The 56,764-nt window shown below is 61.2% G+C and carries 53 protein-coding genes and 1 pseudogene (1 of these 54 running past the window's edge); 44 read left to right on the top strand and 10 right to left on the bottom strand.

Features of this window, described 5'->3' with window-relative positions; genetic code table 11:
* The first annotated feature begins 148 nt into the window (after positions 1-148).
* From C5748_RS19710 to C5748_RS28295, 4 genes are all read left to right on the top strand, one after another.
* Positions 149-490 carry a hypothetical protein gene (locus tag C5748_RS19710; RefSeq protein WP_105743642.1) on the top strand — a complete coding sequence of 114 codons (342 nt, stop codon included), beginning with the start codon at positions 149-151 and terminating at the stop codon, positions 488-490.
* 103 nt (positions 491-593) lie between these two features.
* Entirely contained in the window at positions 594-1,160 is a 567-nt protein-coding gene (locus tag C5748_RS19705; RefSeq protein ID WP_245581874.1) for a hemagglutinin repeat-containing protein, read from the top strand.
* 56 nt (positions 1,161-1,216) lie between these two features.
* Positions 1,217-1,603, top strand: coding sequence for a DDE-type integrase/transposase/recombinase (locus C5748_RS28975; protein WP_105743640.1), 387 nt, complete (start codon positions 1,217-1,219; stop codon positions 1,601-1,603).
* The gene (locus tag C5748_RS28295; RefSeq protein WP_158259901.1) at positions 1,600-1,824 is read left to right on the top strand and encodes an integrase core domain-containing protein; all 225 of its coding nucleotides are present in this window, start codon (positions 1,600-1,602) and stop codon (positions 1,822-1,824) included. Before C5748_RS28975 ends, C5748_RS28295 begins: the two co-directional genes overlap by 4 nt.
* Before the next feature lie 393 nt (positions 1,825-2,217).
* Here the strand turns inward: C5748_RS28295 and C5748_RS19690 are convergent.
* Positions 2,218-2,586 (bottom strand): annotated as a pseudogene (locus C5748_RS19690) (GTP-binding protein); the annotation flags it as partial.
* 224 nt (positions 2,587-2,810) lie between these two features.
* On the opposite strand from C5748_RS19690, the gene C5748_RS19685 reads away from it, so the two are divergent.
* From C5748_RS19685 to C5748_RS19660, 6 genes are all read left to right on the top strand, one after another.
* Entirely contained in the window at positions 2,811-4,766 is a 1,956-nt protein-coding gene (locus tag C5748_RS19685) for a TonB-dependent receptor domain-containing protein (protein ID WP_105743638.1), read from the top strand.
* Between the two features lie 2 nt (positions 4,767-4,768).
* Positions 4,769-8,659, top strand: coding sequence for a cobaltochelatase subunit CobN (gene cobN, locus C5748_RS19680; RefSeq protein WP_105743637.1), 3,891 nt, complete (start codon positions 4,769-4,771; stop codon positions 8,657-8,659).
* A 24-nt stretch (positions 8,660-8,683) separates the two neighbouring features.
* Positions 8,684-9,148, top strand: a complete 465-nt coding sequence (locus tag C5748_RS19675; protein ID WP_105743636.1) for a MotA/TolQ/ExbB proton channel family protein — start codon at positions 8,684-8,686, stop codon at positions 9,146-9,148.
* Positions 9,148-9,480: a DUF2149 domain-containing protein gene (locus C5748_RS19670; RefSeq protein ID WP_105743635.1), complete on the top strand. Its 333-nt coding sequence runs from the start codon at positions 9,148-9,150 to the stop codon at positions 9,478-9,480. The genes C5748_RS19675 and C5748_RS19670 overlap by 1 nt, the downstream gene beginning before the upstream one ends.
* A gap of 258 nt (positions 9,481-9,738) precedes the next feature.
* The gene (locus tag C5748_RS19665; RefSeq protein ID WP_245581873.1) at positions 9,739-10,152 is read left to right on the top strand and encodes a DUF2946 family protein; all 414 of its coding nucleotides are present in this window, start codon (positions 9,739-9,741) and stop codon (positions 10,150-10,152) included.
* Between the two features lie 67 nt (positions 10,153-10,219).
* Positions 10,220-11,590, top strand: coding sequence for a PepSY-associated TM helix domain-containing protein (locus tag C5748_RS19660; protein WP_105743634.1), 1,371 nt, complete (start codon positions 10,220-10,222; stop codon positions 11,588-11,590).
* On the opposite strand, the gene C5748_RS27980 is transcribed toward C5748_RS19660, so the two are convergent.
* The gene (locus tag C5748_RS27980) at positions 11,557-11,877 is read right to left on the bottom strand and encodes a type 1 glutamine amidotransferase family protein (protein WP_146119570.1); all 321 of its coding nucleotides are present in this window, start codon (positions 11,875-11,877) and stop codon (positions 11,557-11,559) included. The two genes, C5748_RS19660 and C5748_RS27980, sit on opposite strands and share 34 nt — an antisense overlap.
* Positions 11,878-11,937: 60 nt before the next feature.
* On the bottom strand, positions 11,938-12,657 hold the full coding sequence (locus tag C5748_RS19655) for a cyclic nucleotide-binding domain-containing protein (protein WP_105743633.1): 720 nt from the start codon (positions 12,655-12,657) through the stop codon (positions 11,938-11,940).
* Positions 12,658-12,901: 244 nt separating this feature from the next.
* On the opposite strand from C5748_RS19655, the gene C5748_RS19650 reads away from it, so the two are divergent.
* Genes C5748_RS19650 through mog form a run of 9 tightly spaced genes read left to right on the top strand, consistent with a single transcriptional unit; the run spans position 12,902 to position 24,672 of the window.
* Positions 12,902-15,652 carry a nitrate/nitrite transporter gene (locus tag C5748_RS19650; RefSeq protein WP_105743632.1) on the top strand — a complete coding sequence of 917 codons (2,751 nt, stop codon included), beginning with the start codon at positions 12,902-12,904 and terminating at the stop codon, positions 15,650-15,652.
* A 15-nt stretch (positions 15,653-15,667) separates the two neighbouring features.
* Positions 15,668-19,411, top strand: coding sequence for a nitrate reductase subunit alpha (locus C5748_RS19645; protein ID WP_105743631.1), 3,744 nt, complete (start codon positions 15,668-15,670; stop codon positions 19,409-19,411).
* Positions 19,408-20,934, top strand: a complete 1,527-nt coding sequence (gene narH / locus C5748_RS19640) for a nitrate reductase subunit beta (RefSeq protein ID WP_105743630.1) — start codon at positions 19,408-19,410, stop codon at positions 20,932-20,934. Before C5748_RS19645 ends, narH begins: the two co-directional genes overlap by 4 nt.
* Positions 20,931-21,644 (top strand): nitrate reductase molybdenum cofactor assembly chaperone, encoded by a 714-nt coding sequence (gene narJ, locus C5748_RS19635; protein ID WP_245581872.1) that lies wholly within the window; start codon positions 20,931-20,933, stop codon positions 21,642-21,644. The genes narH and narJ overlap by 4 nt, the downstream gene beginning before the upstream one ends.
* Before the next feature lie 12 nt (positions 21,645-21,656).
* A complete protein-coding gene (narI, locus tag C5748_RS19630; protein WP_105743628.1) occupies positions 21,657-22,388 on the top strand; it encodes a respiratory nitrate reductase subunit gamma in 732 nt (243 codons plus the stop codon).
* A gap of 5 nt (positions 22,389-22,393) precedes the next feature.
* Positions 22,394-23,284: a peptidylprolyl isomerase gene (locus C5748_RS19625; RefSeq protein WP_105743627.1), complete on the top strand. Its 891-nt coding sequence runs from the start codon at positions 22,394-22,396 to the stop codon at positions 23,282-23,284.
* Complete coding sequence (locus C5748_RS19620; RefSeq protein ID WP_105743626.1) at positions 23,284-23,568, top strand: hypothetical protein; 285 nt, start codon at positions 23,284-23,286, stop codon at positions 23,566-23,568. Before C5748_RS19625 ends, C5748_RS19620 begins: the two co-directional genes overlap by 1 nt.
* A 40-nt stretch (positions 23,569-23,608) precedes the next feature.
* Positions 23,609-24,133, top strand: coding sequence for a DUF2478 domain-containing protein (locus C5748_RS19615; RefSeq protein ID WP_158259900.1), 525 nt, complete (start codon positions 23,609-23,611; stop codon positions 24,131-24,133).
* Positions 24,134-24,150: 17 nt separating this feature from the next.
* Positions 24,151-24,672, top strand: coding sequence for a molybdopterin adenylyltransferase (mog, locus tag C5748_RS19610; protein WP_105743656.1), 522 nt, complete (start codon positions 24,151-24,153; stop codon positions 24,670-24,672).
* Between the two features lie 15 nt (positions 24,673-24,687).
* On the opposite strand, the gene hemN is transcribed toward mog, so the two are convergent.
* Complete coding sequence (gene hemN / locus C5748_RS19605; protein ID WP_105743624.1) at positions 24,688-26,037, bottom strand: oxygen-independent coproporphyrinogen III oxidase; 1,350 nt, start codon at positions 26,035-26,037, stop codon at positions 24,688-24,690.
* Between the two features lie 178 nt (positions 26,038-26,215).
* Here hemN and ccoN point away from each other — a divergent pair, with 178 nt between their 5' ends.
* The 9 genes from ccoN (at position 26,216) to C5748_RS19560 (ending at position 34,799) form a co-directional block, all read left to right on the top strand.
* Positions 26,216-27,826 carry a cytochrome-c oxidase, cbb3-type subunit I gene (ccoN, locus tag C5748_RS19600; RefSeq protein WP_105743655.1) on the top strand — a complete coding sequence of 537 codons (1,611 nt, stop codon included), beginning with the start codon at positions 26,216-26,218 and terminating at the stop codon, positions 27,824-27,826.
* Between the two features lie 12 nt (positions 27,827-27,838).
* The gene (gene ccoO / locus C5748_RS19595; RefSeq protein WP_105743623.1) at positions 27,839-28,570 is read left to right on the top strand and encodes a cytochrome-c oxidase, cbb3-type subunit II; all 732 of its coding nucleotides are present in this window, start codon (positions 27,839-27,841) and stop codon (positions 28,568-28,570) included.
* Positions 28,571-28,578: 8 nt separating this feature from the next.
* Complete coding sequence (locus tag C5748_RS19590; protein ID WP_105743622.1) at positions 28,579-28,728, top strand: cbb3-type cytochrome oxidase subunit 3; 150 nt, start codon at positions 28,579-28,581, stop codon at positions 28,726-28,728.
* A 1-nt stretch (position 28,729) separates the two neighbouring features.
* Positions 28,730-29,605 (top strand): cytochrome-c oxidase, cbb3-type subunit III, encoded by an 876-nt coding sequence (ccoP, locus tag C5748_RS19585; protein ID WP_105743621.1) that lies wholly within the window; start codon positions 28,730-28,732, stop codon positions 29,603-29,605.
* Positions 29,606-29,821: 216 nt separating this feature from the next.
* A complete protein-coding gene (gene ccoG, locus C5748_RS19580) occupies positions 29,822-31,381 on the top strand; it encodes a cytochrome c oxidase accessory protein CcoG (RefSeq protein WP_105743620.1) in 1,560 nt (519 codons plus the stop codon).
* Positions 31,378-31,863, top strand: coding sequence for a FixH family protein (locus C5748_RS19575; protein ID WP_105743619.1), 486 nt, complete (start codon positions 31,378-31,380; stop codon positions 31,861-31,863). The genes ccoG and C5748_RS19575 overlap by 4 nt, the downstream gene beginning before the upstream one ends.
* Entirely contained in the window at positions 31,860-34,112 is a 2,253-nt protein-coding gene (locus C5748_RS19570; protein WP_105743618.1) for a cation-translocating P-type ATPase, read from the top strand. The genes C5748_RS19575 and C5748_RS19570 overlap by 4 nt, the downstream gene beginning before the upstream one ends.
* Positions 34,109-34,294, top strand: coding sequence for a cbb3-type cytochrome oxidase assembly protein CcoS (ccoS, locus tag C5748_RS19565; protein WP_105743617.1), 186 nt, complete (start codon positions 34,109-34,111; stop codon positions 34,292-34,294). Before C5748_RS19570 ends, ccoS begins: the two co-directional genes overlap by 4 nt.
* Positions 34,287-34,799 carry a hemerythrin domain-containing protein gene (locus tag C5748_RS19560; RefSeq protein ID WP_158259899.1) on the top strand — a complete coding sequence of 171 codons (513 nt, stop codon included), beginning with the start codon at positions 34,287-34,289 and terminating at the stop codon, positions 34,797-34,799. Before ccoS ends, C5748_RS19560 begins: the two co-directional genes overlap by 8 nt.
* Here the strand turns inward: C5748_RS19560 and C5748_RS19555 are convergent.
* Positions 34,780-35,508 carry a Crp/Fnr family transcriptional regulator gene (locus tag C5748_RS19555; protein ID WP_199194847.1) on the bottom strand — a complete coding sequence of 243 codons (729 nt, stop codon included), beginning with the start codon at positions 35,506-35,508 and terminating at the stop codon, positions 34,780-34,782. The genes C5748_RS19560 and C5748_RS19555 overlap by 20 nt on opposite strands.
* A gap of 89 nt (positions 35,509-35,597) precedes the next feature.
* Between C5748_RS19555 and C5748_RS28620 the strand changes: the two genes are divergently transcribed.
* Together C5748_RS28620 and C5748_RS19545 are read left to right on the top strand one after the other, a co-directional pair.
* Complete coding sequence (locus tag C5748_RS28620; protein WP_199194846.1) at positions 35,598-35,849, top strand: hypothetical protein; 252 nt, start codon at positions 35,598-35,600, stop codon at positions 35,847-35,849.
* Positions 35,831-37,024: an NnrS family protein gene (locus tag C5748_RS19545; protein ID WP_105743614.1), complete on the top strand. Its 1,194-nt coding sequence runs from the start codon at positions 35,831-35,833 to the stop codon at positions 37,022-37,024. The genes C5748_RS28620 and C5748_RS19545 overlap by 19 nt, the downstream gene beginning before the upstream one ends.
* A gap of 7 nt (positions 37,025-37,031) precedes the next feature.
* Here the strand turns inward: C5748_RS19545 and C5748_RS19540 are convergent, their stop codons facing one another.
* Positions 37,032-37,742: a Crp/Fnr family transcriptional regulator gene (locus tag C5748_RS19540; protein ID WP_105743613.1), complete on the bottom strand. Its 711-nt coding sequence runs from the start codon at positions 37,740-37,742 to the stop codon at positions 37,032-37,034.
* Between the two features lie 138 nt (positions 37,743-37,880).
* Between C5748_RS19540 and C5748_RS19535 the strand changes: the two genes are divergently transcribed.
* A complete protein-coding gene (locus C5748_RS19535) occupies positions 37,881-38,324 on the top strand; it encodes a pseudoazurin (RefSeq protein WP_105743612.1) in 444 nt (147 codons plus the stop codon).
* A 40-nt stretch (positions 38,325-38,364) separates the two neighbouring features.
* Here the strand turns inward: C5748_RS19535 and C5748_RS19530 are convergent, their stop codons facing one another.
* A complete protein-coding gene (locus tag C5748_RS19530) occupies positions 38,365-38,940 on the bottom strand; it encodes a UbiX family flavin prenyltransferase (protein WP_105743611.1) in 576 nt (191 codons plus the stop codon).
* Positions 38,937-40,451, bottom strand: a complete 1,515-nt coding sequence (locus C5748_RS19525; protein ID WP_105743610.1) for a UbiD family decarboxylase — start codon at positions 40,449-40,451, stop codon at positions 38,937-38,939. Before C5748_RS19525 ends, C5748_RS19530 begins: the two co-directional genes overlap by 4 nt.
* Before the next feature lie 83 nt (positions 40,452-40,534).
* Here C5748_RS19525 and ubiT point away from each other — a divergent pair, with 83 nt between their 5' ends.
* From ubiT to ubiV, 3 genes are read left to right on the top strand one after another with little or no spacing between them, the layout of a single operon-like run.
* Positions 40,535-41,083 carry a ubiquinone anaerobic biosynthesis accessory factor UbiT gene (gene ubiT / locus C5748_RS19520; RefSeq protein WP_199194845.1) on the top strand — a complete coding sequence of 183 codons (549 nt, stop codon included), beginning with the start codon at positions 40,535-40,537 and terminating at the stop codon, positions 41,081-41,083.
* Positions 41,084-41,085: 2 nt separating this feature from the next.
* Positions 41,086-42,081 (top strand): ubiquinone anaerobic biosynthesis protein UbiU, encoded by a 996-nt coding sequence (gene ubiU, locus C5748_RS19515; RefSeq protein ID WP_105743609.1) that lies wholly within the window; start codon positions 41,086-41,088, stop codon positions 42,079-42,081.
* 11 nt (positions 42,082-42,092) lie between these two features.
* Positions 42,093-43,004, top strand: a complete 912-nt coding sequence (ubiV, locus tag C5748_RS19510; RefSeq protein WP_105743608.1) for a ubiquinone anaerobic biosynthesis protein UbiV — start codon at positions 42,093-42,095, stop codon at positions 43,002-43,004.
* A gap of 112 nt (positions 43,005-43,116) precedes the next feature.
* Here ubiV and C5748_RS19505 read toward each other — a convergent pair whose 3' ends face one another.
* Positions 43,117-43,872, bottom strand: coding sequence for a FadR/GntR family transcriptional regulator (locus C5748_RS19505; protein WP_105743607.1), 756 nt, complete (start codon positions 43,870-43,872; stop codon positions 43,117-43,119).
* 477 nt (positions 43,873-44,349) lie between these two features.
* Here C5748_RS19505 and C5748_RS19500 point away from each other — a divergent pair, with 477 nt between their 5' ends.
* The 9 genes from C5748_RS19500 (at position 44,350) to kdgD (ending at position 54,020) form a co-directional block, all read left to right on the top strand.
* Complete coding sequence (locus C5748_RS19500; protein ID WP_105743606.1) at positions 44,350-44,823, top strand: RidA family protein; 474 nt, start codon at positions 44,350-44,352, stop codon at positions 44,821-44,823.
* Positions 44,824-44,840: 17 nt separating this feature from the next.
* Positions 44,841-45,596, top strand: coding sequence for an amino acid ABC transporter ATP-binding protein (locus tag C5748_RS19495; protein ID WP_199194844.1), 756 nt, complete (start codon positions 44,841-44,843; stop codon positions 45,594-45,596).
* A gap of 13 nt (positions 45,597-45,609) precedes the next feature.
* On the top strand, positions 45,610-46,278 hold the full coding sequence (locus C5748_RS19490; RefSeq protein WP_105743605.1) for an amino acid ABC transporter permease: 669 nt from the start codon (positions 45,610-45,612) through the stop codon (positions 46,276-46,278).
* A 9-nt stretch (positions 46,279-46,287) separates the two neighbouring features.
* Positions 46,288-46,938 (top strand): amino acid ABC transporter permease, encoded by a 651-nt coding sequence (locus tag C5748_RS19485; RefSeq protein ID WP_105743604.1) that lies wholly within the window; start codon positions 46,288-46,290, stop codon positions 46,936-46,938.
* Positions 46,939-46,974: 36 nt separating this feature from the next.
* Positions 46,975-47,820: a transporter substrate-binding domain-containing protein gene (locus C5748_RS19480; RefSeq protein WP_105743603.1), complete on the top strand. Its 846-nt coding sequence runs from the start codon at positions 46,975-46,977 to the stop codon at positions 47,818-47,820.
* A gap of 179 nt (positions 47,821-47,999) precedes the next feature.
* Positions 48,000-50,093 (top strand): hydantoinase/oxoprolinase family protein, encoded by a 2,094-nt coding sequence (locus C5748_RS19475; RefSeq protein ID WP_105743602.1) that lies wholly within the window; start codon positions 48,000-48,002, stop codon positions 50,091-50,093.
* A gap of 14 nt (positions 50,094-50,107) precedes the next feature.
* Positions 50,108-51,745, top strand: coding sequence for a hydantoinase B/oxoprolinase family protein (locus C5748_RS19470; protein ID WP_105743601.1), 1,638 nt, complete (start codon positions 50,108-50,110; stop codon positions 51,743-51,745).
* Between the two features lie 70 nt (positions 51,746-51,815).
* Entirely contained in the window at positions 51,816-53,027 is a 1,212-nt protein-coding gene (locus C5748_RS19465) for a pyridoxal phosphate-dependent aminotransferase (protein WP_105743600.1), read from the top strand.
* A gap of 87 nt (positions 53,028-53,114) precedes the next feature.
* Complete coding sequence (gene kdgD / locus C5748_RS19460) at positions 53,115-54,020, top strand: 5-dehydro-4-deoxyglucarate dehydratase (RefSeq protein WP_105743599.1); 906 nt, start codon at positions 53,115-53,117, stop codon at positions 54,018-54,020.
* A 493-nt stretch (positions 54,021-54,513) separates the two neighbouring features.
* Here kdgD and xseA read toward each other — a convergent pair whose 3' ends face one another.
* Positions 54,514-56,091: an exodeoxyribonuclease VII large subunit gene (gene xseA, locus C5748_RS19455; protein WP_105743598.1), complete on the bottom strand. Its 1,578-nt coding sequence runs from the start codon at positions 56,089-56,091 to the stop codon at positions 54,514-54,516.
* A gap of 151 nt (positions 56,092-56,242) precedes the next feature.
* Here xseA and C5748_RS19450 point away from each other — a divergent pair, with 151 nt between their 5' ends.
* A protein-coding gene (locus C5748_RS19450) for a DMT family transporter (protein WP_245581870.1) crosses the window boundary here: on the top strand, positions 56,243-56,764 show its 5' portion. Its footprint extends 393 nt past the window's final position; the window shows 522 of its 915 coding nt (coding positions 1-522); it begins with the start codon at positions 56,243-56,245; its stop codon lies beyond the right edge, outside the window.

Below are 56,764 nucleotides of genomic sequence, written 5' to 3'. Positions count from 1 at the left end.
CAGCGTCCGGCACTTACGCTGGCGGCAAGGGCACATGGTATGATCTTCCAGATGGAGGGCGTGTGGGCGTCCGAGCATCGGACAATTCTGGGTTGACCTTGGATATTGATATCCCCGGTTATCCCAAAGGCTTTAAGGTGCACCAACAATGACCCAAGAGCCAGTTGACAAGTATTTTGGAACTCCGATGAGTGAGTGGATAGCTCGTGTTCCAAACGAGTTGGAAGTGGATGCTGTCGGTTTATGGCAAATTATTCCGGTGGGCATCGATAGTTTTGGGTTATCTGGGGAGCGTCTAGATGATTTTGCTCGTCGGTGCATTATAGCTCTTCTTCAAAAAGGAGCTGTTCCTGTCAGATTCCCGTCAGGTCTTCCTGCAACGGAATACCAGGGGTCTCATGAAGAGATCGCAAACCAGATCGTCAATGAATGGAAGGCTGGTACGCTTGTGGCCGACCATGATGGGCTATGGTTCGCGCTTGTTCCATGATTCTACGTGTTCGCCTTATCTTGAGCGGCCTTATGGCGCTGCTGGTGACCCTGTTCGTGCTGCTTTTTGCGACGTCGGGCAGCGGTATGGTTTGGGTCGGGTCATGCCGAAAGACATCAATCTGCACAGCGCCCAGGCGACCAGCAGCGCATCGTCATCGAGCAAGGCGGCGGCCGCCGGCATGGGCGACTCGGCCGGGCTGACGCTTGCGGGACCGCAGCTTGGGCTGACCGGCAATGTCCATACCGGGATGGGTAAGTCGAACAGCGAGGGGACCACGCAGGTCAATACGCACGTCATCGGCACCGGCGACATCAAGCTTGAATCGGGCCGCGACACCAACCTCAAGGGTGCCGTCGTTTCCGGCGAGACGGTAACGGCGGATGTTGGCTGCGATTTGAACATTGTCTCGCTTCCCGACACCGGCGAAGCTTCCAGCAAAACCGCCCCGTTCGGCATGAGCTTCGGCGGTGCGCTCGGTGGCGTGCCAGTCATCATTGGGGTTTCGCCAGGCGGCGGCACAGGCTCGGGCGAGACGAACTGGATCCCGGAACAGTCCGGCCTGATCTCGTCGGGCAGGATGGACGTCACCGTTGGCGGCAACACGCATCTCGGCGCCGGCAAGATCGTCTCCGAAAGCGGTGATCTCACACTCGATACCGACGCGTAACGCACGAGCTTCAGCGGCGCGGCCACCTGATAAACCATAAGCGGGTCGCTCGTGTCATGCGGGCCAACGGCCTCGGGATCAAGCCTCGCAAGCGTTATGTGCGCACGACGGACAGCAGCCACGATTCACCGATCTACCCGAACCTCTATCGCAATGTAATCCCGACGCGGCCCGATATGGTCTGGGTGGCTGACTTCACGTATATCCGCATCACCGTCGGCTTCTGCTACCTCGCTGTCATTCTCGACTCCAGCAGTCGCAAGGTTGTGGGCTATGCGCTATCGAGGCGCCTGGATACGCCGCTGGCACTGGCAGCGTGCATTCGGCGCTCAAGAACAGAAAACCTCCACCCGGTTGCATTCACCACACGGACCGCGGATGCCAATACGCAAGTGAGACCTATCGACGGGCGCTCGATGCGGCAGGTCTACAGGGATCTATGAGCGCCGTCGGCAACCCTTATCATAATGCGCAGGCAGAAAGCTTCATGAAGACCCTGAAAGTGGAGGATATCTACATCGCCGGCTACGAGACCTTCGCGGATGTAGCCGAACGCTTGCCTAGGTTCATCGACGAGGTCTACAATACCAAGCGGCTGCACTCGGCCCTTGGCTACAGATCGCCAGCAGAATTTGAAACCCAACTCGCCCAGCAGGCGGCTTAGTTCGAAGCGCCTCGCTGGTCCAGCCCGAGGGGGTCACTCCATAACCAGCTCAATTCTGTGTGGAAACCAACACACCCAGTCATGTGAGAATGCAGATGTCGTTTTCAAGGTAACGGGACGATGGCGCAGGTGGTATCCTGCTTCCAGTTTTCTGTGGAAAACGGAATCGAACCACCGGTATGATTTTGGATTGGGTAATTTTGCGGGTAACGATTGTTTTCCACACTAAAAATTTCTCAATGAAATCAAGCTAGTTGTCTATAGCTTCGATTCCGTCCCTGGCACCATTTTTTAATGAATTCAATTGGTTAGGTGTTGAGCTTGGCTGCGCTCAGGTGGGCGAAATCGCGCCGGGTGTCGGTGTGGCGCGGTGGCCGCTTCTGGACAGCAAATGTCGTCGCGGAAGGAGAAGGTGCTGGCTACCGGTAGCGGCTCGGCGATGCCCGTACCCTCGATCAGCAGATAATCATAGCGACCATCCTCGCTCAGGCGACGCACTTCCTCGAGGAGGTCATCGCGAAGCGTGCAGCAGATGCAACCATTGGTCATCTCCACGAGCTTCTCGTCGGTGCGTGAAAGGTTCGCGCCGCCATCGCGCACGAGGTCAGCGTCGATATTTACCTCGCTCATGTCGTTGACGATGACGGCGACGCGGCGTCCCTCGCGATTGTTGAGGATATGGTTCAGGAGGGTGGTCTTGCCTGCACCCAGGAATCCGGAGAGCACGGTGACGGGAAGACGATATTCGTTTGGCCGCAGCATTTTCTTCTGACTGCATGATGTATGTTATAACATATCATTTATATACCGGCTTTGGCTCTTCCGTGTCAATACTCAGCCTCAGGAGATGTAGCCGGCAGCCGATAACTGCCTGTGAACAACCGAGTGATCCGATCTTGCGGGATGTTATACAGTAACATAAAGAGATGTTATAACATAGCATTTGCCACGGATGTCGCTAATCCGTTGCGCTGGAAGGAGCATTGATGAACAACGACCGCCTATTGCCGGGATATTTCTTTATCCTTGCAGCTACAATCACAGCTTCGACCGGCGCTCTCGCCCAAACCGCTGAAGACGGCACAATATTGCTCGAACCCATCGTCGTGACCGCAACCTCCAGCGAGCGTTTCCTGAAGGATGCCCCGGCAAGCGTCACGGTTGTTACGGGAGAAGAACTACGCGAGCGGCCAGTTCAAGACCTCGCCCAGGCGGTCGAGGGTACGCCCGGGGTCCAACTTACCGGCATCGGCCTCGGCCGCCGGGGCATCTCGATCCGCGGCATGCTGCCGGAGCAGACGCTGGTCCTGGTGGATGGAATGCGCGTCAGCAACTCGGCTTCGGCTGTCGCCCATTCGGATTACGAACTCGGATGGGTGCCGGCGGAGGCGATCGAGCGGATCGAAGTGGTGCGCGGGCCGATGTCCTCGCTCTATGGCTCGGAGGCGCTGGGTGGCGTGGTCAACATCATCACGCGGCAGGCAACCGACAAATGGCGTGGCTCGTTCGGGAGCCTTGGCCAACTCACGGAGCATGGACTTGGCGGCGGCGGCCATAATTTCAGCTTCTATGCCGGCGGCCCCATCATTCCCGGTATTTTGGGCCTCAATATCTGGGGGCAGTACCGGGCGCGTCCGGAGCTGGTCTCGCCGCATGATGAGCGTTTATCATCGCTTGGTGACGAAAAGGCCTTCACCGGCAATGCGACACTGACCTGGACGCCGGACGCGCAGCAGCGCATCGATCTGTCCTATGGCGCGGGGTCCGAGAAGCGTTGGCGGAACACGCAAGGCGCCGGGCGCTTCCCGACCTTCTACCGCTCCGATGATGACATCACCCGCAGGCACGTCTCGCTGTCGCATACGGGCGATTGGGACTGGGGCACGAGCCGGGTCCGCATCTATAGCTCCATGCTGGAGCGTGAGAACGAGCGCAGCGATGGCGCGCCGGTCTCCGGCCCGCAGAAATTCACCGACGCGGCCGGCGATGCGCAAGTCAGCTTCTCACCGCTTGATAATCACAAGGTCACGGTCGGCGGCGAAATCCGCCGGGAGCGGCTCGACGATCCGACCGTCAACGAATCTGGGCGGGCCGAGCAGACGCATTTTGCCACCTTCATCCAGGATGAGATTTCGTTGGGCGACAAATGGGAGCTGGTGCTTGGCAGCCGCTTCGACGACCACGAGGCATTCGGCTGGCATGCCAGCCCGCGGACCTATCTGCTCTATCATCTCAACGACGCGTTGACCTTCAAAGGCGGGGTGGGCGCGGGCTTCAAAGCGCCGACATTGAAGCAACTCTCGCCGGAATATGAGGCTATCGCAGGCGGCGGCCGGTTTACCATTGTCGGCAATCCCGACCTGGAGCCGGAAACGAACCTCTCCTTCGAGGCCGGTTTCGAGTATCAGCAGGGGATCTGGTCGGCCCGCGCCATGGCATTCCAGAACAATGTCGATAATCTCATCCAGGCAGTCTGCGTCATTCGCTGCTCTGGGGCACCCGGCGCGACCTGGTCCTATGAGAATGTCGATGAAGCCCGCATTCGTGGAATCGAGATCGGCGGCGGCGTTGAACTGCCATGGGATATGCGGCTCGACGCCAATTACACCTTGCTCGATCCGATAGACAGGGCGACGGGCGAACGCCTGCCCGACCGCTCCCGGCATGCCGCCAACGCGACGGTGAGCTGGTCGCCGCTGGAAAGCCTGAAAACATCGCTGCGCGTCAACTATATCGGCTCGCAGAAGACGACGACCGCATCGGGAAGCCAGGGTGCCTATACCTTGGTTTCGGTCAATGGCGACTATGCCTTGAATGAGCACGCCAGTCTCCAGTTCGGCATCGAAAACATCGGCGATGTCCGGCTGGCCGACGAGTCCGGCGACTATGCCTTTGCCGACGAGGGCAGGCGCTATTTCCTCGGTCTCAGGGCGAAGTTCTGACCATGCGCATCCTGTGCCTGATCCATGTGATGCTCGTCTTCATTGCGGCGCCTGCCTATGCGCAGGAGGCGACGCTTGCCGCCCGTCCGGTCGTGCGCGTGCTGACCAACAGCTTCGTGCTGCCGGCGAAATTCCATGCGCTTCGGCCAATCGCCGAGGGCGCGGGCGTGACGCTCGACTTCGTCAATGTCGAGACGGCGGCCACATCGCCGGACGAATGGCTGTCCGGCGCGGATCTGATCGTCATCGACGTGCCACGCCCCGGTGATCGTGCGCGTGTCGATGAGGCGCTGGGCAACCGGCTCGCCGCTTCGGGCGTACCCGCGATTACGGTTGGCGGCGGCAAGCCGGAGTGGCAAGGGATTGCACCGCGCGAGGCGTCCATGCTCATCGGCTATTTCGCGGGCGGTGGGGCTGAAAACTTTCGCAATTTCTTTGCCTTCATCCGCACCTGGAAAGAGGGCGGGGATTTGAGCGGCTTTGCTGCGGCGGAAAAGCTTGCCCCTACCGGTTTCTATCACCCGGATGCGCCGCATGTCTTCGATACGCTCGACGCCTATCTCAGCTGGGGAGCCAGCCGCTGGAAGGACACAACGGGCCGGGTTGGATTCGTGATGCACAGCGGCGCGGTGTCCAACATGCAAACGGAACTGGTTGATGCGCTGGTTGGGCGCAGCGAGGCCGCCGGGTTGATGCCGATTGTTTTCTGGGTCGATAGCGCCGACCCACAGGCCCTGACAAAAGTGGCGCGGCCGGCAAAAGCCGATGCGATCGTCAATCTCACCCATATGCAGAACGGTGCGGCGCGTAGCGCCGAGTTCCTCGATCTCGACATCCCCGTCATCCAGACGTTAGGATTTCGCGAAGGTGGGGCGAAGGAGTGGGCCACCGCCGCGTCAGGCATTCCGGCGAGGACGGCTGCCGTTTTTCTCGCCGGACCCGAAAGCTGGGGCATGATCGATCCGATCGTGCTGACGGCGGTCGAGGATGGAGCGGAGGTTGCGTTGCCTGCGCAACTCGATGCGCTGGTTGGCAAGTTGAAGAGCCTTGTCGCCCTGCGCCGCAAGCCGGTTGCGACCAAGCATCTGGCGCTTCTCTTCTGGAATTATCCCGCGGGCGAGAAGAATCTTGCCGCCTCGAATCTTAACGTGCCCGCCAGCATCGAGACCATCACGGCGCGACTATCGCAGGCGGGTTACGATACCGGATCGCTTTCCGAGCAGGACATGATTGCCGCCGGGCAGGCCATGCTGGGCGGTCTCTATCGCACGGTGCCGCTGGAAGACCTGCTGCAACGCGGCCTCGCCATTGCCTTCCCGGTCGAGATATACACGCATTGGCTTCAAACGCTATCGCCGCAAAAGCAGCGCGCCTTTTCCCATTGGGGCGAGCCGGGGAAGCATTGGGCGGTCCGCTCCGTGGATGGCGTGCCAAACTTCATCATCCCCGGCTTCAAGCGCGGCAAGCTCGTCATCATGCCGCAGATGCCTCGGGCTGGAACGGTCGGCGCGCATTATCATGACGTGGCGAGCCCACCCGATCATCTCTACATGGCGGCCTATCTTTATTTGCGCCAGACTTTGGGCGCCGATGCGATCATCCATCTCGGCACGCATGGCACGCAGGAGTGGCTGCCGGGCAAGGACCGGGGGCTCGCAGCCAGCGACGATCCTTTCCTCGCGGTTGGCGATGTGCCGGTCTTTTACCCCTATATTCAGGACAATGTCGGCGAGGCGCTCCAGGCGCGGCGGCGCGGTCGTGCCGCCACGATCAGTCACCAGACCCCGCCCTTCGCGCCCTCCGGGCTCTATGATGAATTGCGCGATATCCACCATTTGATCCATGATTATGTGCAGCTCGATGAGGGCGCTGTGCGCGACAGGACCGCGAGCGAGATTGCCGATGCCGCGATCAAGGCGAACATGCATGCCGATCTCGGTTGGACCGAAGATGCTGCAAAAAAGGATTTCGCTGCCTTCCTGCCCGTGCTGCACGACCATCTTCATGAACTCGCCCGCGCGGCAATGCCGCTGGGGCTGCACACATTCGGCTTGGCCGCCGAGCCGGACCATCAGCTGGCGACTATCATGCAGCAGCTTGGCCAGCCCTTCTATGAAGCTGTCGGGGCAAGCTCCGACGAGCTGTTCGTCGATGACTTCGCGAAGCTGAAGGAAACGGCGCCGTTTGCGACCTTGCAGAAATATCTGCGCGAGGGCGCGGACCGGGCTTCGCTGGGTGAGCCGTTGAAAAAGCTTCTCGCGCAAGCTGACGCATTGGAAGCTAATCTCGCCGCACCGGGCGAGATGGAAGCGCTGCTGGCGGGGCTGGAAGGACGCTTCATTGCGCCGGGCGCGGGCGGCGACCCCATCCGCAATCCCGATGTGAAAAGTGGCCGCAATCTCTATGCCTTCGAGCCTGACAGGATTCCGACGAAAGCGGCTTATGAAGCCGGCGGAGAGGCCTTTGATCAACTCGTTGAAACTTTCCGCAGGGAACATGCCGGGACGGGACCGACGAAGCTTGCTTTTAGCCTGTGGTCGTCGGAAGCCGTGCGCCATCTCGGCGTCACCGAGGCGCAGGTGCTCCATGCGCTGGGTCTGAGGCCCGTGTGGGACGAAGGCGGCCGGGTGAGGGCACTTGAAATTATTCCGGCAACGGAGCTTGGCCGTCCGCGCATCGATGTTGTCGTGCAGGTGACCAGCGTTTATCGCGATCAGTTCGACGGCTTCATGCGGCTGCTGGCCGGTGCGATCGACCGGATCGCCGCGCTGGACGAGCGGGACAATCCGGTGGCTGCCAACAGCGCGCGTATCGCCGCAGCGCTTGAGGCGAAGGGCGTTCTGCCGCCAGAGGCGCGCGAACAGGCGCTTTTGCGCATCTTCAGCAATGCGCCGGGAAGCTACGGCTCCGGCCTGCCTGATATGGCGCTGCGCTCCACCACATGGGACAAGGATTCGGCCCTTGCCGAGCGCTTTCTTGACGGCACGCGCTTTGCCTATGGGGCCAAGGCCTGGGGTGTGGGATCGAAGACCGCCAATCTCTTTGGCGAGCAGCTGAAGGGCGCGCAGGCGGTCGTCATGTCGCGCTCGTCCAATCTGCACGGCGTGCTTTCCACCGATCATCCCTTCGAGTTCATGGGCGGCCTGTCGCTCGCCATCCGCCACCTCGATGGCAAGGCCCCCTCGCTTTATGTCTCGGATTTGCGCAAGGGAAAGCCTGCGACCGCGACGCTTGCACGCTTCCTCTCGGATGAGTTGCGCGTGCGCTATCTCAACCCGTACTGGATCGAGGGCATGAAGGCGGAGGGCTATGCCGGAACGCTCGCCATGCTCAACGCAGTCAACAATCTGTTCGGCTGGCAGGTCGTCGATCCCTCGACCGTGCGGGCCGACCAGTGGCAGGCGATGTTCGATACCTATGTGGCCGACACGCGCAATCTTGGGCTGAAGGCCTATTTCGAACAGCACAACCCCACCGCCCAGGCCCAACTCATCGAGCGCATGGCTGAAGCGATCCGCAAGGACTATTGGGACGCTTCGCCAACGACCCGGCGGCAATTGGCGGAACGCTGGCAGGAGCTTGCCGCCGATCACGGCGTCGATGTCGGCGAGCCCGCGACCAAGGCGTTTATCGAGCAGATGGCTGCCGGTTTCGGGCTGTCGGTAGCAGCCGTGACTGCGGAGGCACGGAAGCCCAGCCCCGATTCTCCGACTGCGAATGATGCACCTGCCGCGAATGCGTCGCAGCCGGTCGAGGGGCAGGTGCTGGAGAAGGTCGGCCAGGCAAGTGAGCCATCCGACGAATGGCGGCTATGGCTGCCGCTTCTTCTGATGCTCGGCCTGATCGCAATCGGTGCGGGCCGGCAATGGCATGCGAATGCGCGCCGCACATAATCCAATGCAAACAACGGTACTCCCATGAACAGTCTTGAACTCGGCCTATTCGAGGTCTCCCATTTTTTCCTCACCCCCGTCCTTTTCCTGATCGCTGCATCGCTGGCCTATGCGTTCACCGTACTCGGGATGTTCCTCATGGAGGCCTTGCAGCGCTGGCGGGGAAACCACCGTTCCGTGCTGGGAAGCGGGGTGGCGCATAGCGATGATCTGGAACTTGAGGTCATGAAGCGGCTGGAATGGTTGCGCATCGTCTCGCGCACCGCGCCGATGCTGGGGCTTGTCGCCACCATGATCCCGATGGGGCCGGCGCTGCTGGCGCTCGGCAAAGGCGATGCGGCAACTGTCGGGGAGAATCTCGTCGTGGCGTTTTCCGCCGTGATCCTGGCGCTCGTCGCCGCCAGCATCACCTTCTTCATCCTGACGATCCGCCGCCGCTGGCTGCTTGAGGAATTGCGCCGGATGGAACGTGCCGGAGGGCTCGCCTGATGCGCTTCCTCGACCATGACGATGCCGACGACCCGATCCTGTCGGTGGTCAATCTGATCGATGTCTTCCTGGTGGTGATCGGCATCCTGATGATGGTGATCGTCATCAATCCACTCAATCCGTTCTCATCGCAGAAGGTGACAATCGTCGAAAATCCCGGCGAACCGGATATGCGCATCACCATCAAGGATGGCCGCGAGCTTACCCGCTATGAAGCCAAGGGAAAGATGGGCGAAGGGCAGGGGATGCGCGCCGGCATCACCTACCGCCTCGATGACGGCCGCATGATCTATGTGCCCGAGAATGCAGAAAATTCACTCGATCAACCGTAGCGGCGATCCGCATGCATGTTTGCGGCTGGCCATCCGCAGGTTGAATGGCACTGGCGGTTTCCGTGAGCGGATGCACCTCGCTCGCATGGCGGCAAAATCAGCTTTATTCCAGTCTCCAGTCGGTCGGCAGTTTTAGGGACAACAATCTGTGGTGTCACTGCTGAGCCTTGTCAGCGATCATTCCACCTCGAATGCAATATTCCTGTACGAGATCGACGCATCCGCCGCAGTGACTTCGTGCCGCGATTGTGGCATTCGATGTTCATGAAGACGATGCGGCTTGTCTTGAGGGATAGGGTGTCGGCCACCGCGATAGCGGTGCTGATCGCCTATTTTTTTGTGCTGCAAGGCCTCATCGGCGGGATGGCCCAAGGGGCAATGGCAGCGTCTGCCGTCGATCCCCTGCATGTCATCTGCTCCTCCTCGGGAGCCGCAACGATCGATCTTCCGGCTGACCAGCATGACCCCACCAAGACGGTGGTCGATTGCCCCTGCTGTACGCTCTGTAGTCTCGCCTCCATGGCCATGCCCGTCATTCTTGATGGCGCGGGCGCCTTCAATCATGTCGCAGCACGATCCAATACCGTCGTTCCGCGCGCCTCCGAGATTGTCTCCTCCCTGCCGCTGCGGCGACTGATCGCGGAGCCAAGGGCGCCTCCGTCACACTCCTGAGAACGCAGAACAATGGCCGGTATGCGCATCGCGCATCGGTCCTGTTTTCCAGTCAGGAGAAAAACGCATGTCCGATTCCACCATAGGGCGGGAGAGCACCGGCGCAGCCGTGCGATCCGCGTCCGACCTTTATCGCGCCGTCTGGCGCTGGCACTTCTATGCGGGCCTTCTGGTCCTGCCCTTCATGATCACACTCGCAATTACCGGGGCCTTGTATCTTTTCAAGGATGAGATCGACGCCATCGTTCATTCCGACCTCAAGAAGGTGGAGATAAGTGAGAATGTCGCGAAGGCGTCACCTTCGGCGATGATGGCTGCAGCCGTCGCCGCCTATCCCGGCACGGCGATCAAATTCACCGATCCCGCAACGCCTGCTTCATCGGCGGAGATCACCGTCAATACGGAAAATCAGGGAAAGCTTGCCGTCTACGTCAACCCATATACCGGACGCGTGCTGGGTTCGCTTCCCGATCGCGGGACGATCATGTGGACGATCCGCTACCTCCACAGCCTGAAGTATTTCGGATCGTTCGCCCGGGCGCTCATCGAGATTGCCGGGGGCTGGTCGATCCTGCTCGTCGGCACGGGCATCTATCTCTGGTGGCCGCGCAGGCAGACAGGCGGGGTCTTGAGCGTCCGCGCAACCCCGAAGCGCCGGGTCTTCTGGCGCGATACTCATGCCGTGACAGGCATATTCGTCGGCTTCTTCATCGTGTTCCTGGCGATCACCGGCATGCCGTGGTCAGGCGTGTGGGGCGCAAAGGTCAACGAATGGGCGAACGGCAACAATTTCGGCTATCCGGTCGGCGTTCGCGTCGCCGTGCCCATGTCGGACGAACATCTCGATCACGTCGCCAAAACGTCGTGGTCACTCGAACAGGCGCAGATTCCGCAATCATCCGGACATGGTCATGACGCGACGCCAATCGGGCTCGATGCGGCAATCGCAACGTTCGACCGGCTAGGGCTGCATGCCGGGTATGCGGTCAATATTCCGACCACACCGCATGGCGTCTACACCGGATCGGTCTATCCGGACGACCTCTCCCGGCAAAGGGTGGTGCATCTGGACCAGTATTCCGGCCAGCCGCTGATCGACATGCGCTTTGCCGATTACGGCCCGCTGGGCAAATGGCTGGAATGGGGGATCAACGTCCATATGGGGCAGGAGTTCGGACTTGCCAACCAACTCGTGCTGCTTGCGGCCTGCATCGCGATCATCGTACTCGCAGTTTCCGCCGGCGTCATGTGGTGGAAACGGCGTCCCGCAGGATCGCTTGGTGTGCCGCCGATGCCGGCGGACAGGCGCGTGTTCCGTGGGTTGATCGCCATTCTCGTCATCGGAGGAATTGTGTTTCCTCTCGTCGGTCTTTCGCTCGTGATTATGCTGGCATTGGACTGGGCCTATTCCAGACTGTCCCGGTTGCGGACAGCCTGATAAACAAGGAGGTGCTGACGATACAGCAGCGCCTCCCAACAATTAACACTGCATAATCCGGAAATCGGCACTATGCACACGCTCGTGTCGTAATGTGCCTTGGCACCGCGATCGGCGAGGAAGTTCAGAAGCGTATCATCCTGCAGCACCGTCGCGATAACCTTTGGGCCACCAGGCACGAACAGAACGTCGAGTTCCACCCGGAGCGCATCGATGGCGGCAATAGCCGCCGGCAGTTCGTGCGCTAGGTTTAAAACATGCGTTTTCGTTGGGGCGCCAGCCTTCAATGCAATGCCGATGGGCCGACAATACAGCTTGTTCGTCGTGATGAAGGACGGGCACTAGACTTAGTCAATAGCGAGCCAGACTGCATTCTCCGGGTCGTCGATAAGAGGGTTGGGTTTTGCGAAACCGGCGAGAGCTTCGGGTTCGGAGATTTCCACGCGCAATCCGTTCACGGTGACGCCATGCGCTTTCAAGGTCGAGAAAGCGCGGGACAGATTTTCCGGCGTCATCCCGAGACGCGATGCCAGGATGCGTTTTTCCGTGCGGATTTCGACCAGACCGGGATGGCCTTGGTCCTTTTCGGTGCGCAGGAGCCAGTTGGCCAGCCGCTCGGCGCCCGTGCGCAGTTTCTGCCCTTTCAGATCCTTGATCATCCGGCGATAGCCCCTGGCCAGTTCCATGACGATTGCGCGCATGAAGGCAGGGTCTGTCTCCATGGCGAGGCGCACCTTTTCGGCGGGTATCATCAGAATGTTGGACGGCTCCAGTGTCCGGGCAGACTGGAGATAGGCCTTGTCGTTGAGAACGGCGGCAAGGATGAAAACGCCGACCGGCGCAACGATGTCCAGCGTGGTTTCCCGCGTATCCGTTGCGGCGAACATTTCGACAAGTCCGTCCACGATGACATGAAGAAAATCGGCTGGCTCGCTCTCGCGGATAAGCGTGACACCGCGCGGGAAGCGCTGCAGGAAGCTCGTTTCGATCAGCGTATGGAACGTATCGTCATGGATATTCCTGAACAGGTCTAACTGCCGGACCGCAGCCGCATTTTCTGATCGCATCGTGGGGACTCTCTTCCTGCAATTGACGCATTTATAAGGATCAGGCGAATTTTATCAAATGAATAGTATAAATAAGACAATCCTGAAGGTGATATTATAAGATTATTTCGACTGCTCGCTATATCTCTTTGGGTGATTGTCGCTATCGCGGTTCTATTTGACCGAAATCAAAAGTGATGCGGGCCTTCCCGGTTATTCCTGTTTCGAGACTGATGGATCATCTTGTCACGAACGGAATGGGATTATGCCTGCTTTCCAGGAGATCGACAGCACGAAACAACGCGCCGCGCTGACCGCAAGCACGGTTGCCTTCACGATATGCTTTGCGGCATGGACCATCTTTGCCATCATAGGCATACGGATCAGGGACGAACTGGGGCTCACCGAGACACAGTTCGGTCTTCTGGTCGGAACGCCGATCCTGACCGGATCGCTGATCCGCGTGGCGCTTGGCATCTGGGCCGACCTTTATGGCGGACGCCGCGTCTTCGTGGCGACCATGCTCGCCGCCGCGGCATCGACTTTTCTTTTGACCTACGCGCATACCTACCCCCAGATGCTGCTCGCAGCCCTTGGCGTCGGTATCGCGGGCGGCTCGTTTTCGGTAGGCGTTGCTTACGTATCGCGGTGGTATCCACCCGAAAAACAGGGCTTCGCCCTCGGCATCTTCGGCGCGGGCAATGTCGGGTCGGCGGTGACCAAGTTTCTGGCGCCGCTTGTCCTGGTCGCCTGGGGCTGGCAGGCCGTCGCCGAGATCTGGGCAGCGGCGCTCGTTGTCATGGCGGTCATATTCTGGTTCACCACCGACGACGATCCGGTCCATGTCCAGCGCCGCAAGGCGGGAATGCGCCCCAAGGGAGCATGGCTTGAGCTGGAGCCGTTGAAGAATGTCCAGGTCTGGCGCTTCTCCCTCTATTATTTCTTCGTCTTCGGCGCTTTCGTCGCGCTGGCGCTCTGGCTGCCGCAATATCTCATCCATGTCTATGGGCTGGATATCCGCACGGCGGGCATGATCGCTGCATTCTTTTCGGTTCCCGCAAGCCTGTTTCGCGCCTATGGCGGCCATCTGTCGGATGTCTACGGCGCGCGTCGCGTGCTCTACTGGACGTTCTTCGTCTCCGTTGCCGCGACCTTCGTGCTCGCCTATCCGCCTGTCGATTATGTCGTTCGCACCGCGCAGGGGCCTGTCGCCTTTCACATGGAGATGGGACTCGTCGGCTTCACCGTCACGGTCTTCATCCTCGGCTTCTTCATGGCGCTGGGGAAGGCGGCCGTGTTCAAGCATATTCCGGTCTATTATCCGAGCCATGTCGGGTCGGTCGGGGGGCTGGTCGGCATGATCGGCGGCCTCGGCGGCTTCCTCCTGCCGATCCTCTTCGGTGTCCTGCTCGATCTCACCGGCTTGTGGACGAGCTGCTTCATGGTGCTCTTCCTGCTGGTCGCCGGCGCCCTGTTGTGGATGCATGTCGCCGTCCGCCAGATGGAGCGCGGGGCAACGGAAGGCGAACTCCGGCAATTGCCACCGTTCCCCGAAATGCAGGGTATGCCCGAGCCGAAGAAGACCGTCTCCGGCAACCGGACGGTGCTGACCGACTGGCGACCGGAAGACCCATCCTTCTGGGAGGAGAAAGGCCAAAGCATCGCGCGCCGCAATCTGTGGCTCTCCATTCCCGCGCTGCTGCTTTCCTTCGCCATCTGGCAGGTCTGGTCGGTCGTGGTCGCCAAGCTGCCGCTCGTCGGTTTCACTTTCACCACCGATCAGCTCTTCTGGCTCGCCGCGCTTCCGGGCCTCTCGGGCGCCACCTTGCGCATCTTCTATTCGTTCATGGTGCCGATTTTCGGCGGGCGGCTCTGGACGACGCTGACCACCTGGTCGCTGATCATTCCGGCGCTCGGCATCGGCTTTGCCGTGCAGAATCCGGAAACGCCCTATGTGGTGCTGCTTCTGCTGGCGCTGCTGTGTGGCCTGGGTGGCGGCAACTTTGCCTCGTCCATGTCCAACATCTCCTTCTTCTTCCCGAAGGCGGAGAAGGGCAACGCCCTGGCGCTCAATGCCGGGCTCGGCAATCTCGGCGTCAGCGTGGTTCAGTTCGTGGTGCCGCTGGCCATTACCGCCGGGGTCTTCGGCTGGTTCGGCGGCGATCCGGCCATGGTCCGGCAACCGGGCGGCGAGGCGCCGCTGTGGTTGCAGAATGCCGGCTTCGTCTTCGTGCCGTTCATCGCCATCTCGGCCTTCGCTTCATGGTTCGGCATGAACGACATCGCCTCCGCCAAGGCGTCGTTCGCCGAACAGGCCGTCATCTTTCAGCGCCGGCACAACTGGATCATGTGCTGGCTCTACACCGGAACCTTCGGCTCCTTCATCGGCTATTCGGCGGGTTTCCCTCTGCTGGCCAATACGCTTTTCCCTGAGGTGGACGCGTTGCGGTTCGCCTTTGTCGGGCCGCTTGTCGGCGCGCTGTCGCGCTCCGGAACCGGCTGGCTTGCCGACCGCTATGGCGGCGCGCGCGTCACGCTCTGGGCCTTCGTCGTGATGATGGCGGGTGCGGGCAGCGTGCTCTGGTTCATCGCCACGAAGGATCAGCCGGGCGCGTTCTGGGGCTTCTTCCTGTCCTTCCTGGTGCTGTTCTTCGCCACCGGCGTCGGCAACGCCTCCACCTTCCAGATGATCCCCGCGATCATGGGCAAGGAAATGGCAAGGCTGATGCCTGAAGCGGGCGCGGAGGCGCGCCGTGTGCGGGCGGAAAAGGAATCCGCTGCGATCACCGGCTTCACCTCCGCGGTCGCCGCCTTCGGCGCGTTCTTCATCCCCAAGGGCTATGGCACCTCGATTGCGCTTACGGGCGGGCCGGAAGCCGCGCTCTGGGCCTTCATCGCCTTCTATGTCAGCTGCCTCGTCCTCACCTGGGCCGTCTACACCCGCAAGGGTGGCCTGCTCCATGATGCGGAGCGCGGCAAGGGCGGCGTCTCCAGCAAAACGGCTGCGGCCGAATAATACCAGGAGAAACACATGTCTCATTTCCTCGATCGCCTGACGTTCTTTCGCAAGGATGTCGATCAGTTTTCCAACGGACATGGCGTCGTCACCAGCGAGGATCGCTCCTGGGAAGATGGCTACCGCAAGCGCTGGCAGCACGACAAGATCGTCCGCTCCACCCATGGCGTGAACTGCACGGGTTCGTGTTCCTGGAAGATCTACGTCAAGGGCGGCATCGTCACCTGGGAGACGCAGCAGACGGATTATCCGCGCACCAGGCCGGACCTGCCCAACCATGAGCCGCGCGGTTGCGCCCGTGGCGCTTCCTACAGCTGGTATCTCTATTCCGGAGCGCGGGTGAAATATCCGATGATCCGGGGCCGGCTGCTGAAATTGTGGCGTAAGGCGAGGGCGACTATGCCGCCGGTCGCTGCCTGGGCGTCGATTGTCGAGGATGCCGAAAAGCGCAATTCCTATACGTCCATCCGCGGCCATGGCGGCTTCGTGCGCGCCACATGGGATGAGGTGAACGAGATCATCGCCGCCGCCAACGCCTATACGATCAAGGCGCATGGTCCCGATCGCATCATCGGCTTCTCGCCGATCCCGGCCATGTCGATGGTCTCCTATGCCGCCGGCTCACGTTATCTGTCGCTGCTCGGCGGTGTGTGCATGTCCTTCTACGACTGGTATTGCGACCTGCCGCCGGCGAGCCCGCAGACCTGGGGCGAGCAGACGGACGTGCCGGAAAGCGCGGACTGGTACAATGCCGGTTTCATCATCGTCTGGGGGTCGAACGTTCCGCAGACGCGGACGCCGGACGCGCATTTCTATACCGAAGTCCGCTATAAGGGCACCAAGAGCGCCGTGGTCAGCCCGGATTATGCCGAGGCCACCAAGTTCGGCGATATCTGGCTCAACCCGAAGCAGGGAACGGATGCGGCGCTGGCGCTGGCCATGGGCCATGTCATTCTTCGCGAATACCATCTCGACCGCTCGGTGTCCTATTTCGACGATTACACCCGCCGCTATACCGACATGCCGTTTCTGGTGCGCCTTGCCGAAAAGGATGGAAAGCTGGTGCCCGAGCGCATGCTTCGCGCCTCCGAGCTGGAAGGCGCGCTTGGCGAGGCCAACAATCCGGAATGGAAGACGGTCGCCATCGACGAGAACACGGGCGATCTGGTCGCCCCTCTGGGGTCCGTCGGCTATCGCTGGGGCGAGAAGGCGAAGTGGAATCTGGAGGAAAAGGAAGGGCAGGGCCGCGATACCCGCCTCAAGCTCTCGCTTGCGGGCGAGGGCGGGCAAATCAGGCAAGTCGATTTCCCCTATTTCGGCGGGCGCGCAACGCAGGGCTTTGTGGCAACCGGGCACGGCGAAATCCTGACGCGCAACGTGCCCACCCGTACGATCACCGGCGCGGACGGCCAGCCCGTCACGGTGGCCACCGTCTATGATCTGATGATGGCGAACTATGCTCTCGACCGGGGTTTCGGCGGCGGCAATGTTGCCGGCAGCTATGACGAAGACGTGCCTTTCACGCCGGCCTGGGCCGAGCGGATCACCGGGGTCAAGCGGGATGCGATCATCACCGTTGCCCGCGAATTCGCCACCAATGCGGAAAAGACCAATGGCCGTTCGATGGTGATCCTCGGCGCGGGCGTCAACCATTGGTACCATATGGATATGACTTACCGGGGGATCATCAATCTCCTGGTATTCTGCGGCGCCATCGGCCAGTCGGGCGGCGGCTGGTCGCATTATGTCGGGCAGGAAAAGCTCCGTCCGCAGACCGGCTGGACGCCGCTCGCCTTCGGGCTGGACTGGAACCGTCCGCCCCGGCACATGAACTCGACGTCCTTCTTCTACGCCCATACGGACCAATGGCGCTACGAGACGTTGACGGCGGAGGAAATCCTGTCGCCGACAGCGCCGGAAGGCGACTGGAGCAAGAGCTTCATCGATTATAACGTCAAGGCGGAGCGCATGGGCTGGCTGCCCTCCGCGCCCCAACTCAAGCAGAACCCGCTCAAGATCGCCGCGCAGGCAAGGGCGGCGGGACTTGAGCCGAAGGACTATGTCGCCAAGGCGCTGAAATCCGGCGAGCTGGAGCTCTCCTGCCATGATCCCGACGATCCGGCCAACTGGCCGCGCAACATGTTCGTTTGGCGTTCGAACCTGCTCGGCTCCTCGGGAAAAGGGCACGAATATTTTCTCAAGCATCTGCTCGGCACCGAAAACGGCGTGATGGGCAAGGATCTGGGAACCGAGGGGGCGGTGCGCAACAAGGAGGTCGTCTGGCATGAGGAAGCGCCGCGCGGCAAGCTCGACCTGTTGGTGACGCTCGATTTCCGCATGTCGACCACATGCGTTTATTCGGACATCGTCCTGCCGACCGCCACCTGGTACGAAAAAAACGACCTCAACACATCGGACATGCATCCCTTCATCCACCCGCTGTCGGCGGCGGTCGATCCCGCATGGGAATCGCGCTCGGACTGGGAGATATACAAGGGCCTCGCCAAGGTGTTCTCGAAGATCGCGCCGGAGGTTCTGGGCGTCGAGGAGGATACGGTTCTAACGCCGATCCAGCACGATAGCCCGGCGGAAATCGCGCAGGCGTTCGATGTCAAGGATTGGAAGCTCGGCGAAATCGAGCCGATCCCAGGCAGCACGATGCCGTCCGTAACCGTCATTACCCGCGATTATTCCAACATCCATGCCCAGTTCACCGCGCTTGGTCCGCTGATGACCAAACTCGGCAATGGCGGCAAGGGCATAGGCTGGAACACCGGGCACGAAGTCGAAGCGCTCGGGGCGCTCAACGGGGTTCATGCGGAGGGATTGGCCAAGGATCTGCCGAAGATCGAAAGCGATATCGATGCCGCCGAGGTCATCCTGATGCTGGCGCCGGAGACCAATGGCGAAGTCGCCGTCAAGGCATGGGAGGCCTTGTCCGAGTTCACCGGTCGCGAGCACGCGCATCTCGCTCTTCCCAAGGAGGATGAGAAGATCCGCTTCCGCGATATCCAGGCGCAGCCGCGCAAGATCATCTCGTCGCCCACCTGGTCGGGCATCGAGAGCGAGAAGGTCTGCTACAATGCCGGTTATACCAATGTCCACGAACTGATCCCATGGCGCACACTGACCGGTCGCCAGCAACTCTATCAGGATCATTTGTGGATGCGGGCCTTCGGGGAGGGCTTCGTCACCTGGAAGCCGCCTGTCGACCTGAAGACGATCGCCGGTGTCAAGGGTCTGCGTCCGAACGGCAACAAGGAGATCGTCCTCAACTTCCTGACGCCGCATCAGAAATGGGGCATCCATTCCACCTATTCGGACAATCTCCTGATGCTGACGCTCAACCGTGGCGGCCCGGTGGTCTGGATATCCGAGGTGGACGCGAAATCCGCGGGCATCGTCGACAATGACTGGGTGGAGGTGTTTAACACTAACGGCGCGCTGACGGCCCGCGCCGTGGTCTCCCAGCGCATCAAGCAGGGCATGATGCTGATGTATCACGCGCAGGAAAAGATCATCAACACGCCGGGCTCGCAGCTTACGGGCAATCGGGGCGGCATCCATAATTCGGTGACCCGCACCGTTCTGAAACCTACCCATATGATCGGCGGCTATGCCCAGCTGGCCTACGGCTTCAACTATTACGGGACCGTGGGCGCCAACCGCGACGAATTCATCGTCGTGCGCAAGATGTCCCAAGTCGACTGGCTCGAGGAGCCGCTGTCAACCGACGCGCCGAAGGAGGCTGCAGAATGAAGATCCGTGCACAAATCGCGATGGTGCTGAACCTCGACAAATGTATCGGCTGCCATACCTGTTCCGTCACCTGCAAGAACGTCTGGACCAGCCGCGAGGGCGTCGAATATGCCTGGTTCAACAATGTCGAGACCAAGCCGGGCATCGGCTATCCCCGTGAATGGGAAAATCAGGCCAAGTGGAACGGGGGCTGGCGGCGCAAGGCGAATGGGCGCATCGAACCAAAAATGGGCGCGAAATGGCGTGTCCTTGCCAATATCTTCGCCAATCCCGATCTGCCGGAAATCGACGATTATTACGAGCCCTTCACCTTCGATTACGAGCATCTGCACACGGCCAGGGAATCGAAAGCCTTCCCGACGGCGAGGCCACGCTCGGCCATTTCAGGCGAGCGCATGGAAAAGATCGAATGGGGGCCGAACTGGGAGGAAATCCTTGGCGGCGAGTTCGAGAAGCGTTCCAGGGACATAAACTTCGAAAACGTCCAGAAGGAGATCTACGGCCAGTTCGAAAACACCTTCATGATGTATCTGCCGCGGCTGTGCGAGCATTGCCTCAACCCGACCTGCGCGGCGGTCTGCCCGTCGGGCGCCATCTACAAGCGCGAGGAGGACGGCATCGTTCTGATCGATCAGGACAAGTGCCGCGGCTGGCGCATGTGCGTTTCCGGCTGTCCCTACAAGAAAATCTACTACAACTGGTCTTCGGGCAAATCGGAGAAATGCATCTTCTGCTACCCGCGCATCGAGGCCGGCCAGCCAACAGTCTGCTCGGAAACCTGCGTCGGGCGCATCCGCTATCTCGGCGTCCTGCTCTATGACGCCGACCGCATCGAGGCGGCGGCGAGCGCGCCCAATGAAAAGGACTTGTATCAGGCGCAACTCGACCTGTTCCTCGACCCGAAAGACCCGGCGGTGATCGCGCAGGCGCGCGCCGACGGTGTGCCGGAGGCGTGGCTGGAGGCGGCGGTCACGTCGCCGATCTGGAAGATGGCGATGGACTGGAAGGTCGCTTTCCCGCTCCACCCGGAATATCGCACGCTGCCGATGGTCTGGTATGTGCCGCCGCTTTCGCCGATCCAGTCGGCCGCGTCCGCCGACAAGATGGGCCTCGATGGCGACATGCCCGATGTGCGTTCGTTGCGCATTCCGCTGCAATACCTCGCCAATCTGCTGACCGCCGGCAATGAGGAACCGGTGGCGCTGGCGCTGGAGCGCATGCTTGCGATGCGGGCCTACATGCGGGCCAAATCCATCGATGGCCGCATGGACGAGCGCATCGCCGAAAAGGTCGGGCTTACGGGCGCGACCATCGAGGACATGTACCGCATCATGGCGATCGCCAATTACGAGGATCGTTTCGTCATCCCGACGGCGCATCGCGAATGGAGCGAGGATGCCTTCGATCTGCGCAGTTCCTGCGGCTTCTCCTTCGGCAATGGCTGCTCGGGCGGCACCAGCGAGACCAATCTTTTCGGCACGAAGCAGACGAAGAAGGCCTCCAACCCGATGGAGATCGCATGATGGCCCCGGAACAGGGAACGATCATCTTCCGGGCGCTCTCCGCGCTGCTGACCTATCCGTCAGCGGAGCTTTGCGCCGCCGTGCCGGATATCGAGGCCGCGATTACGTCCCAGCGGCATTTGCCGGACACGGTGGTTTCCGAGCTTCAGCCGCTGCTGCGTGAACTGGCAACGCTCGATCTGTTCGAATTGCAGGAACGCTATGTCGAACTCTTCGACAGGACGCGACGGCTTTCGCTGCATCTGTTCGAACATGTGCACGGCGAAAGCCGCGATCGCGGCCAGGCGATGGTCGATCTGGCCAGTCTCTACGAGAAAGGCGGGCTGGAACTGACCGCCAACGAGTTGCCGGACTATCTGCCGCTGTTCCTGGAATATCTGTCGACGCGCCCGCTGGAGGAAGCGCGGGCGCTCCTTTCCGAAACCGCCTCCATACTTGGCGAACTGGAGGCGCGGCTTCGCGCCCGCAATTCGATCTATGCCCCGGTTCTTGCCGCGATCCGCGCCGTCGCCGGAACGTCCCTTCCGCTATCCACCGATGAGGAACGCCCTGCCGGGGCGCCTGACGATCTCGCCGCGCTCGATGCGGAATGGGAAGAGACGGCTGTCACTTTCGGTCCGGATAGCGGCGGCATGGACGGCTGTTCCAGCGACCGGCTCCAGACCCGCCTGCGCGCCGCGCGCCGCGATGCGCGCGCCAATGCTTTGTGAAGGAGGACTATGATGTCCGAAACCATCAATTATATGCTTTTCGGCTGGTATCCCTATCTGTGTCTCACCGTGTTCCTGCTCGGCAGCCTGGTCCGTTTCGACCGCGAGCAATACACATGGAAGACCGGTTCCTCGCAATTGCTCCGCCGCAGCCAGTTGCGCTGGGGATCGAACCTGTTCCATGTCGGCATATTGGTGATCTTCATCGGTCACGCCGCCGGATTGCTCACCCCCATCGCCGTCTTCGATGCTCTTGGCGTCTCGCATGGCTTCAAGCAGGGATTGGCGATCACCGTCGGCGGCATTGCCGGTATCGCCTGCTTCATCGGGATATCGCTTCTGGCGCATCGCCGTTTCTTCGATCCGCGCATCCGCGCCACATCGAGCTTCGGCGATATGGCGATCCTGCTCATCCTGTGGCTGCAGCTGACGCTCGGGCTTTGCACCATCTTCGTCTCGCTCGGCCATATGGACGGCCATGAAATGGTGAAGTTCATGAACTGGGCGCAAGGCATCCTGACGCTGCAGCCCGGCGCCGCCGCCTATGTCCTCGACGTGCATCCCGTCTTCAAGGCGCATCTGCTGCTGGGGATGACGATCTTCCTGCTGTTTCCGTTCACGCGGCTGGTCCATGTCTGGAGTGCTCCGGTCTGGTATCTCGGGCGTCCGGGCTATCAGGTCGTGCGCACCCGTTTCACGCGCGAGCAGCATCCCTCGCATTCCAACAGGCATCCGGCGGAGTAACGGCCATGGTTTCCATCGTCATCGACCGCACAGCGGGGCAGGGCCCGCACGGCAATAATTGCCGCCACGATCATGCCGCCGCGCATGGGCCGGTCGCCGCGCTGCCGGTGAGCGTCAACGGCGTTTCGATCTCCCGCAAGGATATCGCCGTGGAAACGCAGAACTTCACCGCCGACAACCCCGGCGCCGCCTGGCATGCGGCCGCCCGCGCCTTGGTGATCCGCGAACTTCTGGTGCAAGAGGCGGCGCGGCTTGCCATAGCGGCAGAGCCGCAAGCGGATGACGAAGGGCGGATGGAAACGGACGAGGATGCGCTCCTGCGCGCGCTCATCGAACGCGAAATCCGAACCCCGGAAGCGGATGAGGAAACGCTTCGGCGCTTCTATGAAAACAACCGCAAGCGCTTCATCACGCCGCCGCTCTTCGAGGCCGATCATATTCTTGTCGCAGCGCACAGGGAGGATGCACTGGCCTTCGCCGCCGCGCGCGACAAGGCGGCGGCGCTCGCTCTGGTCCTCGCCGCAGAACCGGAACGCTTTGTGCAGCTTGCAAGGGATTGCTCGGATTGTCCTTCGGCCAAGGTCGAGGGCGGTCGAATCCAGTTCGTTCAAGGCGAGACGACGCCGGAATTCGAGGCCGCGCTCGCGACCCTTGCTCCCGGTGAAATATCGCCGCCGGTGGAAGCCCGTTACGGGATTCATCTTGTCCGTCTGGTGCGAAAGGTTGAAGGTTCCGTCCTGCCGTTCGAGGCGGTCAAGGATCGGATCGCCGATTATCTTGAGGAGCATGTGCGCGGTCAGGCGACGGCGCAGTATATTTCCCTGCTGATCGGGCGCGCCGATATCAGCGGCATCGAACTCGAACTCGAAGGCGCGGCGACGCCGCTGGTGCAGTGATGCTGGGCTCTCTCATCGCCTCGCTCGAACAATCGGAGACCGCGACGGCGCTCATCGCCACGCTTGGCGTGGACGGGCTGGCACAGCGCGTCGAGCAGGCCGCCGCTGCCGCAACCATGGAGTCGGCCGATTATCTCTCCATGACGGTCCTGTCATTCATGGAAACCGCATCCGACGAGCATTTCGTCCAACTGGTCGGCATCATGAACCAGGCCGAAGATCCGGGACTCGCCGCCATCCGGGCCATTCTCATGAAGGCCCTGCCAGAGGCGCGGGCGAGGTAAAGGACGGCCCATTTCTGTCTGAAGGATATCGCGTATGCAAATGACCCATCCAGATTTCCCCATTACGGCAATCGTCTATTCCAACGGCTCCGAATTCGAAACCTTCCTGCTGGAAGCCACCGCGACGATGGCCGGCGAGGGCATGCGGCTGGCCGGCCTCGTTCAGCATAGCCGGTCGAAGCCGGGCCGCACGCGGTGCGATATGCATCTGCGGGATCTCTCAACAGGTAAGCTCTACGGAATATCGGAAGACCGTGGGCCTCACGCGAGGGGCTGCGTCCTCGATACCGACCGGCTGCTGCATGCGTGCGCGGCGGCGGAACTGGCACTGTCCAGCCAGACCGATCTGCTCGTCCTGTGCAAGTTCGGGAAAACCGAAGCGGAAGGCGGAGGGTTCAGGTCGTTGATCGTCAAGGCGCTGGAACTTCCGGTTCCGGTTCTGATCGGAGTTCCCATGATCAATCTTGCGCCATTCCGCGCCTTTGCCGACATGCTCGCGCGGGAGATCGCATTGCCGGAACTCATCTGCGACCGGTCAGCCACCCCGGCGAGGGCATTCGCATGAGCGCGGAGGCCGGGCCGATGGTCCATATCGGCATTCTCACAATATCCGACCGCGCCAGTCGCGGCGCCTATGCCGATCTCTCTGGACCGGCAATCCGGCAATGGCTGGAGCGGGCCATCATCTCGCCGTGGACGCCCGTGCCTCGGATCATCCCTGATGGTTTCGAAAGCGTCCGCCGCGCATTGATCGACTTCTGCGATCAGGATCGTGTCGATCTCGTACTGACGACCGGCGGCACCGGACCATCGGCGCGCGATGAGACGCCGGAGGCCATGCATGCGGTGATCGAGAAGGAGTTGCCGGGCTTCGGCGAGGCCATGCGGCGGGCGAGTCTTGAGACGGTGCCCACCGCGATCCTCTCGCGCCAGATGGCCGGCACGCGCGGCAAGACCCTGATCGTCAACCTGCCGGGAAAACCATCGTCCATCGATCTTTGCCTCAATACGGTATTTCCCGCCGTTCCCTATTGCCTGGATCTGATCGGCGCCCGGCGTATCGAGACCGATCCGGTGATCGTAGCGGCCTTTCGGCCAGCCTGACATCGGATGGCGGCTTCAAACCGCTGCGGAATGCCGCGCCGTTCCGCGCGCCAGATAGCGGTCGAATTTTGCGGCTATTGCTCGCGTGAATGGGCGGCCTTCTGGGGTGATGGAAAAGATGCCGGCGTTCCATTCACACAGGCCCGCGCCCTGATCCGCCGCAGTTGTCATCGCGCATGAAATGGCCTCTTCCGCCATCGGCCCGAAATGTTTCCGTAAAACCTCCGCTGAAAACGCGAAATCGCACATCAGCCGCTCGATGATCCAGCGCCGCATCCGGTCGTCGTCGGTGAGTTCGATGCCGCGCACCGTGGCAAGGCCATGAGCGCGGATGAGGCGCATATATTCGCCGGTCGCGGTGCTGTTTTGCAAGTAGCCTTGCGGGAACTGGCTCACGGAGGAGGGGCCGAGGCCGATGAGCGTAGCGCAGCGATCATCGGTATAGCCCTGAAAATTGCGGCGCAGCGTGCCGTTGGCGGCGGCAAGCGCCAGCCCGTCGCCGGGGCGCGCAAAATGGTCGATCCCGATGGGGGCGTAGCCTTGCGCAAGGATATGGTCACGGGCGGTTTGCGATTGCATCAGGCGCGCCGCGCTGCCGGGCAGCGACGCCTCGTCAATCATGGTTTGATGCTTCTTGAACCATGGCACATGGGCGTAGCCGAAGAGGGCGAGCCGGTCCGGATGCATCATGAGCGCCTGCCGGAGTGTGAGGACAAGCGTTTCGGTCGTCTGATATGGCAGGCCGTAAAGCAGGTCGAGATTGACTGAGCGCACGCCGCGTTTGCGCAAGCCCTCCACGACCGCATGGGTGGTCTCGAAACTCTGCTCGCGGTTGATGGCCTCTTGCACGCGAGGATGAAAATCCTGAATGCCGAGGCTGGCGCGGGTCATTCCCATCGCCGCCAACGCATCGAGCCGGGCCTCATCCATATCGTTGGGATCGATTTCCACGCTGATCCGGATATCGTTCGCGAAGGTGAAGGCGCTTCGCAAGGCGCGATCCAGCGCGGCGAGGTCGGCGGGTTTGAGCATCGTCGGCGACCCGCCGCCGAAATGCAGTGCGCCGACATTTGCCCTGTCGCCGACGAGGCGGCCAATGGCCGCGATCTCCTGATGGAGCACGTTGAGATAGGCCTCCACCGGCGCGTAGTGCCGCGTCTGCTTGGTGTGGCAGGCGCAGAACCAGCAGAGCCGGTCGCAAAACGGGATATGGACATAGAGCGAAACCGGCTCGCCGTCGGGCAGATGACCAAGCCATGCCTTCAAGGCGCGGCCCCCGAGCCCTGCATGGAAGTGCGGCGCGGTCGGGTAGCTCGTATAGCGGGGGGCGGTATCGTTAGGCCGAAACGCCGGATGTGCTGACATCGCGCGAAATCTCCGTTTGTGCCGGATAAATAGCGGCTGCGGCGGCCCTTGCCTTGATCTCCATCAAGGAGAAGAGCGCTTGATCTGAATCAAGGGCGAGACCCCGAAAATGCGTAGAAACGACCCTATGGGCTTGCCTCGCGCAAGCTGGCGTTTGATTTCGCGCAGGGGAATTTCGATGAGACATGGATGGGCGATCATAGGCTCGGGGCTGATGGCGTTTCTTGCGCTTGTCGGCGCCGGATTGGCGAAGGACGCGGCTTTCGCAAACCATATGTGGGTGCTGGTCGCAGTAATGATGGGAACGACCATCGTGCTGCTCCGCAGGGTGGATTTCGGCCCGGCTCCTGTCATCGATACATCGGGCTACATGGATGGCCCCATCCGTTACGGGACGATTGCCACGATGGGATGGGGCGTTGTCGGCCTGCTGGTCGGCGTTGTCGTCGCTCTGCAACTCGCCTATCCCGATCTCAACATCGAGCCATGGTTCAATTTCGGGCGTATGCGACCGCTGCATACGTCGGCGGTGATCTTCGCCTTCGGCGGCAATGCGCTGATCGCCACCTCCTTCTATGTCGTCCAGCGCACCAGCCGGGCCCGGCTTTTCGGCGGTGATCTCGCCTGGTTCGTCTTCTGGGGATACCAGCTTTTCATCGTCATGGCCGCGACCGGCTATCTGCTCGGCTCGAACCAGGCGCGCGAATATGCGGAGCCGGAATGGTATGTCGATATCTGGCTGACAATCGTCTGGGTGGCCTATCTCGTCGTCTTCCTCGGCACGATCATCCGCCGCAAGGAGCCGCATATCTATGTGGCCAACTGGTTCTACCTGTCCTTCATCGTGACGATTGCCATGCTGCACATCGTCAACAATCTCGCCATTCCGGTGTCGTTTACCGGATCGAAGAGCTATTCGGCCTTTTCCGGGGTTCAGGATGCGCTGACGCAATGGTGGTACGGGCATAATGCGGTGGGCTTCTTCCTGACGGCGGGCTTTCTGGGCATGATGTATTATTTCATCCCCAAGCAGGCGAACCGCCCGGTCTATTCCTATCGCCTGTCGATCATCCATTTCTGGGCGCTGATCTTCCTCTATATCTGGGCCGGCCCGCATCATCTGCACTACACGGCGCTGCCGGACTGGGCGCAGACGCTCGGCATGGTCTTCTCCATCATGCTGTGGATGCCCTCATGGGGCGGCATGATCAACGGGCTGATGACGCTGTCGGGCGCCTGGGACAAGATCCGCACCGATCCGATCATCCGTATGATGGTGATGGCCGTCGCCTTCTACGGCATGGCGACCTTCGAAGGCCCGATGATGTCGATCAAGGCGGTCAATTCGCTCAGCCATTATACCGACTGGACCATCGGTCATGTGCATTCCGGCGCGCTTGGCTGGAACGGCCTCATCACGTTTGGCGCGCTCTACTTCATGGTGCCGAAACTGTGGAACCGCGAGCGGCTCTATTCGGTGCGCATGGTCAACTGGCACCTCTGGCTGGCGACGCTGGGGATCGTGGTCTACGCGGCGGTCATGTGGGTTTCAGGCATCCAGCAGGGGCTGATGTGGCGCGAATATGACGAGCAGGGCTTCCTGATCTACTCCTTCGTCGAGTCGGTGGCCGCCATGCATCCCTACTATATGCTGCGCGCGCTCGGAGGCGGTCTCTATCTCGCCGGCGCCATCCTCATGGCCTTCAATCTCACCATGACCATTCTTGGCCGCCAGCGCGAGGAAGCGCCCATCGGCGGGCGTGCGCCCGCCCTGCAGCCGGCTGAATAAGGGAACCTCATCATGGCACTTCTGGACAAACACGCCATTCTGGAACGCAACGCCACGCTGCTTCTCATCGGTTCGTTTCTGGTGGTCACCATCGGCGGCATCATCGAGATCGCACCGCTGTTCTATCTGGAAAACACCATCGAGAAGGTGGAGGGGATGCGGCCTTACTCACCGCTCGAACTGGCCGGGCGCAACATCTATATCCGCGAGGGCTGCTATGTCTGCCACAGCCAGATGATCCGTCCCTTCCGCGACGAGGTCGAGCGCTATGGGCATTACAGCCTCGCCGCCGAGTCCATGTACGATCATCCGTTCCAGTGGGGCTCCAAGCGCACCGGGCCGGACCTTGCCCGCGTCGGCGACCGCTATTCGAACGAGTGGCATGTGCAGCACCTGATCGAGCCGCGTTCCGTCGTGCCGGAATCGATCATGCCGAGCTACGCCTTCCTGAAGGACAATCCGCTGGAGGTGAAGGGGTTCGCCACGCATCTCAAAGCCAATGTGGCGGTCGGCGTGCCTTACACCACCGGGATGATCGAGAACACGGAAGCCGACATGCGGGCGCAGGCGGACCCGAATGCCGACACATCCGGCATAGAGGGCCGCTATCCCAAGGCGCGTGTCGGCGATTTCGACGGCAATCCGCAGGCGCTCACCGAGATGGATGCGCTGGTCGCCTATCTCCAGATGCTGGGCACGCTGGTGGATATGAAGACCTATGACGAAACCGCAGGCGACAGGTAGGAAAACCCATGGATTATCACAGTTTGCGCGCCTTCGCCGATAGCTGGGCCCTTCTCGTCATGGCGCTTTTCTTCATCGGCGTGGTCGCCTTCGCCTTTCGGCCCAACAGCAGGGCACATGCCGACGAGGCCGCCCGTATCCCCCTCAAGGAGGATTGAGATGAGCGAAAAACATGTGGACGAGGTATCCGGCGTATCGACGACCGGCCATGAATGGGACGGTATTCGGGAACTGGACAATCCGATGCCGCGCTGGTGGCTTTGGTCCTTCTACGCCACGATCGTATGGGCGGCGGGCTATACGATCGCCTATCCCGCCTGGCCGTTGATCTCGGATGCGACGCGCGGCGTTCTCGGCTATTCCAGCCGCGCCGACGTTCGCGGCGAGATGGCGGCGGCGGAAGCGCAGAAGGCGGGTTATATGGCCGATATCGCTTCCAGCACCGTTCCTGAGATCCTGGCCAACGACGCGTTGCGGCAGGTGGCGATTGCCGGTGGAGCCGCCGCCTTCAAGGTCAATTGCGTGCAATGTCACGGATCGGGCGCCGCCGGTTCCGCGGGATATCCGAACCTCAACGATGACGACTGGCTCTGGGGCGGCTCGCCAGAGGCCATCCAGCAGACGATAACGCACGGCATCCGCTTTGCCGGCGACGATGACACGCGCCAGTCGATGATGCCCGCCTTTGCCGATATTCTCGATGCCGGACAGATCGCTGCCGTCGCGTCCTTCGTCGCCAGCCTGTCCGGCACGCCGTCGAAACCGGCGCTGGTCGAGGAGGGAAGGGCGGTTTTCGCCGATAATTGCGCCGTCTGTCACGGCGCTGATGCGAAGGGAAACGTCGAGCTTGGCGCTCCTAATCTGACCGACGCTCTCTGGCTGATGGGCGGCACGGAGGCGGAAATCGCCCGGCAGGTCCAGTCTCCCAGACATGGCATCATGCCCGCATGGGGGGCGCGCCTCGGGGAAACAACGGTGAAGGAACTGACTGTCTTCGTCCATTCGCTGGGCGGCGGCCAGCCCTCCACCGATTGACATCGATCAAGGCAACCAAAGCATTTCACTTTTAGATGGAAACGCTGCGTAAACTGGAATGCCCCTCATCCGCCTACCGGCACCTTCTCCCCGTAAAGAACGGGGAGAAGGAAGAAGCGGCATCGTCTATGCCTCCCTCTCCCCGTTCTTCACGGGGAGAGGGTAAGGGTGAGGGGCAGATTACAGCCGATTCCATGAAAACAGGAACCGCTCGAAATGCTCAATCAGGCTGACGTGGAGAGGGTTGACGCCGCAGCGGTCAATTCGGCGAAGAATCGCCAGTCGCCGCTTTATGCCGCACGGCGCAAGATATTTCCCAAGCGCGCGGAAGGTTCCTTCCGGCGCTTCAAATGGTTTGTCATGGCGATCACGCTCGGCATTTACTACCTGACGCCGTGGCTTCGCTGGGATCGCGGGCCGCACGCGCCGGATCAGGCGGTGCTGGTGGATATCGCCAACAGCCGCTTCTACTTCTTCTTCATCGAGATATGGCCGCAGGAATTCTTCTTCGTGGCGGGGCTTCTGGTGATGGCGGGGATCGGTCTTTTCCTCATCACCTCCGTCGTCGGGCGCGCCTGGTGTGGCTATGCCTGTCCGCAGACGGTCTGGGTCGATCTGTTCCTCGTGGTCGAGCGCGGGCTAGAGGGCGATCGCAACGCCCGCATCAAGCTGGACGCCGCGCCGTGGAGCCTGCGCAAGCTGTTCCTGAGAACGTGCAAGCACTGCATCTGGCTGGTGATTGCGGTGGCGACCGGCGGCGCATGGATATTCTATTTTGCCGATGCCCCGACGCTGCTCGTCGATTTCGCAACCGGCCACGCCGCGCCGGTCGCCTATATCACCGTCGCCATCCTCACGGCCACCACCTATGTTTTCGGCGGGCTGATGCGGGAGCAGGTCTGCACCTATATGTGCCCATGGCCGCGAATACAGGCGGCGATGCTCGACGAAACGTCGCTCACCGTCACCTATAATGACTGGCGTGGCGAACCGCGCTCGCGCCATTCCAAGCGGGCCATGGCGGCGGGTGAAATCGTCGGTGATTGCATTGATTGCAATGCCTGCGTCGCCGTCTGCCCGATGGGGATAGACATTCGCGACGGGCAGCAGATGGAGTGCATCACCTGCGCCTTGTGCATCGATGCCTGCGATTCCGTCATGGACAAGATCGGGCGCGAACGCGGACTGATCTCCTATGCGACGCTCAGCGACTATAACGCCAACAAGGCGCTGGCGACGGGGAACGGGGCATTGCCGATCACCCCGGCGCTGGTGCGCGGCGTGAGCGGAGGGCTTTCGCCTGAGCTGTCCCATGTGCGTGCGGCCACGCTGCTGCGCCCCCGGACACTGCTTTATTTCGCCGTCTGGTCGCTGATCGGGATCGCGCTCGTCTATGCGCTGCTGGATCGCACCCGGCTCCAGCTAAACGTCATTCAGGATCGCAACCCGCAATTCGTCCGGCTTTCCGATGGCTCGATCCGCAATGGCTTCACGGTGAAGCTCCTGAATATGATCCCCGAACCGCGCACGATATCGCTGCGGCTGGCCGATCTGCCCGGCGCGACGATGACGGCGGTCGGCGTATCGAGTGAACCGGTGACGCAACTGCTCTTGCCCGTCGAGCCGGACCGTCTGCGCACGGTCAAAATCTTCATCCGCCTCCCATCGGGCGAGGCGGGTGGAGACCATAACTTCCGGCTGATCGCATCCGACACGCAGGGGCCGGAAACCGCTGAATACAACGCCACTTTCAACACGCCGGAGGCTTCGAAATGAATACGCAGCGGCGGTTTACCGGCTGGCACATGATCGCGGTGATGGTGGGCTTCTTCGGCACGATCATCGCGGTCAACCTCACCATGGCAAGCTTCGCGCGGTCGAGCTGGACCGGGCTGGTGGTGGCGAACTCCTATGTCGCCAGCCAGCAGTTCAACGAGCGCATGGCGGAAAGCCGGGCGCAAGCAGCGCTTGGATGGAATGGTACGCTCGAAACGGATGCGGGCCATATCCGCTACCGGCTCGCCGACCGCAACGGCCTTCCGGTCGAGGCGGCGGGCGGCAAGGTCGTCTTCCGCCACCCCGCCTATGAGGGCGCGGATTGGAGCGCTGAGCTGAAGGCGGGCGAAAAGGGGCTGCTCGTGGCCGAGGCAAAAGTCGTGGACGGGGTTTGGCTGGTCGAGATGGATATCGATGCGGGCCTCGTCCGACCCTATCGCCGGATGATCCGTGTGACCATCGACAAGGGGATCATCCAATGACCTGCTGCGCCGTCGCAACGCCTATGGCGCTCGATGCCGAGCTGGCGCGCTCCGAGGCGCGGTGGAACGAAGAGCTGAAACTGGAAAGCCGCGATCTTGGAAACGGTCTCCATCAGGTGGAGCTTTCGGTGCCCGATGTTCACTGCGCCGCCTGCATCCAGAAGATCGAAACCGCGCTGGCGGGGCTTGCGGGCGTCGACTATGCCAGGGTCAACCTTTCCACCAAGCGGCTTTCCGTCCGCTGGCGGGAGGGGGATGTGCCGGCAATCTTCAAGACCCTGCACCGGCTCGGCTATCCTCCGCATCTCTTCGACAATAGCGCGGCGGGCGAAGATCGTGCGCTTTCGCAACTGATCCGGGCGGTCGCCATCTCAGGCTTCGCCGCCGGCAATATCATGCTTCTGTCCGTTTCCGTGTGGTCGGGAGCGGAAGGGGCAACGCGGGATCTCTTTCACTGGATCTCCGCGCTCATTGCCGTCCCGGCGCTGATCTTTGCCGGAGGAATATTCTATCGCTCCGCCTGGAATGCGCTTCGCCATGGGCGCATGAACATGGATGTCCCCATCGCGCTCGGCGTCTCGCTTGCGTATGGAATGAGCCTCTACGAGGTGATCAACCACGGCCCGCACGCCTATTTCGACGCGGCAGCGTCGCTTCTGTTCTTCCTGCTCATCGGCAGGACGCTTGACCATGTCATGCGGGAAAAGGCGCGTTCGGCGGTGACGGGGCTCGTGCGGCTCGCCGCGCGCGGGGCGGTGGTTCTGAGGGCCGATGGATCGCGGGAGTTTCTGCCGCTCGCCGAGATCGAACCTGATATGAGGGTGCTGATCGCGGCGGGCGAACGCATTCCGGTGGATGGCGTGATCCGGGAAGGGGCCTCCAGCCTCGATTGCTCGCTGGTGACCGGCGAAAGCGATCCGCAGCGCGCCAGGCCCGGCGACATGCTGCGGGCGGGAACGCTGAACCTGACCGGTCCACTGATGATCGAGGTGACGGCGGGGGCGAATGGATCGTTCCTCGCCGAGATCGTGCGGCTGATGGAGACGGTGGAGGCCGGGCGGGGCGGCTATCGGCGCCTTGCCGACCGTGCATCCGCGCTTTATTCGCCTGTCGTCCATCTGACGGCGCTCATCACGTTTTTCGGCTGGATGGCGGTATCGGGCGATTGGCACCGGGCCATCACCATCGCCATCGCGGTCCTGATCATCACCTGCCCCTGTGCGCTCGGACTGGCAGTTCCCATCGTTCAGGTCGTGGCGGCGCGGCGGCTGTTCGAAAACGGCATCATGGTCAAGGACGGTTCGGCGATGGAGCGTCTGGCCGAGATCGACACGGCGGTTTTCGACAAAACCGGCACGCTGACGCTTGGCAAGGTGCGGCTGAAAAGCGCCGAGGCATCCGATGAGAAAGTGCTGTTGATTGCAGGCCTGCTCGCCTCCCATTCCAGCCATCCAGCATCGCGGGCGATCAGCGAAGCGTGTCCCGGCGAGGCTGCGCGGATCGAAGAGATGGCCGAAATCGCCGGATTGGGCATTGAGGGGCGGATCGGCGGGGAGCTTTACCGGCTGGGGCGGGCAAGCTGGGCGGTTGGTCAAGAAGGCGGAAATGGCGCTACGGTTCTAAGCCGGGACGGAAAGCCCGTGGCTTCCTTCACCTTCGAGGACACGCTGCGCCCGGATGCCGGTTCGACGATCCGAACGCTTGCCAGCCAGAACATCGCCATCGAGATGCTTTCGGGGGACCGGGCCGCTTCGGTTCGCAGTATTGCTCATACCCTCGGAATCGAAACCTGCCATGCCGAGGTCTTGCCGGCCGGCAAGCTGGAGCGCCTGAGCGCGCTTGCAGCCGAGGGACGCAAGGCGCTGATGGTCGGCGACGGCCTCAATGATGCGCCCGCACTCGCCGCCGCCCACGTATCGATGGCGCCGGCGTCGGCGGCAGATATCGGGCGCAACGCGGCGGATTTCGTTTTTCTCCGCGACAGTCTCTGCGCCGTGCCGCTGGCTCTGGCGGTTTCGCGAAATGCCAACCGCTTGATCCGGCAGAATTTCGCCCTGGCGCTCGTCTATAATGCCATCGCCGTTCCGGTCGCCATTTTCGGCTATGTCACGCCGCTGGTGGCCGCCGTTTCGATGTCGGTTTCCTCGATCCTTGTGGTCGCGAATGCATTGCGGCTGCGCCCATCTGTTCCCTGTTCTCACCCGGCTGCTCTTTACCGGCGGGCGGGCCATGCTGCGAGCGCCCGATGAACACGCTGCTTTACCTCATGCCCTTGGCGCTTTTTCTGGGCGGGATGGGATTGGCTGCCTTCCTCTGGGCGCTAAGGAGCGGGCAATATGATGATCTGGACGGGGCGGCGGAACGCGTTTTGATCGATGAGGACATCGTTCTCCAGTCCGGCCCCCTTGGGAGGAGGAAGGGTGATGAGTGAGGAAAGCGAGGCAGGTGTTTCGGCTGCGGCATTCGCCGCCATGGCGGGCAGCCTGAATGCGGTGTGGTATGAACAGCTCGCGCTCTGCGACATGCTGGAGGCGCTCGCGGACGGGTTGCCTGATAGAGCCGATCGGGGCATGTGCCTTGAAGCGGCGGAAGCTATTTCAGGTCTGCTCGCGCGGGCGCACAGGCTTGAGGAAAGCGTGCTGTTTGCGAATATCGCGCGGTATTATGGCCGATGTCCGGGCCTTTCCCAGATCATCAGCCGCCTGCGGCATGATCATATCGCGGACCAAGCCTATGCTGAAGAATTGCACGATGCGTTGACCGCGCATGGCCGCGGTCTTGCGAAGCCGTCGGCGGAAACGCTCGGCTATATGCTGCGCGCCTTCTTCGAAAATATCCGGCGGCATATCCGTTTCGATATGGAGGTCCTGTTGCCTCTGCTGACATCCGGAGAGCCGGATGTCAGCGCGGACAAAATCAACCGCAGCGGGATTTGAGCCGTTCCAGGTCAGGCACGGTGATATGCCGGCTCGCCACGATTGCGATGACGCCGGCAATACGAAGCTTGGTCATCTGGCGCGAAACGGTCTCGATGGTCAGCCCGAGGAAATCTCCGATATCGGCGCGTGTCAGCGGAAGATCGAACTCGGCGCTTTTCGTGTTCGCCTGGTGGGCTTGCGGGTCCGTATGGGTGGCGATCAGGTAAAGGAAGCTCGCAACTTTTTCCGCGGCGCTCTTGCGTCCGAGCGTCATCATCCAGTCGCGCGCTTCATCGAGCTCGCGCAGCACCTGCTGCATCAGCCGATGCTCGAGCTGCGGGTACTCGGCGATCAGTTTTTCAAGCGCAGCGCGCGGCACCTTGCACAATTCGACGTCGGAGGCTGCCTCCGCCGTGATCTGGTTGTCCTGGCCGAAAAGCCGCCCCATGAAATCGGGGGCGAACTGGAGGCCGACGACCTGCTGCCGTCCGTCTTCCAGCATCTTGGTGAGCTTGACCACGCCACGCATTACATTGGCATAGGCCGTAATGGGCGTATCTTCTGTGCTCAACTGCTCGCCCCGGTCGTGCCGTGTTATGCGGGTGTGCTTGGAAAGCGCCAGCAACTGTTTCGGATCCAGTACGCCGCACATGCCTTTATGGCGGATTTCACAGCTCTGGCAAAGGACTGGCGTATCGGAATTGTGGATATCGATGCGGCTCATCATGCCTCGTCTCCGTAGCGGCAATCTATGAATCTTGCCGCCCGGCACTTTCTGTTTTTGAACTCAGCGTTCTCCAGATATCGGTACAGACAATGGTGGTTTCCGGAAAGGAGCATATTGTCTCAGCCGCCAGCCTCGGCAATGTGCTGGATGGCGGGATGGGCATTGTTCCTTCGGGCTTACCTGCCCACCCTGAGCGGACCGGTTCCAAGGCCGGTGTTCAGTGCGGCGTCCCGGATGAAACCTGTTTGATCGCGGACAAAGAGCGCTGGTCGCATTCCCGGCACACTATCGAATTGCTCATGAAGCGAGACAAGGTGAAGACATGCCAGTTCCCCGTATAAAGCCCGGAAATTATCCGGCGATCCTCTCCTATGGCTTCCGGCCGTTTTTCCTCTTGGGCAGCCTTTATGCCGGCCTCTCCATTTTATTCTGGCTGCCGCTTTTCTACGGACATCTCGAAACCGCAAGCCTGTTCGCGCCGGTGGACTGGCACATCCATGAGATGCTGTTCGGTTATCTCGCGGCCATCGTCACCGGGTTCCTGCTCACTGCGATACCGAACTGGACGGGGCGTCTGCCTGTGCAGGGGTGGCCGTTGCTCCTGCTTGTTATCCTTTGGCTGATCGGGCGGTTTGCAGTGTTTTATTCGGGACAGATCGGCTGGTTGGCTGCCGCAGTCGCGGATTGCGCGTTTCTCCTCGCCGTGGCGGTTGCCGCCGCAGTGGAGATCGTCGCGGGCAATAATTGGCGCAATGCGAAAGTGCTGGCGCCGGTTGTCGTTCTTTTCGTCGCAAATGCGCTGTTCCACATCGAAGCGCATCTGGATGGGCTGACCGATGCAAGCCGGCGTCTGGGCATTGGCGCGGCGCTTGTGCTCATCATGCTTATCGGCGGCCGGATCATCCCGAGCTTCACGCGCAACTGGCTCGCCCGCGAAAATCCCGGACGCCTGCCGACGCCGTTCGGTCGCTTCGACGCCATGGTGATCATCATTTCCAGTGCGGCACTCGCCGCGTGGACATTCGCGCCAGACGGGCTTCTTGTCGGTTTGGCGCTGCTCGCCGCAGGAGGCCTCAATTTCTTCCGTCTGGCGCGATGGGGCGGCGACAGAACGCTGCGCGATCCGCTCGTTTTCATTTTGCACATGGCCTATATATTCGTTCCTGTTGGATTTGTGCTCGCCGGTCTTGCTATATTGTTTCCTCAAACGGTTCCCCCGATCGCGGCCCTTCATGCCTTTGGCGTCGGCGCGATAGGATCGATGACGCTGGCGGTGATGGCGCGCGCCACTCTGGGGCATACGGGACGCGACCTCCACGCCGGTGCCGGCACCTGCATGATCTTTGCGGCGGTCACGGTTTCAGCAGTGCTCCGCATCGCGGTGTCATTCACGTCGAGCACTGTCGTGCTGCACGCGTCGGCTGCGCTATGGGCGGTCGCGTTTCTTGGCTATGTCCTGTTGTACGGACGGGCGCTGATGACGGCAAAGCTGCGCCCTCGGGCAGTGCGCGCCTGATGGCGGCTCAATGTTTTCGTGGGGTGGGCTTGTTTTCGGCGATGAGCGTGAGTTGATGCGGGTCCGTAACGATCACTTTTTGTCTTCCGTTCCGCATGATTCCCTCGCTTTCCCAGTTGCTGAGGTGACGGCTTACGCTGAACAGCGTCGTGCCTGTCATTTCGGCGATGTCCTGTCGCGTGATCGGGAAATCGATGGCGATCTCTTCACCTGATGTACGTCCGGCCTGCTGCAGGAGGCGCAAGAGCACCCGCGCGATCCGTTGCTCGACCTGCTTGCTCGAAATCTCCAGCACCCGGTCATGGGTTTCCTGCAGACGTGTTCCGATTGTGCGGCAGGCGCCGGCGTCGAAGGTCGGAAGCCGCTCCTGCAACTGCGGCCAGACGGCATTCGGCCAGATCAGGACGACGCAATCGACCGCCGCCACTGCGGTTGCGGGATAGGCGGATGCGCCCATGGTCACCGCTATCCCGAACAATTCACCGCCACTGATATAGCGCGCGACCACCTGCTGTCCCTCGGGGGACGTTCTCACGACCCTTACATGGCCGGAAAGAAGCAGGAAGAAAGATCGAGCCGTTTCACCTTGGGAGAAGATCGCGGTTGCCCGGGGGTAGCGGGCTGACCGGGCATGGGAAAGCGCAAACTCCATTTGTTCCGTCGAAAGCCCCTGAAACAGCGGAAGCCCAGCGATCAGTGACTTGTCAAGGCTTGGCATGGTGGTGCTCCATTTTTCGCCAGTATAGCCCAGGGCTTTCCGGTTTTTGTTTGATCCAGCGCAAATAGAGGGGGTGGCAGCACCGCTATAAGCGCGATCGACAAGCGATCTCGCTTCGCTTCAGGAAAGGAAAAAACGATGAACAAAATCCTTGCCGCCGTGACCCTTGGTGTTGCCGTTGCCTTCGCTGCCAGTGCCGGCGCCGCCGAATTCGAGGTCAAGATGCTGAACAAGGGCGAGAAGGGCGTCATGGTTTTCGAGCCGAGTTTTGTTAAAGCCGCGCCGGGCGACACCATTCGCTTCGTTCCCACAGACAAGGGGCATAATGCCGAATCCATCAAGGGAATGATCCCGGATGGTGCGGAAGCCTTCAAGGGCAAGACCAACGGGGAGGTTACCGTGACGCTGACCAAGGAAGGCGTCTATGGCGTGAAGTGCGCGCCGCATTACGGTATGGGCATGGTCGCTCTCATCGAGGTGGGGGCGCCGGCGAATGTCGAGGCTGCCGGCCAAGTGAAGCATCCGGGCAAGGCGAAGGCCGTTTTCGCGGAACTGCTGGGACAAGTGTCGGCTGGTAATTAGCCGGCCAGCGGAGCTGCCGGCGGGGGCGGCGGCTCCGCATCTAAGTTGGAATCCCGCCGTCCCATGCGATGGCTGTTGCCGGCGCGATCTGTAGCAGGTCCACGGCGCGGCGTGCGATCTGCTCGATGACCTCGTCCATCCCCGCAGGCCTGAGATAGAAAGCGGGCACCGGCGGCGTGACGATCGCGCCCATCTCGGTCACGGCGGTCATCGCCCTGAGATGGCCCAGATGCAGTGGCGTTTCCCGGGCGATGAGAATGAGCGGGCGGCGCTCCTTCAGGTGCACGTCCGCGGCTCTCACCAGAAGATTGTCGGAAAGCGAATGCGCGATGGCCGACAGCGTGCGCATGGAGCATGGCGCGACGATCATGCCCGATGTGCGGGTGGAGCCGGAAGCGATGGTGGCCCCGATATCGGAAGGGTCGTGGTGGCGGAGCGGCAGGGCGCTTATTTCCGCCAAAGCATCGGGCCCGAGCTCCTCGGCAATCGTGCGTTTGGCGGCTGCGGAGATGATAAGATCGACCTCAGCTCCGAGATTGAGAAGGTTCCAGACGATCTCCGCTCCGATGGCAGCGCCCGAAGCGCCGCTGATGCCGACGACGACGCGCGCGGTCATGGCTTTGCTCCCAGGCCCAGATGCGGCCACAGCGCATCGACTTTCACGGAAATATCGGCGGACATGGCGAGCGGGCGCCCCCACTCGCGGTGCGTTTCCGCGCCGATCTTGTTGGTGGCGTCGATCCCGAGCTTGCCGCCGAGGCCCGGTTCCGGTGAGGCGAAGTCGAGATAGTCGATCGGGGTCCGGTCGATCAGCATGAGATCGCGCGAGGGGTCCGCGCGCGTCGATACGGCCCACAGGATATCGGCCCCGCTGCGCACGTCGATATCGTCATCCACGACCACGATACCCTTGGTGTAGCTGAACTGCGGCAGCATGCCCCACAGGCCTGCCATGACGCGGCGCGCCTGGCCGGGATAACGCTTCCTGATCGCCACCACCGCCATCCGGTATGAGCAGGCATCGGGTGGAAAGTATATATCCGCAATCTCCGGCATCTGCTGGCGGATGAGCGGAAGGGCGAGCGCCTGCAACGCTTCGCCGATCATCGACGGCTCGTCGGGCGGGCGCCCGGTAAAGGTCGAGACGTAGAGAGGATCGTCGCGCATGGTGATCGCGCTGACCCGCATCACCGGGAATGTACCCACCTGATTGTAATAGCCGGTGTGGTCGCCATAAGGCCCTTCAGGCGCCGTCTCGGTGGCGGAAACCCATCCTTCGATGACGATTTCCGCATCGGCGGGAACCATCAGCGGTACGGTGATGGCTGGCGCAACGCGCGATCGCTCGCCGCGAAGCAGCCCGGCAAAGCTCATCTCCGATAGCATCTCGGGGAGGGGGAGGGCGGCGGCGAGCATGATGGCCGGATCCGCCCCGATGGCGATGGCGACCGGCATATCTTTTTGCAGCGCGGCCCAGGCTCGGTGATGCGCCGCGCCGCCGCGATGCGCGAGCCACCGCATGATCAGCCGGTCACGGCCCAGAACCTGCATGCGATAGACGCCCATATTGATGCCGGCGATATCGCCGGCTGTGGTATCGGGCGGGCGGGTGATGACGAGCGGCCAGGTGATCAGCGGCGCGGGCTCGCCCGGCCAGCAGGTCTGGATCGGCAGAGCGCACAGATCGACATCGCCGCTGCGGAGGATCACGGCTTGCACGGCTGGGCGCGGCACGGTCCGGACACGCGTCCGCAATGCCGCCCGCAGCATCGGCCAGCGGCTGACGGCATCGCGAAGGCCGGTCACGGGTTGCGGTCCGCGCAGCGAGGCGAGCGTCTCGCCGAGATCGGGAAGGTGCTCGGGCAAAACGCCAAGGCCGGCGGCGACGCGGCGGGTCGTCCCGAACAAATTGACGACGACAGGCATGGCGATGTGCTCACCCTGCGCATTGGTGGCATGGTCGAAGCGCAGGGCGGGACCACCGCCGGCAAGCACGCGGCGATGCACCTCCGTCATCTCATGGACGAGCGATACCGGCGCCGCGATGCGGGCGAGGTCGTCCTCGGCGGCAAGATGCACGAGAAAGTCACGGAGGCTTCTGAAGGGAGGCAGATCGCGAATGGGCATGGCTTCTCATGTGCATTCCCAACTGGCGATGTCCTTGTTCTGGCGCAAAGACGCCGCCTCTTTTCCGTGGCTTCTGCATGAGCATGAACGATGCATCTGCACTTCCCGCCCTTCCGGGCGCGCTCCGGCTTTTCCTTGCGCCGCTGCCGCTGGCTCCCCTCGAGTTTGCCTTGCAACGGCTGGTGACAAGCGTGGGGCGGCGCAAACCCGGCCTTTTTGCCCGGCTTGGTCGTCAGGGCGACAAGGTTTTTCTGGTCGATCCGACCGACCTTCCTTTCGCTTTCCTGATGTTGCCTCGCCGCGACGGTCCACGAATCGAGGCGCGGCGGCGCGATAATTCCGATGGGTGGGACGCGCGCATCGCCGGCACGCTCGCAGCGCTTCTCGGCCTGGTTCACGGAACGGCGGATGGGGACGCGCTCTTTTTTTCCCGCGACATCGTTATCGAAGGCGACATGGAGGCCGTGCTGGCATTGCGCAACGCTATTGACGATACCGAACTCGATCTCGTTGCGGAGATGGCGGCCATGTTCGGCGGCAAAGGCGAAAGGGTCGAGCGCATCGCGCGACGCCTTGTGCCCATGGCGTCGCGGCTGAGCGGACTGACATTGACGCGTTGGGATAGGAGTTGAGAATGCGAAGCCCACATGTTCCCGAACTCGTCTGTCCAGCCGGCACGCCAGCGGCTTTGCGTGCCGCCGTCGATGCCGGTGCCGACAGCGTCTATTGCGGATTTTGCGACGAGACCAATGCGCGCAATTTCCCCGGTCTCAATTTCACGCCGGCGGAACTCGGAGAGGGTGCGCGCTATGCGCATGCCGGCGGGGCAAAGGTTCTCGTCGCCATCAACACCTTTCCTCGGGCCGGAGCGCTCGGGACATGGCACCGGGCCATCGACGAGGCGGCGCGGGCCGGGGCAGATGCGGTCATCCTCGCCGATATCGGTTTGCTCGCCTATGCCAGGGAGCGTCATCCCGACCTGAGACGGCATCTCTCCGTGCAGGCCGCCGCGGCGAATGCCGACGCCATCCGCTTCTATGTCGAGGAATTCGGCGTCAGGCGCGTGGTCCTGCCGCGTGTGCTGACCGTCAACGAGATCGCGGCGATCAACAAGGAAGTGTCATGCGAGACGGAGGTGTTCGTCTTCGGCGGCCTGTGCGTGATGGCGGAAGGCCGGTGCTCGCTTTCCTCCTACGCCACCGGCAAGTCGCCCAACATGAACGGCGTATGCTCGCCGGCGAGCCATGTGCACTATCGCGAGGAAAAGGGCGAACTCGTCTCCCGCCTGGGTGAATTCACCATCGACCGCGTGCCCAGGCATGAGCCCGCGCCCTATCCGACCTTGTGCAAGGGATGCTTCTCCGCTGGTGACTATCGCGGCCACGTTTTCGAGTATCCGGTCAGTCTCGATGCCGCTGCACTCGTTCCACAACTTCTGAAAGCCGGTGTGACGGCGTTCAAGATCGAAGGCCGCCAGCGGAGCCGGTCCTATATCCGTGACGTCGTGACGAGTTTCCGGCGCGCTGTTGACGCGGAGGTGGCCGGCGAACCCATCCCGCCCGGCGCGCTCCAGCGCTTGAGCGAAGGCCAGACGACAACCGCCGGGGCCTACCGCAAGACATGGCGATGAGAAAGAAGGCTATGACGACAGTACCCACCATTACGCTCGGTCCGCTGCTGTTCAACTGGACGGCGGACCAGTGGAGCGACTTTTATGCCCGCATCGCGGATGAAGCGCCGATAGACCGGGTCTGCCTTGGAGAGGTGGTGTGTTCCAAGCGCCTGCCGTTTTATATCAACCGGCTTCCCGATGCCATCGAGCGGCTGCAGCGGGCCGGAAAGCAGGTCATTCTTTCCTCGCTCGCGCTCGTCACCTTGAAGCGCGAGCGGCGGATGTGTATGGACCTGGCGGCCAGCGGCGATCTGGAGATCGAGGTCAATGACCTCACCATGCTGTCCCATCTGAAGCGCGATCAGCGCTTCACGGTCGGCCCGCTGATCAATGTCTATAATGAAGGCACGCTTGCCTATCTGGCGCAACGTGGCGCCACACGGGTCTGCCTTCCCCCGGAACTACCGCTTGCCTCCGTCGAGATGCTATCACATGAGGCCATTTTCTACGGTATCGAGCCGGAGATCTGGGCCTTCGGCCGTGTGCCGCTCGCCATTTCCGGGCGCTGCTATCACGCGCGCGTGCATGGCCTCGCCAAGGACAATTGCCGGTTCGTCTGCGGTGAGGATTCGGACGGACTCGGGGTCGATACGCTCGACGGAGAAGCGTTCCTCGCTGTCAATGGCGTACAGACGCTTTCGTCCACCTGCTGCAGTTTGCTTGAGAATATCGACCAGCTGATCTCCGCTGGCGTCACCTCATTCCGCATGTCGCCGCATAGCGGCGACATGGTGGCGGTCGCCAGGCTCTTTCGGCGTGTTCTCGATCGGGAAATAGAAGGACGCGAGGCGGGAGACGCCCTCGGCACGCTGCTACCGGGGATGGTCTTTTCAAACGGCTTTCTCAGAGGATCGCACGGCGCTGCATTCGAGCGGGCATAGGTTTCCTCCGGCTGCATATGCCTGCTCAATCAAGACATCATGAATCTATCGGCAAGCTCGTCGATCACTTGATCTGCATCAGTTTATTCTAAAACATCTCCCGCAAGCCGCTTCACTCGTCAGTCGCAACGTTGCTTAGTGGAGAGGCATTGTTGTCGGAGAAGCCGCGATACCGCAGATGGCTTCGGTTGAGATGCGCCCGCATTGCTTCGCGGGCCTGCTCTGAATTGCCGCTGCTGATCGCTTCGCATATGGCGCGATGTTCTTCGACCGTGTTCTGAATATAGGCGGGCGTTATGAGCGCCGGATTGAGCTCTCTTGAAAACGCTGGCTGCGGTATGATCTTGAGGCTCATAAGGCTGAAGAACTCGATGAAGGCTCCGTTGTTCGTCGCTTCGGCAATCGAACGATGGAAGAGGTAGTCGAGTTCATCGAGTGTGGCCTCGTCATCAAGCGACCCCTCAAACTCTCGCAACGCGTTCCAAATTTTCGATTCCTGCGCCCAGGAGCGGCGGGTTGCGGCCAACCCAGCCGCATGCACCTCGAATGCCATCCGGAGTTCGAGGAGGTCCATGAAGGATGTCTTTAGCCTTGCGAGGGGAGCAAGCGTCGCATCGGCGTCGTAGATTGCCGGATCCTCGCCGGTCATCATCTTGGGATTTTCCCGGACGAATACGCCCACACCGTGCCGGGCCTCGATCAGGCCATCCGAGCGTAGTGCCGACACGGCCTCGCGGATGACCGTGCGACTCACCCCGAATTGTTGCGACAGTTCGTTGAGCGAGCCAAGTTTATGTCCTTTGGTAAGCTGGTTGTCGGCAATGTGCGTCTTCAATGCCTGTATCGTCCGGCCGGTCAATGTATCCAAATGTCACCTGTTCAATTCGTGCCGCCGTCTTCGATCAGCAGCGTCTATCTGATAGGAATTCCCAACCTCCGATACAAGATAGCATGACCCGATCCAGTGGTGCTATCTCAATGGTGGGTAGTGTGCGACTCAGTGTGCGCACACTAGCGCAATCACAAACTTATAAGCAGCATGCCGAGCCGTTCGGGAGAAATTATATGCGAATTTCTTTGTGGCTAATTTTTTTATTCATTCGTATGGCTTTCTGTAAAAACCATAAGTAGCGGATTTTCCTAGATGATTTTAATCATGGCTGTTTTTGAATCTAGGAGATAGTATCTCTTAGGTCGCTATTGACATGAGATAGTATTTCATTAATCTCATTCTCGGAACAAGAGAGCCAGCGACGGTATCCGACGTTCAGAATCGGATATCCCGAATGGCTCCGGGAACACAATTCGCGCAAGCCGCGCGATCAAAATCAGGTGGAACATTGCTATGGGTGTCGTTTCCGCACGCCTTTCCGAGCTGGGCATCGTATTGCCCTCGATAATTTCGCCGTCGGGCAACTACATTCCCTACCGGTTCACGGGGAACCTTCTCTCCATTTCAGGCCAGATCCCGAGGATAGACGGCATCGACCATTTTCTCGGCGTGGTCGGAAAGGATATTTCTCCGGAAGAGGGATATCAGGCCGCACGCCTTTGCGCCCTTAACCTGGTGGCGCGCGTCAATGCTGCGCTCGATGGCGATCTCGATCGGCTCGTCGCCTGCGTTCAGCTGCGCGGTTTTGTCAATGCACCAGCTGATTTCAAGGGGCACCCCGCCGTGATCGATGGTGCATCCGATTTGCTTGTCGAGATTTTTGGCGAGAAAGGCCGGCACGTTCGAACCGCGCTTGGCGCCGGCTCGCTTCCCCGCGGCTGCTCGGTGGAAGTCGATGCCGTGTTCGAAGTCGCGACGGGATCCTGACAGTGGAGGGAATAGCAATGGGCGAAAACAGGATGTCGCAAAAAGCCATCGAGATGATCGGCGTCAACAAATGGTACGGCGCCTTGCAGGTGCTGAAGGGCATAAACCTGAACGTCGCCACCGGCGAACATATCGTTCTTTGCGGGCCCTCCGGTTCGGGCAAGTCGACGCTGATCCGATGCATCAATCATCTGGAAGAGATCCATGAAGGGGTGATCAGCGTCAATGGTACGCAGCTCAGCCAGAAGGGCGCAAACGCCGACCATATTCGCCGCGATGTCGGCATGGTCTTTCAGCAGTTCAATCTCTTCCCCCACCTGACCGTTCTCAATAACTGCATGCTGGCTCAGCGCAGGGTGCGGAGGACCTCTGTCGCCGCGGCAAAAGAGAAGGCCATGCGCTATCTGGAGCGCGTTCACATCGCGGAGCAGGCGTCGAAATATCCGGCGCAGCTATCAGGGGGCCAGCAACAGCGCGTCGCCATCGCTCGGGCATTGTGCATGGATCCCAAAATCATGCTTTTCGACGAGCCGACCTCTGCGTTGGATCCCGAAATGGTCAAGGAGGTACTCGACACGATGATCTCGTTGGCTGACGACGGCATCACGATGATCTGCGTCACCCATGAAATGGGCTTTGCGCGGGCTGTCGCCCACCGTGTGATCTTCATGGATCGCGGCGAAATAATCGAAAGCGCCAAACCGGAAGAATTCTTCAGTAGCCCGAGCCACGAGCGCACAAAAGCGTTCCTCAGCCAAATCCTCAATCACTGAGCGAGGGAAGTCGATGCATTATACCTTCGATTTCGCTCCGGTTTTCGCTGCCTGGCCGATGCTGTTGAGCGGAGCGATCATGACGCTCAAGATTTCGGCGATCTCCATGGTCCTGGGGCTGATGCTAGGCGTTGTTTTCGTGCTGATGCGCATGAGCAAACTGCCGCCTGTGCGGATGATTGCGGTTGGATATACCGAGCTGATCCGCAACACACCGTTTCTGGTTCAGGTCTTCTTTATCTACTTCGGCATGCCGTCACTCGGCATAAGGCTCGGCGGTGAAGAAGCGGCCATCCTGGCGATGACCCTTAACTGCGCGGCCTATGCCGCCGAAATCGTCAGGGGGGGAGTGCAGTCCATCCGGCCAGGACAGATCGAGGCAGGCAGGGCGTTGGGCATGCACACGATCGATATCTATCGCTTCATCGTGTTCCGCCCTGCGATCCGTGCGGTCTATCCGGCCCTGTGCAGCCAGTTCATCTTGATGATGTTGAATTCAAGCCTCGTGGCATCGGTGTCAGCGGAAGAGCTCACCTACATGGCCCAGACGCTGGATGCGCAAACCTTCCGGAGCTTCGAAATCTATTTGGTGCTTGGCGCCATCTATCTCCTGCTGTCGCAATTCTTCTCTGTCGCCCTGCAAATCGTCGGCAGAACCTACTTCTCCTATCCGGCAAAGTGAGGCGGCGCGATGATCCGTGAATTTGGTTTTGCTGAGTTTCTCTTCCTTCTTGAAGGCGCCCGCTGGACGGTCGTTCTCTCCTTGCTCGCCTTCACGCTCGGCGGTGCTCTGGGCCTTGCGGTCGCGCTGGGGCGGACGAGCAACTGGACGGTGTTGCGCGGAATAATGGCCGTTTACATCCAGATATTCCAGGGCACGCCGTTGCTCGTCCAACTCTTCTTCGTCTATTTCGGTCTGCCGCTTCTTGGCTTCAAGGTGGATGTCTGGGTTGCCCTGACGGTCGGTCTGTCGCTGCATGCCAGCGCATTTCTCGGCGAGATCTGGCGCGGCAGCATCCAGGCGGTTCCAGACGGCCAGGGTGAAGCCGCCCGTGCGCTCGGCATCGGCTATGTCCACCGCATGATCGATGTGGTTCTCCCCCAGGCCTTCCGCATCGGGCTGCCGGCAACCATCGGCTTTCTGGTCAATCTGATCAAGGGCACCGCCCTGGCGGCGCTGCTCGGACTGACCGAGTTGACCCGCTCGGGTCAGCTGATGGCGAACATCACCTTCCAACCCTTGCAGGTCTACGGGGCGGTCGGGCTCATATACTTCTTCATCTGCCTACCCCTGACCTACTTCAGCACAAGGGTCGAACGGCGTCTCAACGCCGCTCGGTAAGAAACGAACAGCCACAAACCAACCGGAGGTACAAACATGTTCAATTCAGCACTGGGTGTCTCGCGTTCCAGGATCTCGGCGGGGTTTGCTGCAATCCTTCTGGCAGCAGCGTCCTTCGCCACCTCGGCCGAAGCCATCACGCCGGAGGAGATCAAGGCCAAGGGTTCGGCAACCATCGGAGTCCAGATGGACCAGTTTCCATGGGGTTTCATCGACCAGAACGGCCAAAGCGAAGGGTTCGACATCGAGGTTGCGAAACTCATCGCAAAGGAATTGGGCGTCGAACCAAAATTCGAGCGCATTACCGGACAGAACCGTATCCCGCTGCTCGTCAACAGCAATGTCGACTTCCTGGTGCCCTCCATGACCATTACGGAAGAGCGCGCAAAGGTGATCCAGTATGTCATCCCGTACTCTTCCAACGACATCACGGTCTGGGCCAGGAAAGACGCGGCGATCAAGGGCAATGAGGATCTCGGTCAATATGTGATCGGTGTGAACCGCGGAAGCGTCTTCGAACCGATCCTGACCAAGGCCGCTCCGCCGAGCACGAAGATCAAGCGCTTCGATGACGACGCAACCACGGTTCAGTCACTGCTGTCCGGCCAGGTCGATGCCATCCTCGGCAGCGTGACCTACGGTCTCGTCATCGAAAAGACGGGACATAGCGCGGAATACGAACGCAAGTACAAGGTGGCGGACAATTTCCAGGGCATGGCCGTTCGCAAGGGAGATGACGAAATGCGGGCGTTCCTGACGGACTTCGTCAACCGCCGCACCGCGGACGGCACGCTCGACAAGCTTTACAAGAAATGGATCGGCGTCGATCGCGCCAAGCTTCCGACCACGCTGCCGGGCATAGACTTTACCGGCAAGCAATAACAACGAGCGCTGCGCGGAAGCCTGAGGCAACCGCGCAGGGCATCACAAACTTCAACAACTGAAGAGTTCTCTCAACCTCCGCCTGACTGTGCGGGCGGGGATTGGCCGCTGCATGTCGGAAATCCAACCCTTCCCAGTCGCGGCACAATGACAGTTCAACCATGGAGCACTTTTAGAAAATGGCGAGAGATGGCAAGCAGATCAGGGTAGGTGTCGATATCGGCGGGACCTTCACCGACGTCGCGATGGAGGTCGGCATCGAGCTCCATTCGATCAAAGTGCTGACCGATCATTCCTTTCCGGAAAACGCGATCGTCAGGGGCATCCATCAGGTCGCCGAGGTGGCAGGGGTCGACCTCTGCGATATCGATACGATCATCCACGGCACCACGCTCGCCACGAATGCGCTGATCGAGCGGCGTGGGGCGAAGACGGCGTTCATCACCACCAAGGGCTTCCGCGACGTCATCGAGATGCGCACCGAAAGCCGGTTCGAACAATATGATCTCGACATTGTCCTGCCCGCGCCGCTGGTCGCCCGTAACGAGCGTTTCGTGCTCGATGAGCGCATAGGCGCGGATGGCTCCGTTCTCAAGGCGCTGGACCTCGCCGAAGTCGATGACCTTTGCGAACATATCGTTGCGGCGGGCTATGAGAGCGTGGCGATCGGCTTCATTCATTCCTACCTGAACGGCGCTCATGAAAAGATCGTGCGTGACCGTCTGCTGGCCAGGAAATCGGATATTGCGGTGTCGATCTCTTCGGAAGTCTCGCCGCAGATGCGTGAATTCCAGCGCTTCAATACTGTGTGCGCCAACGCTTTCGTCAAGCCGCTGATGGCGTCTTACCTCAACCGCCTCGTCGGCAGGTTGACGGAGGAGGGCACCCGCTGCCCGGTCTTCATGATCCATTCGGGTGGTGGCATTATCAGCGTGGAAAGCGCGGTCGAGTTTCCGGTACGCCTGCTGGAGTCAGGACCGGCCGGCGGTGCGATCTTCGCGGCTCATATCGCCGGCAGTTATGGCCTCGACCAGGTGCTGTCCTATGACATGGGTGGCACGACAGCCAAAATATGCCTGATCGAAGGCCAGACACCGAAGACGTCCAAAACATTCGAAGTTGCCCGCACCTATCGCTTCAAGAAGGGTAGCGGCATGCCGATTTCCATTCCGGTCATCGAAATGGTCGAGATCGGCGCCGGCGGTGGCTCCATCGCGACCATCGACAGCATGCGCCAGATCCGCGTCGGCCCGCACAGTGCGGGGTCCGAGCCGGGACCGGCCTGCTATGGCCGCGGCGGTGAAAACCCGACGGTAACGGACGCCGATCTCATCCTTGGCAGGCTCGATGCCGACGAGTTCGCAGGCGGTGCGATGAAACTCGACCGCCCGGCCTCGGACCGGGCCATGCAGCACGACCTTGCCGAAAAGCTCGGCACGGACGTTGCGACCGCCGCCTACGGCCTGAGCGAAATGGTCGATGAGAACATGAGCAATGCCGCCCGCATGCATGCGGTGGAGAACGGCAAGGAGCTCTCAGAGTACACCATGATCGCCTTTGGCGGCGCCGCGCCGATCCATGCCGCCCGGCTTTGCGAAAAGCTTGGCATGTCGGAACTGCTGATCCCACCGGGCGCCGGCGTCGGTTCGGCCATCGGCTTCCTGCGCGCACCGTTCGGGTTCGAGTCGGTTCGCAGTGCCTATAGCCGCCTCAGTCGTTTTGAAGCCGACGCGATCAATGCGACGATCTCGGAGCTTATCGTGGAAGCGACCTCGTTTGTCCGTTCCGGCGCTCCGGACGCCGATCCCGATCTCGAATGCACGGCCTACATGCGCTACGTCGGACAAGGCTGGGAGGTTCCGGTCACCATCGAAGTGCGGACCTATTCCGATGCAGACGGTATGCTGTTTCGCAAGCTTTTCGACGAGCAGTACGCAAAGTTTTTCGGTCGCATCATTGATGGTCTCGATGTCGAGATCGTTAGCTGGTCCCTGCGAGCGGCGTCCAAAGTTACGCCTCCGCAGAAAATCCGCAAAACCAGCAAGGCAGCCTCTTCTGTCGCCGCCCGCGGTACACGCGAAATCTTCGACGTGCAGGAAGGCAGCTTCCAGACGGCATCGGTCGTTTCGCGTCAGGACATGAAGCCGGGCGACTGGATCGCGGGCCCCGCCGTCATCACCGAACGCGAGACGTCGACCATCATCACGGCGAGCCGCGAAGTCATCATGCAGGCCGATGGCTGCCTGCTCGTGCGTATCAAGCAAGCCGCTTGAACGGAGGATTTCCCATGAAAACCAATGCACTTTCCGACGTCCACATGCAGATCATGTGGAACCGGCTGATCTCGGTCGTCGAGGAACAGGCGGTCACGCTCATTCGCACCGCCTTCAGCACCAGCGTGCGTGAATCGGGCGACTTGTCCGCCGGGGTCTTCAACCGCGGCGGCAAGATGATCGCCCAGGCCGTCACCGGAACGCCGGGCCACGTCAACGCGATGGCGGAAGCTGTCGGCCACTTCATCCGTGATATCGGTCCGGAGAATATCTTCGAGGGCGACGTCTACATCACCAACGATCCGTGGAAGGGCACCGGCCATCTGCACGATTTCACCGTCGTGTCGCCGAGCTTCCGCAAGGGCGCTCTCGTCGGCTATTTTGCCTGCACGGCGCATGTCGTGGATGTCGGCGGCCGCGGCTTTGGTCCCGATGCCAACGAGGTCTACGAGGAAGGCATCTTCGTTCCGATCATGAAGTTTGCCGAGCGCGGCGTGGTCAACAAGGACCTGGTGAACATTCTTCGCAACAATGTCCGCGAAAGCCATCAGGTGGTCGGCGATGTCTATTCGCTGGCGGCCTGCAACGAGATCGGCCATCGCCGCCTGATGGACATGATGGACGAGTTCGAACTCGCCGATCTGGAGAACCTTGCCGATTTCATCTTCAAGCGCAGTTATGATGCGACGCTTGAACGGTTGGCAACCCTGCCGAAAGGGACCTATTCGAACGTCATGCGTGTCGATGGTTACGGGTCGCCGATCGACATCGCCGTGCGCCTTGACGTGGCGGGCGACCACATCCTCGCAGATTTTGAGGGCACATCGCCCGCAAGCCCGAAGGGTATCAACTGCCCCCTGATCTATTCGGCGGCCTATGCCTGCTACGGCCTTAAGTGCTCGATCGCGCCGGAAATTCCGAACAACCATGCCTCGCTGCTGCCGTTCCGTGTGGTGGCGCCGCGAGACTGCATTCTCAATGCGCAGCACCCGGCTCCGGTTTCGGTGCGTCATGTGCTTGGGCACCTTGTTCCAGATGCGGTGCTCGGAGCGGTCCACAAAATGCTGCCGGGTCGCGTTCCCGCCGAAGGTGCGGGCGCGCTGTGGAATCTTCATGTCAGTGCGCGGCCACTGCAGGGAGAAGGCGCTCCGGCAGACGGAGGACAGCGTGCAGAAGTATTGCTGTTCAATAGCGGTGGCGCGGGCGCGCGCTCGAAACTCGACGGTCTGAACGCAACGGCCTTCCCGAGCGGCGTGCATTCCATGTCGATCGAGGCCACCGAGCATGTCGGTCCCGTGATCTTCTGGCGCAAGGAGTTGCGGGACGGTTCCGGCGGCGCAGGCCGGTTTCGCGGCGGTCTGGGCCAGGTCGTGGAGATTTCGCCAACGGCGGGGCATGAGATTTATTTCAACGCCATGTTCGATCGTGTCGACCACCCCGCACGGGGGCGCGAAGGCGGCGAGAACGGCGCGCCGGGCGCTGTGCTGCTCGATGACGGCACGGTGTTGTCGTCCAAGGGGCGTCAACATGTGCCGGCAGGGCGTCGGCTGATCCTGCAACTCCCTGGCGGCGGCGGGTATGGACCTGCCGATGACCGGGACGCCGCCGCCGCCCGGCGCGACCGTGATTTCGATTACGTGGTGACGAAGTGATCCCCCGGAGGCTGGGCGATGCGAGAGCTTCGTCCGGCCTCGAATACGCGAAATTTACAGGAAGATTGAGATGACTTTCGAGAACAGGCGGGCTGCCGGCATCAAGTCGTCGCCCAGCATGGCAATAGCCATGGCTGCCAGGAAACTGACAGCCGAGGGTCGGGACATTATAGACCTTTCCCTCGGTGAACCGGATTTTGAGCCGCCGGCTCATGTGACCGAAGCCGCCTGCTCGGCGATCCGCGCCGGCGGCATACGCTACGGTGCGCCCGCCGGCACAGAGGCGTTGCGAAGGGCAATTGTCGAGAAGTTCAAGACCGAGAACGGGCTGGAATACTCCGTCGATGAGGTGATGGTGGCAAATGGTGCCAAGCAGATCCTGTTCGATGTCTTTCTGGCAACGCTTGAGCCGGGCGATGAAGTCATCATTCCAACGCCCTGCTGGGTTTCCTACGGCGATATCGTTTCCCTGCACGGCGGTCAGCCGGTCTATGTTGCGTGCGGGCCGGACACGGGATTCAAGATCACGGCTGAAAAGCTTGAAGCCGCTATCACGCCGAAAACCCGCTGGCTGATGTTGAATTCTCCCTCCAATCCGACCGGCGCGATCTATTCGACCCATGATTATCGCGCTCTTGCCGCCGTGTTGGCCCGCCATCCCCATGTGCTGGTGGTTTCGGACGAAATCTACGAACATATCCTGTTGAATGACGTCGTCTTCGTCTCTTTTGGTCAAGCTTGCCCTGAACTTCGCGATCGCACGCTGATCGTCAACGGGGTCTCCAAAGCCTATGCGATGACCGGCTGGCGTGTCGGCTATGCGGCCGGCCCGAAGACGCTGATCGCTGCCTTGAACAAGATGCAATCGCAGAGCGTCTCTTCAGTCTCCACCGTCTCCCAGGCAGCCGCGCTTGCCGCACTGACCGGTGACCAGGCCTTTGTCCGTGACGCTGCGGGCATCTTTGCCGGACGCGCAAAGATCGTAGCGGATCGGCTTGCCGGCATCGCAGAGCTCGATTTCACCCCGCCGGAGGGGGCCTTCTATGCCTTCATCGGCGCAGGCAGGCTTCTAGGCCGCAAGACGTTGGCGGGGGAGCTTATCTCCGACGACACTGCTTTGGCCTCCCATCTGCTGCAGGAATTCGGCCTGTCCAGCGTGCCCGGAGCGGCGTTCGGCGCGCCCGGCTTCATCCGATTGTCGATCGCAGCCTCCAATCGCCAACTGGAGAGCGCCTGCGAACGCCTGTCTGCGATGGTGCAATCGCTCGCTGCCGGAAGGTAGCGCGGGCCCCAGGGCAAAATCATCACAGACATAGTCAACCAGGAAGGATGGGTCCGTCCCAGCTTCCCAAACAGGAGGGTAAAACCCATGAAAACAGAAGAACTGAAGCATGTCCTGGGAGCGGGTCTCCTTTCTTTCCCCGTGACACATTTCGATGCCGAAGGGAACTTCAACGCAAAAAGCTATGCCGAACACGTCGCTTGGCTGTCCAGCTTCGAGGCGGCCGCGCTTTTCGCGGCCGGGGGTACGGGCGAGTTCTTCTCGCTGACGCCGGAAGAGATTCCGCAAATCGTCCGCGTTGCCAAGGAAGCCGCGGGCAAGACGCCGATCGTTTCGGGATGCGGCTACGGGACCCGGGATGCAGTGGCGATCGCCAGGTCCGTCGAGAAAGCCGGCGCCGACGGCATCCTGCTGCTCCCGCATTACCTGATCGACGCTCCACAGGAAGGACTTTACCGGCATATCAAGGCTGTGTGCCAGGCAACCGGCATGGGCGTCATGGTCTACAACCGGGACAATTCCGTCCTTCAGGCGGATACGCTGGCCCGGCTTTGCGATGAATGCCCGAACCTCGTCGGTTTCAAGGACGGCACTGGCGACATCGGGCTCGTACGACAGATTACCGCCAAGATGGGCGATCGCCTCACCTATCTCGGCGGTATGCCCACGGCAGAACTGTTTGCCGAAGCCTATCTTGGCGCGGGCTTCACCACCTATTCCTCGGCCGTCTTCAACTTCGTCCCAGGTCTGGCAATCGAATTCTACAAGGCGCTGCGGGCGGGTGAGCGGACAAAATGCGAGACGATCCTCAACGAGTTCTTCTACCCGTTCATGGCCATTCGCAATCGTGCCAAGGGGTATGCGGTTTCGGCCGTCAAGGCCGGTGTGCGCTTGCAGGGTTTTGATGCCGGCTCCGTGCGTCCGCCATTAAAGGATCTCACTTCCGATGAGATGGGGATGATGGAAGCCCTGATCGGCAAATACAAGCGCTGATCGACCCGCTTGAAGTCGACAATGCTGTCTCCGAATTCGGACAGCATTGTTGCTTTAACAGCCGTTTCAGGTGTCCGATCATACAGCCAATCGTCAGCGTGCATGATGGCTCTGAAAACCCTCGGCTCGCACGATGCGCCGGCGATTCGCCACATCTGCCCGACAGCGATCATCTTCGTCCCCTGTACGGACGGCATTTCTCATAGCGAACCGGAATGATGTGAGCCGACATCCCGACGGCGGAGAAGCACCGCCTTCACAGCCTTGCTTGTTTCATTCAGGCAGATTACCGAAAAAGGCATTGACCGCCCAAGATATGATCTCGTGCGAGGTGTTGCTCTGCAGGCAACGCCTCGTTCCCTGCCAAAGGATAACCCTTCAACATCATTGCGGTTGGCGGCTCCGGCGCAACGCACTGCGTCGAACGATCACAGATACGGAGCGGACTGCTCCGTATCTGTCCGGATCTTGAAGCAACCGTGCAAAACACCCCTTAGAACAACGATCCCTGGCCGCCGCTCGTCTTGGCCGGTTTCGGCTGTGCCTTCCTCGGCCGACTTTCGCTCGATGGTCTGCTCCCGCCGGTTGCGACGGTCTGTACGTCGCCGTCACGGAAACGAAGCGCCAGCGCATCGCCGGAATGAACCGATGCGGCCAGTTTCACCGGATTGCCCGCTGCATCGAAAACGATGGCGAAGCCGCGTTCCAGCACGCTTTCATAGGAGAGCGTTCGCATCAGGCGCTCGAGCTCGCCGCTTCTGCGGTTCTGTTTTTCGAGAATGAGATGCACGGCCCGGTCGCGCCTGCGATCGAATTGGCCCAGCACATGATATGCCCGTTCGGCGTGGCGGCGGATCGGCTCGGGCGAGAGCCGTCCGGCAGGCACGGAAAAGCGGCTGCGCCGTTCGCGCAGATAGGCTTTGAGACAATTCGGCAGGCGGCTGGCCGTCGTTTCGGTCTGGCGCCGTCGCTCGGTGATGCGGCGCTGCAGGAGACGCGGCGACAATTGCCGTGCGTGACCGCCGAAACCCGTCCGCTTCTTCTGCGTGTTTGCCTGGAGCGCCCGTCCGAGGCGGGCGGCGGATTCGTCGAACCGCCGGCGCGACAGCGCCAGAAACTGATCGGCGGAGGGAAGGGCGCGGGAAAGCGCGCGCTGCGTCTGCCGCCGCTGGCTGAGAAAACGTGACATGCCCGACGACAATCTTGCCGCGAGCGAGGCGACCGTCGCCTGCAGATCGGCCTTCACCGGAACCGCCATTTCGGCGGCCCCCGTCGGCGTCGGCGCACGAATATCGGCGGCAAGGTCGATCAGCGTCCAATCCGTTTCATGTCCCACCGCCGAGATGACGGGAATATCGGAGGCGGCGACCGTCCGCACGACGATTTCATCGTTGAAGCCCCAGAGATCCTCCAGGCTCCCGCCGCCGCGCGCGACGATCAGCACATCCGGCCGGGGAAGGGGACCATCCGGCTGAAGCGCATTGAAGCCGCTGATGGCGGCCGCGACCTCCGGCCCCGAGGTGTCGCCCTGGACCCGGACCGGCCAGACGATGACATGGAGGGGGAAGCGGTCGGTGATGCGGTGGATGATGTCGCGGATGACCGCGCCGGTCGGCGAGGTGATGACGCCGATGACGCGCGGCATATAGGGCAAAAGCTGCTTGGCCGCGGCATCGAACAGGCCTTCGGCGGCGAGCTTGCGCTTGCGCTCTTCGAGAAGCGCCATCAGCGCGCCGGCTCCCGCCGGCTCCATCTGCTCGATGACGATCTGGTATTTCGACGAGCCGGAATAGGTGGTGAGCTTGCCGGTGGCGATCACCTCCATGCCTTCCTCGGGCAGGAAGCGCATCCGGCTCATGCTGCCGCGCCAGATCACCGCCTCGATGCGCGCCCGGTCGTCCTTGAGCGAGAAATAGGCGTGGCCCGAGGAATGCGGCCCGCGATAGCCGGAAATTTCCCCGCGCACCCGGACATGGCCGAAAGCGTCCTCGACCGTGCGCTTCAGCGCGCCGGAAATCTCGGAGACGGTATATTCGGCGACGTTCGAGGTCGAATCGGGCGTATCGTTCATATCTTTATAGGGGCTCTCCCGGTCCGGAAGGTCAATAGTGAGATCCCATCATTAACATTGATGCAATCTTCACATGAATTCAATGGACGTGATAGGTTTGCCGCGCGATATGGACCATATGCCGACTGACACAACAGCAGATCCCATCGATTTGAAACAAGCCATTCGCCTGCAGGACCGTGCTTTCGAGCCTTTCGATTATGGGCTCTACGCAATGACGGTCTTTGCCTGGAGCCTCTCGTGGTATGCGCTGAGCGTTCAGGCGGGAAGCGGCGTTGCCAATGAGGTCAACATCGTCTGGCGCTTCCTCATTGCGGCGCTCATCATGTTGGTCTGGGCGGTGGTCTCCAAACAGCGCTTGAAATTCGCTTTGCGTGATCATCTGGGCTTCGCCGCGCTCGGCGTTCTGCTTTTTTCCTCGAATTTCCTGCTCTTCTATTATGGCGCCCAATATCTGGTGAGCGGTCTTCTCTCGGTCGTCTTCTCGCTTGCCTCCATCATCAATCTGGTGCTCTCGACGGTGGTCATGCGCGAACCGCCATCATCACGGACGCTGATCGGCGGGCTGATGGGCTTCGGCGGCATTGCCTTGATGTTCCTGCCGGAAATGCAGGCGCACGGCTTTACCGGCAAGACCCTGGTCGGTCTTGGCCTGTGCATCGCCGGAACGCTC

Origin of the sequence: Phyllobacterium phragmitis, assembly GCF_002980495.1 — a bacterium.
In the GTDB taxonomy this organism is placed as follows: domain Bacteria; phylum Pseudomonadota; class Alphaproteobacteria; order Rhizobiales; family Rhizobiaceae; genus Paramesorhizobium; species Paramesorhizobium phragmitis.
This window is presented reverse-complemented; position numbering and strand designations above follow the sequence as displayed.

Excerpts from the sequence above, each read along its gene's own strand:
- C5748_RS19625 (WP_105743627.1), top strand. The coding sequence starts at position 22,394 with ATGGTTTCCATCGTCATCGACCGCACAGCGGGGCAGGGCCCGCACGGC.
- ubiV (WP_105743608.1), top strand. The coding sequence starts at position 42,093 with ATGACGACAGTACCCACCATTACGCTCGGTCCGCTGCTGTTCAACTGG.
- C5748_RS19495 (WP_199194844.1), top strand. The coding sequence starts at position 44,841 with ATGGGCGAAAACAGGATGTCGCAAAAAGCCATCGAGATGATCGGCGTC.
- C5748_RS28620 (WP_199194846.1), top strand. The coding sequence starts at position 35,598 with ATGGTGGTTTCCGGAAAGGAGCATATTGTCTCAGCCGCCAGCCTCGGC.
- C5748_RS19685 (WP_105743638.1), top strand. The coding sequence starts at position 2,811 with ATGAACAACGACCGCCTATTGCCGGGATATTTCTTTATCCTTGCAGCT.
- C5748_RS19465 (WP_105743600.1), top strand. The coding sequence starts at position 51,816 with ATGACTTTCGAGAACAGGCGGGCTGCCGGCATCAAGTCGTCGCCCAGC.
- ccoN (WP_105743655.1), top strand. The coding sequence starts at position 26,216 with ATGAGACATGGATGGGCGATCATAGGCTCGGGGCTGATGGCGTTTCTT.
- xseA (WP_105743598.1), bottom strand. The coding sequence starts at position 56,091 with ATGAACGATACGCCCGATTCGACCTCGAACGTCGCCGAATATACCGTC.
- C5748_RS19540 (WP_105743613.1), bottom strand. The coding sequence starts at position 37,742 with ATGCCAAGCCTTGACAAGTCACTGATCGCTGGGCTTCCGCTGTTTCAG.
- C5748_RS28975 (WP_105743640.1), top strand. The coding sequence starts at position 1,217 with ATGCGGGCCAACGGCCTCGGGATCAAGCCTCGCAAGCGTTATGTGCGC.
- C5748_RS19535 (WP_105743612.1), top strand. The coding sequence starts at position 37,881 with ATGAACAAAATCCTTGCCGCCGTGACCCTTGGTGTTGCCGTTGCCTTC.
- kdgD (WP_105743599.1), top strand. The coding sequence starts at position 53,115 with ATGAAAACAGAAGAACTGAAGCATGTCCTGGGAGCGGGTCTCCTTTCT.
- C5748_RS19660 (WP_105743634.1), top strand. The coding sequence starts at position 10,220 with ATGTCCGATTCCACCATAGGGCGGGAGAGCACCGGCGCAGCCGTGCGA.
- C5748_RS19470 (WP_105743601.1), top strand. The coding sequence starts at position 50,108 with ATGAAAACCAATGCACTTTCCGACGTCCACATGCAGATCATGTGGAAC.
- mog (WP_105743656.1), top strand. The coding sequence starts at position 24,151 with ATGGTCCATATCGGCATTCTCACAATATCCGACCGCGCCAGTCGCGGC.
- C5748_RS19590 (WP_105743622.1), top strand. The coding sequence starts at position 28,579 with ATGGATTATCACAGTTTGCGCGCCTTCGCCGATAGCTGGGCCCTTCTC.
- ccoG (WP_105743620.1), top strand. The coding sequence starts at position 29,822 with ATGCTCAATCAGGCTGACGTGGAGAGGGTTGACGCCGCAGCGGTCAAT.
- C5748_RS19670 (WP_105743635.1), top strand. The coding sequence starts at position 9,148 with ATGCGCTTCCTCGACCATGACGATGCCGACGACCCGATCCTGTCGGTG.
- narJ (WP_245581872.1), top strand. The coding sequence starts at position 20,931 with ATGATGGCCCCGGAACAGGGAACGATCATCTTCCGGGCGCTCTCCGCG.
- C5748_RS19575 (WP_105743619.1), top strand. The coding sequence starts at position 31,378 with ATGAATACGCAGCGGCGGTTTACCGGCTGGCACATGATCGCGGTGATG.
- narH (WP_105743630.1), top strand. The coding sequence starts at position 19,408 with ATGAAGATCCGTGCACAAATCGCGATGGTGCTGAACCTCGACAAATGT.
- C5748_RS19490 (WP_105743605.1), top strand. The coding sequence starts at position 45,610 with ATGCATTATACCTTCGATTTCGCTCCGGTTTTCGCTGCCTGGCCGATG.
- C5748_RS19705 (WP_245581874.1), top strand. The coding sequence starts at position 594 with ATGCCGAAAGACATCAATCTGCACAGCGCCCAGGCGACCAGCAGCGCA.
- C5748_RS19475 (WP_105743602.1), top strand. The coding sequence starts at position 48,000 with ATGGCGAGAGATGGCAAGCAGATCAGGGTAGGTGTCGATATCGGCGGG.
- cobN (WP_105743637.1), top strand. The coding sequence starts at position 4,769 with ATGCGCATCCTGTGCCTGATCCATGTGATGCTCGTCTTCATTGCGGCG.
- C5748_RS19620 (WP_105743626.1), top strand. The coding sequence starts at position 23,284 with ATGCTGGGCTCTCTCATCGCCTCGCTCGAACAATCGGAGACCGCGACG.
- C5748_RS19480 (WP_105743603.1), top strand. The coding sequence starts at position 46,975 with ATGTTCAATTCAGCACTGGGTGTCTCGCGTTCCAGGATCTCGGCGGGG.
- C5748_RS19665 (WP_245581873.1), top strand. The coding sequence starts at position 9,739 with ATGTTCATGAAGACGATGCGGCTTGTCTTGAGGGATAGGGTGTCGGCC.
- ubiU (WP_105743609.1), top strand. The coding sequence starts at position 41,086 with ATGCGAAGCCCACATGTTCCCGAACTCGTCTGTCCAGCCGGCACGCCA.
- C5748_RS19525 (WP_105743610.1), bottom strand. The coding sequence starts at position 40,451 with ATGCCCATTCGCGATCTGCCTCCCTTCAGAAGCCTCCGTGACTTTCTC.
- C5748_RS19555 (WP_199194847.1), bottom strand. The coding sequence starts at position 35,508 with ATGATGAGCCGCATCGATATCCACAATTCCGATACGCCAGTCCTTTGC.
- C5748_RS19650 (WP_105743632.1), top strand. The coding sequence starts at position 12,902 with ATGCCTGCTTTCCAGGAGATCGACAGCACGAAACAACGCGCCGCGCTG.
- C5748_RS19645 (WP_105743631.1), top strand. The coding sequence starts at position 15,668 with ATGTCTCATTTCCTCGATCGCCTGACGTTCTTTCGCAAGGATGTCGAT.
- hemN (WP_105743624.1), bottom strand. The coding sequence starts at position 26,037 with ATGTCAGCACATCCGGCGTTTCGGCCTAACGATACCGCCCCCCGCTAT.
- ccoO (WP_105743623.1), top strand. The coding sequence starts at position 27,839 with ATGGCACTTCTGGACAAACACGCCATTCTGGAACGCAACGCCACGCTG.
- C5748_RS19560 (WP_158259899.1), top strand. The coding sequence starts at position 34,287 with ATGAGTGAGGAAAGCGAGGCAGGTGTTTCGGCTGCGGCATTCGCCGCC.
- C5748_RS19485 (WP_105743604.1), top strand. The coding sequence starts at position 46,288 with ATGATCCGTGAATTTGGTTTTGCTGAGTTTCTCTTCCTTCTTGAAGGC.
- C5748_RS19615 (WP_158259900.1), top strand. The coding sequence starts at position 23,609 with ATGACCCATCCAGATTTCCCCATTACGGCAATCGTCTATTCCAACGGC.
- C5748_RS19530 (WP_105743611.1), bottom strand. The coding sequence starts at position 38,940 with ATGACCGCGCGCGTCGTCGTCGGCATCAGCGGCGCTTCGGGCGCTGCC.
- C5748_RS19675 (WP_105743636.1), top strand. The coding sequence starts at position 8,684 with ATGAACAGTCTTGAACTCGGCCTATTCGAGGTCTCCCATTTTTTCCTC.
- ubiT (WP_199194845.1), top strand. The coding sequence starts at position 40,535 with ATGAACGATGCATCTGCACTTCCCGCCCTTCCGGGCGCGCTCCGGCTT.
- C5748_RS28295 (WP_158259901.1), top strand. The coding sequence starts at position 1,600 with ATGAGCGCCGTCGGCAACCCTTATCATAATGCGCAGGCAGAAAGCTTC.
- C5748_RS19655 (WP_105743633.1), bottom strand. The coding sequence starts at position 12,657 with ATGCGATCAGAAAATGCGGCTGCGGTCCGGCAGTTAGACCTGTTCAGG.
- ccoP (WP_105743621.1), top strand. The coding sequence starts at position 28,730 with ATGAGCGAAAAACATGTGGACGAGGTATCCGGCGTATCGACGACCGGC.
- ccoS (WP_105743617.1), top strand. The coding sequence starts at position 34,109 with ATGAACACGCTGCTTTACCTCATGCCCTTGGCGCTTTTTCTGGGCGGG.
- C5748_RS19570 (WP_105743618.1), top strand. The coding sequence starts at position 31,860 with ATGACCTGCTGCGCCGTCGCAACGCCTATGGCGCTCGATGCCGAGCTG.
- C5748_RS19500 (WP_105743606.1), top strand. The coding sequence starts at position 44,350 with ATGGGTGTCGTTTCCGCACGCCTTTCCGAGCTGGGCATCGTATTGCCC.
- narI (WP_105743628.1), top strand. The coding sequence starts at position 21,657 with ATGTCCGAAACCATCAATTATATGCTTTTCGGCTGGTATCCCTATCTG.
- C5748_RS19710 (WP_105743642.1), top strand. The coding sequence starts at position 149 with ATGACCCAAGAGCCAGTTGACAAGTATTTTGGAACTCCGATGAGTGAG.
- C5748_RS19545 (WP_105743614.1), top strand. The coding sequence starts at position 35,831 with ATGCCAGTTCCCCGTATAAAGCCCGGAAATTATCCGGCGATCCTCTCC.